General features: G+C 71.4%; 55 protein-coding genes (2 of these 55 running past the window's edge). 31 read left to right on the top strand and 24 right to left on the bottom strand.

Annotated features, from left to right (window positions below):
• A protein-coding gene (locus OF850_RS07575; RefSeq protein WP_301589375.1) for a flavin reductase crosses the window boundary here: on the bottom strand, positions 1-277 show its 5' portion. It extends 218 nt beyond the left edge of the window; the window shows 277 of its 495 coding nt (coding positions 1-277); its start codon is at positions 275-277; its stop codon lies off the left edge, out of view.
• 248 nt (positions 278-525) lie between these two features.
• On the opposite strand from OF850_RS07575, the gene OF850_RS07580 reads away from it, so the two are divergent.
• The gene (locus OF850_RS07580; RefSeq protein WP_301589377.1) at positions 526-1227 is read left to right on the top strand and encodes a dienelactone hydrolase family protein; all 702 of its coding nucleotides are present in this window, start codon (positions 526-528) and stop codon (positions 1225-1227) included.
• Positions 1228-1239: 12 nt separating this feature from the next.
• On the opposite strand, the gene OF850_RS07585 is transcribed toward OF850_RS07580, so the two are convergent.
• Together OF850_RS07585 and aspS are read right to left on the bottom strand one after the other, a co-directional pair.
• Positions 1240-2055 carry an EipB family protein gene (locus OF850_RS07585; RefSeq protein WP_301589379.1) on the bottom strand — a complete coding sequence of 272 codons (816 nt, stop codon included), beginning with the start codon at positions 2053-2055 and terminating at the stop codon, positions 1240-1242.
• 49 nt (positions 2056-2104) lie between these two features.
• Positions 2105-3898, bottom strand: coding sequence for an aspartate--tRNA ligase (aspS, locus tag OF850_RS07590; protein WP_301589381.1), 1794 nt, complete (start codon positions 3896-3898; stop codon positions 2105-2107).
• Between the two features lie 98 nt (positions 3899-3996).
• On the opposite strand from aspS, the gene rnd reads away from it, so the two are divergent.
• On the top strand, positions 3997-5151 hold the full coding sequence (gene rnd / locus OF850_RS07595; protein ID WP_301589382.1) for a ribonuclease D: 1155 nt from the start codon (positions 3997-3999) through the stop codon (positions 5149-5151).
• Positions 5152-5154: 3 nt separating this feature from the next.
• Here the strand turns inward: rnd and OF850_RS07600 are convergent, their stop codons facing one another.
• The 4 genes from OF850_RS07600 to OF850_RS23655 form a co-directional block, all read right to left on the bottom strand.
• Positions 5155-5637 (bottom strand): RNA pyrophosphohydrolase, encoded by a 483-nt coding sequence (locus tag OF850_RS07600; protein WP_301589383.1) that lies wholly within the window; start codon positions 5635-5637, stop codon positions 5155-5157.
• Positions 5634-6656 (bottom strand): divergent polysaccharide deacetylase family protein, encoded by a 1023-nt coding sequence (locus OF850_RS07605; RefSeq protein ID WP_301589384.1) that lies wholly within the window; start codon positions 6654-6656, stop codon positions 5634-5636. The genes OF850_RS07600 and OF850_RS07605 overlap by 4 nt, the downstream gene beginning before the upstream one ends.
• A gap of 9 nt (positions 6657-6665) precedes the next feature.
• A complete protein-coding gene (locus OF850_RS07610) occupies positions 6666-8057 on the bottom strand; it encodes a S41 family peptidase (protein ID WP_301589385.1) in 1392 nt (463 codons plus the stop codon).
• Between the two features lie 153 nt (positions 8058-8210).
• A complete protein-coding gene (locus tag OF850_RS23655; protein WP_301589386.1) occupies positions 8211-9380 on the bottom strand; it encodes a murein hydrolase activator EnvC family protein in 1170 nt (389 codons plus the stop codon).
• 88 nt (positions 9381-9468) lie between these two features.
• On the opposite strand from OF850_RS23655, the gene OF850_RS07620 reads away from it, so the two are divergent.
• Genes OF850_RS07620 through ybaK form a run of 4 tightly spaced genes read left to right on the top strand, consistent with a single transcriptional unit; the run spans position 9469 to position 12195 of the window.
• Positions 9469-10122: a glutathione S-transferase family protein gene (locus OF850_RS07620; RefSeq protein WP_301589387.1), complete on the top strand. Its 654-nt coding sequence runs from the start codon at positions 9469-9471 to the stop codon at positions 10120-10122.
• Positions 10119-10958: a VOC family protein gene (locus tag OF850_RS07625; protein WP_301589388.1), complete on the top strand. Its 840-nt coding sequence runs from the start codon at positions 10119-10121 to the stop codon at positions 10956-10958. Before OF850_RS07620 ends, OF850_RS07625 begins: the two co-directional genes overlap by 4 nt.
• Positions 10958-11731, top strand: coding sequence for an FkbM family methyltransferase (locus OF850_RS07630; RefSeq protein WP_301589389.1), 774 nt, complete (start codon positions 10958-10960; stop codon positions 11729-11731). Before OF850_RS07625 ends, OF850_RS07630 begins: the two co-directional genes overlap by 1 nt.
• Positions 11716-12195: a Cys-tRNA(Pro) deacylase gene (ybaK, locus tag OF850_RS07635; protein WP_301589390.1), complete on the top strand. Its 480-nt coding sequence runs from the start codon at positions 11716-11718 to the stop codon at positions 12193-12195. Before OF850_RS07630 ends, ybaK begins: the two co-directional genes overlap by 16 nt.
• Here ybaK and mdoH read toward each other — a convergent pair.
• The 6 genes from mdoH to OF850_RS07665 all read right to left on the bottom strand — a co-directional run bounded on the left by mdoH (position 12185) and on the right by OF850_RS07665 (position 20544).
• Complete coding sequence (mdoH, locus tag OF850_RS07640) at positions 12185-13840, bottom strand: glucans biosynthesis glucosyltransferase MdoH (protein WP_301589392.1); 1656 nt, start codon at positions 13838-13840, stop codon at positions 12185-12187. The two genes, ybaK and mdoH, sit on opposite strands and share 11 nt — an antisense overlap.
• A 46-nt stretch (positions 13841-13886) precedes the next feature.
• A complete protein-coding gene (locus tag OF850_RS07645) occupies positions 13887-14852 on the bottom strand; it encodes a Bug family tripartite tricarboxylate transporter substrate binding protein (RefSeq protein WP_301589393.1) in 966 nt (321 codons plus the stop codon).
• A gap of 70 nt (positions 14853-14922) precedes the next feature.
• Positions 14923-15876 carry a tripartite tricarboxylate transporter substrate binding protein gene (locus OF850_RS07650; protein WP_301589394.1) on the bottom strand — a complete coding sequence of 318 codons (954 nt, stop codon included), beginning with the start codon at positions 15874-15876 and terminating at the stop codon, positions 14923-14925.
• A gap of 42 nt (positions 15877-15918) precedes the next feature.
• A complete protein-coding gene (locus tag OF850_RS07655) occupies positions 15919-18471 on the bottom strand; it encodes an MMPL family transporter (protein WP_301589395.1) in 2553 nt (850 codons plus the stop codon).
• Positions 18461-20164, bottom strand: a complete 1704-nt coding sequence (locus OF850_RS07660; RefSeq protein ID WP_301589396.1) for a CopD family protein — start codon at positions 20162-20164, stop codon at positions 18461-18463. Before OF850_RS07660 ends, OF850_RS07655 begins: the two co-directional genes overlap by 11 nt.
• 5 nt (positions 20165-20169) lie before the next feature.
• Positions 20170-20544, bottom strand: coding sequence for a copper resistance CopC family protein (locus OF850_RS07665; RefSeq protein ID WP_301589397.1), 375 nt, complete (start codon positions 20542-20544; stop codon positions 20170-20172).
• A gap of 180 nt (positions 20545-20724) precedes the next feature.
• Here OF850_RS07665 and hpnH point away from each other — a divergent pair, with 180 nt between their 5' ends.
• Positions 20725-21900: an adenosyl-hopene transferase HpnH gene (hpnH, locus tag OF850_RS07670; protein WP_301589399.1), complete on the top strand. Its 1176-nt coding sequence runs from the start codon at positions 20725-20727 to the stop codon at positions 21898-21900.
• A 42-nt stretch (positions 21901-21942) separates the two neighbouring features.
• Positions 21943-22623, top strand: a complete 681-nt coding sequence (locus OF850_RS07675; RefSeq protein ID WP_301589400.1) for a hypothetical protein — start codon at positions 21943-21945, stop codon at positions 22621-22623.
• A gap of 4 nt (positions 22624-22627) precedes the next feature.
• Here OF850_RS07675 and OF850_RS07680 read toward each other — a convergent pair whose 3' ends face one another.
• A complete protein-coding gene (locus OF850_RS07680; protein ID WP_301589401.1) occupies positions 22628-23371 on the bottom strand; it encodes a sulfite exporter TauE/SafE family protein in 744 nt (247 codons plus the stop codon).
• Entirely contained in the window at positions 23368-23532 is a 165-nt protein-coding gene (locus tag OF850_RS07685) for a DUF3553 domain-containing protein (protein ID WP_207539305.1), read from the bottom strand. The genes OF850_RS07680 and OF850_RS07685 overlap by 4 nt, the downstream gene beginning before the upstream one ends.
• A gap of 144 nt (positions 23533-23676) precedes the next feature.
• Here OF850_RS07685 and OF850_RS07690 point away from each other — a divergent pair, with 144 nt between their 5' ends.
• The 8 genes from OF850_RS07690 to OF850_RS07720 all read left to right on the top strand — a co-directional run bounded on the left by OF850_RS07690 (position 23677) and on the right by OF850_RS07720 (position 30963).
• On the top strand, positions 23677-24282 hold the full coding sequence (locus OF850_RS07690; protein ID WP_301589402.1) for a histidine phosphotransferase family protein: 606 nt from the start codon (positions 23677-23679) through the stop codon (positions 24280-24282).
• Positions 24283-24358: 76 nt separating this feature from the next.
• On the top strand, positions 24359-24862 hold the full coding sequence (locus OF850_RS23890) for an Hpt domain-containing protein (protein WP_456313864.1): 504 nt from the start codon (positions 24359-24361) through the stop codon (positions 24860-24862).
• Positions 24841-26850, top strand: a complete 2010-nt coding sequence (locus OF850_RS07695; RefSeq protein WP_456313866.1) for a hybrid sensor histidine kinase/response regulator — start codon at positions 24841-24843, stop codon at positions 26848-26850. The genes OF850_RS23890 and OF850_RS07695 overlap by 22 nt, the downstream gene beginning before the upstream one ends.
• Positions 26851-26865: 15 nt before the next feature.
• The gene (locus OF850_RS07700; RefSeq protein WP_301589403.1) at positions 26866-27333 is read left to right on the top strand and encodes a chemotaxis protein CheW; all 468 of its coding nucleotides are present in this window, start codon (positions 26866-26868) and stop codon (positions 27331-27333) included.
• Positions 27330-27596, top strand: a complete 267-nt coding sequence (locus OF850_RS07705; protein WP_456313868.1) for a response regulator — start codon at positions 27330-27332, stop codon at positions 27594-27596. Before OF850_RS07700 ends, OF850_RS07705 begins: the two co-directional genes overlap by 4 nt.
• 104 nt (positions 27597-27700) lie before the next feature.
• On the top strand, positions 27701-28759 hold the full coding sequence (gene cheB, locus OF850_RS07710) for a chemotaxis-specific protein-glutamate methyltransferase CheB (RefSeq protein ID WP_301589404.1): 1059 nt from the start codon (positions 27701-27703) through the stop codon (positions 28757-28759).
• Positions 28756-29595: a CheR family methyltransferase gene (locus tag OF850_RS07715; RefSeq protein WP_301589405.1), complete on the top strand. Its 840-nt coding sequence runs from the start codon at positions 28756-28758 to the stop codon at positions 29593-29595. Before cheB ends, OF850_RS07715 begins: the two co-directional genes overlap by 4 nt.
• Positions 29596-29619: 24 nt before the next feature.
• The gene (locus OF850_RS07720) at positions 29620-30963 is read left to right on the top strand and encodes an LLM class flavin-dependent oxidoreductase (protein ID WP_301589406.1); all 1344 of its coding nucleotides are present in this window, start codon (positions 29620-29622) and stop codon (positions 30961-30963) included.
• Positions 30964-30966: 3 nt separating this feature from the next.
• On the opposite strand, the gene OF850_RS07725 is transcribed toward OF850_RS07720, so the two are convergent.
• Genes OF850_RS07725 through OF850_RS07745 form a run of 5 tightly spaced genes read right to left on the bottom strand, consistent with a single transcriptional unit; the run spans position 30967 to position 35562 of the window.
• On the bottom strand, positions 30967-31422 hold the full coding sequence (locus tag OF850_RS07725; protein WP_301589407.1) for a MaoC family dehydratase: 456 nt from the start codon (positions 31420-31422) through the stop codon (positions 30967-30969).
• A gap of 49 nt (positions 31423-31471) precedes the next feature.
• Positions 31472-31783 (bottom strand): hypothetical protein, encoded by a 312-nt coding sequence (locus tag OF850_RS07730; RefSeq protein ID WP_301589408.1) that lies wholly within the window; start codon positions 31781-31783, stop codon positions 31472-31474.
• Positions 31780-34044, bottom strand: coding sequence for a xanthine dehydrogenase family protein molybdopterin-binding subunit (locus tag OF850_RS07735; RefSeq protein ID WP_301589409.1), 2265 nt, complete (start codon positions 34042-34044; stop codon positions 31780-31782). The genes OF850_RS07730 and OF850_RS07735 overlap by 4 nt, the downstream gene beginning before the upstream one ends.
• 1 nt (position 34045) lies before the next feature.
• Entirely contained in the window at positions 34046-35059 is a 1014-nt protein-coding gene (locus OF850_RS07740; protein ID WP_301589410.1) for an FAD binding domain-containing protein, read from the bottom strand.
• A complete protein-coding gene (locus OF850_RS07745) occupies positions 35056-35562 on the bottom strand; it encodes a (2Fe-2S)-binding protein (protein ID WP_301589411.1) in 507 nt (168 codons plus the stop codon). Before OF850_RS07745 ends, OF850_RS07740 begins: the two co-directional genes overlap by 4 nt.
• Positions 35563-35639: 77 nt before the next feature.
• Here OF850_RS07745 and OF850_RS07750 point away from each other — a divergent pair, with 77 nt between their 5' ends.
• Both OF850_RS07750 and OF850_RS07755 read left to right on the top strand, forming a co-directional pair.
• On the top strand, positions 35640-36395 hold the full coding sequence (locus OF850_RS07750) for a histidine phosphatase family protein (RefSeq protein ID WP_301589412.1): 756 nt from the start codon (positions 35640-35642) through the stop codon (positions 36393-36395).
• Complete coding sequence (locus OF850_RS07755) at positions 36392-37276, top strand: NAD(P)H-hydrate dehydratase (RefSeq protein ID WP_301589413.1); 885 nt, start codon at positions 36392-36394, stop codon at positions 37274-37276. The genes OF850_RS07750 and OF850_RS07755 overlap by 4 nt, the downstream gene beginning before the upstream one ends.
• 13 nt (positions 37277-37289) lie before the next feature.
• Here OF850_RS07755 and lexA read toward each other — a convergent pair whose 3' ends face one another.
• Both lexA and OF850_RS07765 read right to left on the bottom strand, forming a co-directional pair.
• Positions 37290-37970, bottom strand: a complete 681-nt coding sequence (gene lexA, locus OF850_RS07760; protein WP_301589414.1) for a transcriptional repressor LexA — start codon at positions 37968-37970, stop codon at positions 37290-37292.
• 102 nt (positions 37971-38072) lie between these two features.
• Positions 38073-38312, bottom strand: a complete 240-nt coding sequence (locus tag OF850_RS07765) for a hypothetical protein (RefSeq protein WP_301589415.1) — start codon at positions 38310-38312, stop codon at positions 38073-38075.
• Between the two features lie 106 nt (positions 38313-38418).
• Here OF850_RS07765 and ypfJ point away from each other — a divergent pair, with 106 nt between their 5' ends.
• From ypfJ to OF850_RS07780, 3 genes are all read left to right on the top strand, one after another.
• Positions 38419-39279, top strand: a complete 861-nt coding sequence (gene ypfJ, locus OF850_RS07770; protein WP_301589416.1) for a KPN_02809 family neutral zinc metallopeptidase — start codon at positions 38419-38421, stop codon at positions 39277-39279.
• A gap of 60 nt (positions 39280-39339) precedes the next feature.
• A complete protein-coding gene (gene uvrB / locus OF850_RS07775; RefSeq protein ID WP_301589443.1) occupies positions 39340-41547 on the top strand; it encodes an excinuclease ABC subunit UvrB in 2208 nt (735 codons plus the stop codon).
• 128 nt (positions 41548-41675) lie between these two features.
• Complete coding sequence (locus tag OF850_RS07780; protein ID WP_301589417.1) at positions 41676-42386, top strand: hypothetical protein; 711 nt, start codon at positions 41676-41678, stop codon at positions 42384-42386.
• Positions 42387-42390: 4 nt separating this feature from the next.
• Here the strand turns inward: OF850_RS07780 and OF850_RS07785 are convergent, their stop codons facing one another.
• Positions 42391-43368, bottom strand: a complete 978-nt coding sequence (locus tag OF850_RS07785; protein ID WP_301589418.1) for a catalase family peroxidase — start codon at positions 43366-43368, stop codon at positions 42391-42393.
• A gap of 229 nt (positions 43369-43597) precedes the next feature.
• On the opposite strand from OF850_RS07785, the gene OF850_RS07790 reads away from it, so the two are divergent.
• The 4 genes from OF850_RS07790 (at position 43598) to OF850_RS07805 (ending at position 48647) form a co-directional block, all read left to right on the top strand.
• Positions 43598-44836 (top strand): putative DNA modification/repair radical SAM protein, encoded by a 1239-nt coding sequence (locus OF850_RS07790; RefSeq protein WP_301589419.1) that lies wholly within the window; start codon positions 43598-43600, stop codon positions 44834-44836.
• The gene (locus OF850_RS07795) at positions 44833-46275 is read left to right on the top strand and encodes a UdgX family uracil-DNA binding protein (protein ID WP_301589420.1); all 1443 of its coding nucleotides are present in this window, start codon (positions 44833-44835) and stop codon (positions 46273-46275) included. Before OF850_RS07790 ends, OF850_RS07795 begins: the two co-directional genes overlap by 4 nt.
• 68 nt (positions 46276-46343) lie before the next feature.
• Positions 46344-47378 carry a GGDEF domain-containing protein gene (locus OF850_RS07800; protein ID WP_301589421.1) on the top strand — a complete coding sequence of 345 codons (1035 nt, stop codon included), beginning with the start codon at positions 46344-46346 and terminating at the stop codon, positions 47376-47378.
• A gap of 1005 nt (positions 47379-48383) precedes the next feature.
• On the top strand, positions 48384-48647 hold the full coding sequence (locus OF850_RS07805; protein ID WP_301589422.1) for a hypothetical protein: 264 nt from the start codon (positions 48384-48386) through the stop codon (positions 48645-48647).
• Positions 48648-48753: 106 nt separating this feature from the next.
• On the opposite strand, the gene OF850_RS07810 is transcribed toward OF850_RS07805, so the two are convergent.
• Complete coding sequence (locus OF850_RS07810) at positions 48754-49464, bottom strand: TetR/AcrR family transcriptional regulator (protein WP_301589423.1); 711 nt, start codon at positions 49462-49464, stop codon at positions 48754-48756.
• 149 nt (positions 49465-49613) lie between these two features.
• On the opposite strand from OF850_RS07810, the gene OF850_RS07815 reads away from it, so the two are divergent.
• The 6 genes in view from OF850_RS07815 to OF850_RS07840 are tightly spaced (at most 30 nt apart) and all read left to right on the top strand, a layout consistent with a single transcriptional unit that may run on beyond the window.
• Entirely contained in the window at positions 49614-50603 is a 990-nt protein-coding gene (locus tag OF850_RS07815) for a Bug family tripartite tricarboxylate transporter substrate binding protein (RefSeq protein WP_301589424.1), read from the top strand.
• Between the two features lie 30 nt (positions 50604-50633).
• Positions 50634-51824, top strand: a complete 1191-nt coding sequence (locus OF850_RS07820; protein ID WP_301589425.1) for a M24 family metallopeptidase — start codon at positions 50634-50636, stop codon at positions 51822-51824.
• Between the two features lie 2 nt (positions 51825-51826).
• Entirely contained in the window at positions 51827-52321 is a 495-nt protein-coding gene (locus OF850_RS07825; RefSeq protein WP_301589426.1) for a GAF domain-containing protein, read from the top strand.
• Positions 52318-53286: a Bug family tripartite tricarboxylate transporter substrate binding protein gene (locus tag OF850_RS07830; RefSeq protein ID WP_301589428.1), complete on the top strand. Its 969-nt coding sequence runs from the start codon at positions 52318-52320 to the stop codon at positions 53284-53286. Before OF850_RS07825 ends, OF850_RS07830 begins: the two co-directional genes overlap by 4 nt.
• A gap of 4 nt (positions 53287-53290) precedes the next feature.
• Positions 53291-54925, top strand: coding sequence for a gamma-glutamyltransferase (gene ggt, locus OF850_RS07835; RefSeq protein WP_301589429.1), 1635 nt, complete (start codon positions 53291-53293; stop codon positions 54923-54925).
• 13 nt (positions 54926-54938) lie between these two features.
• Positions 54939-55179: the beginning of a Bug family tripartite tricarboxylate transporter substrate binding protein gene (locus tag OF850_RS07840; protein ID WP_301589430.1), read on the top strand. The gene runs 749 nt beyond the window's last position; only the first 241 of its 990 coding nucleotides appear in the window; it begins with the start codon at positions 54939-54941; its stop codon lies off the right edge, out of view.

The following is a 55179-nucleotide window of genomic DNA, read 5'->3' on the forward strand; positions in this document are numbered from 1 at the left end:
CGCCCTCCACCCCGGTCAGCCCGGCGAAGACCTCCGACAGCTCGCGCTGGGTGGCGGAGAGCGTGTTCACGCAGAGCACCATGTTGCGCAGGAACACGGCGTTGGAGGCGGCGGCGCGGTTCAGGCAGACCAGCAGCGTCGGCGGCTGGTCGGTGACGGAGCACACGGCTGAGGCGGTGAAGCCGGCGCGCCCGCCCTCGCCATCCGTGGTCACGACGTTCACCGCCGCGCCCAGCCGGGCCATGGCATCGCGGAATTCCTGGCGGGGGACGGGCATCACGAAACTCCTGGCGGTTTGGGGCGCGGCGGATCCGCTCCGGCCTCGCGGCGATCCGCACCTGGCGGGGCTGCGCGTCGGTGCCGATCGCGATCTCCTGCAGGGGTGGCGGGCCGCCGCCGGAACCTTCGCGCCAATGCGCGCCGAGGTCCACCTGCACCTCGGGCTATTCTCCGCGCGGGGCGGTGGCGGGGCATCGCATCCGCCGTTACATGGTCAGGAAGGAAACCGCGCCAAGGAGAAACCGCATGCCCGAGATCACGCTGGACGCCGCCGATGGCTCCGGGCGCTTCGCCTGCCATGTCGTCATGCCGAAGGCGGCGCCCGCCGGCGCAGTGGTGATGATCCAGGAGATCTTCGGGGTGAACGCCAACATGCGCGCCCTGTGCGAATGGGCGGCGGGCATGGGCTTCATCGCCGTGGCACCCGACCTGTTCTGGCGGCAGGAGCCCGGAGTGCAGCTGGACCCCGACGGAGGCCAGGCGCAGTGGGAGCGCGCCTTCGCGCTGATGAATGGCTTCGACCAGGACAAGGGCCTGGCCGACATCCAGACCGCCATCACCGCCGCGCGCGGCATGCAGGGCGCCAACGGCAAGGTCGGCACGATGGGGTTCTGCCTGGGCGGGCGCATGGCCTTCAAGGCCGCCTGCCACACCGACGCGGATTGCAACGTCAGCTATTACGGCGTCGGCCTCGAGAACCTGCTGGACGAGGCGAAGGCCATCCGCGGCCCGCTGCTGATGCACATCGCCGAGAAGGACAAGTTCGTCCCACCCGAGGCACAGGCGAGGATCCTGGCTGGGCTGTCCGGCAACACCAAGGTGACGGCGCATGTCTATCCGGGAGTGGATCACGCCTTCGCCCGCATGGGCGGCCATGCCTGGGATGCGCGGGCGGCCACCATCGCCAATGGCCGCACCGCGGAGTTCCTGGTGGAATACCTGGGTTGAAGGGGATTTCCCTCAGCAGGGCGAGGGGACGGCTTCCAGCTCGCCCAGCGTGCCGTTCACCACGAAGTCGCCGAAATCCATCTTCAGCTCGTCGGCGACACCATTGGCGTAGTAGCGCAGGCTGACCTCGTAATCCGGCGTGCCGGCGCCTGCCTGGGCGTCGGGCGTGCGGTCGAAGAAGGCGATCCGCATCCGGACGCTGCCTTGGCTCGAAAGCGCCGGGAAGGCGGTGCTGGCCTGCGCCTCCTGCCAGGGGCCGGTCATGACCGTGGTCGTGTCCTGCGCCCCGTCGGCGCTGGTCCCGTCGAAGAGCGGCACCGCCAGGATGCGCTGCCCCGCCCGCGCGGCGGCCAGCGCCCGGATGGTGTGGATCATCGGGAAGAGCGTGCCCTGCGGCAGCGCATCCTCGCGCGGCGTCGGGTCGGCGTAGCGGACGCGGCCGCCCTCGGGCGTCGCACGCGCCTCGCCCGACACGCGGGAGGTCACGGCGCCTTCCGTCATCTGCGTGAGCGAGAAGCGGAGCGCCGAGCCGTCCTTGGCTTCCAGCGTGGAGTAGTCGGAGGAGGTTTCGACCGTGTTGCCGTCACGGTCGGTCAGCACCAGGGAGAAGCGCTGCCGGGCGGCCCAGGAATCGCAGGCATCCACCACCTCGAACAGCATCACCCCCCGTGCCTGGGTGACGGAGGAGGTGTCGCGCGCCGTGTCCAGCGACAGGCGATAGGCGCCCCGGTGCGCCAGCATGGCCTCGTGGCCCGGCTCGGGCGCGGCCCAGGCCGGGACAGTGATGGAAAGGGCCGCGGCGGCGGCGAGGAGGGTGCGGCGCATCATGGGGGGCAATCTAGGGACTTCCCCGCCCCGCCGCACCCCATGCCGTCCCTTACTTTTTCGCAGGCGGCAGGACGACCTTGAGTGAAAGCTCCTTCAGCCGCGCCTCCTCCACCTCGGCCGGGGCGCCCATCATGAGATCCTCGGCCTGCTGGTTCATCGGGAAGAGGATGACCTCGCGGATGTTGGGCTCATCGGCCAGCAGCATGACGATGCGGTCGATGCCCGGCGCCGAGCCGCCATGCGGCGGGGCGCCGTAGCGGAAGGCGTTGAGCATGCCGCCGAACCGCGCCTCCACCACCTCGGCGCCGTAGCCCGCGATCTCGAAGGCGCGGAGCATGATGTCCGGGCGATGGTTGCGGATGGCGCCGGACGACAGCTCGATGCCGTTGCAGACGATGTCGTACTGGTAGGCCTTGATCGTCAGCGGGTCTTGCGTGTTCAGCGCCTCCAGCTCCCCTTGCGGCATGGAGAAGGGGTTGTGGCTGAAGTCGATTTGCCCCGTTTCCTCGTTCAGCTCGTACATCGGGAAGTCGGTGACCCAGCAGAAGCGATAGGCGTCCTTCTCCACCAGCCCGAGCTCGGTGCCGATGCGGGTGCGGGCCTTGCCGGCCAGCTTGGCGGCGTCCGCCTCCTTGCCCGCCGCGAAGAACACCGCGTCGCCGTCCTTCAGCCCCATCTGCTCCCGCAGCGCCAGGGCGCGCTCGGCCTCCAGGTTCTTGGCGATCGGGCCGGCGGCGGCGCCGTTCTCGAAGGTGACGTAGCCGAGGCCACCCGCCCCTTCGCCCCGCGCCCATTCATTGAGCTGGTCGAAGAAGCGGCGCGGCTGCGAACCCGCGCCCGGTGCCGGGATGGCTCGGATGACGCCGCCCGAGGCGGCGATCTTCGCGAAGAGCCCGAAGGACGACCCGGCGAAGTGCTGAGTCACGTCGGCGATGCGCAGCGGGTTCCGCAGATCCGGCTTGTCCGAGCCGAACTCCAGCATCGCCTGGTCGAAGGGGATGCGCGGGAAGGGCGCGGGGGTGACCGCGCGCCTCGTGCCGGTCCAGTCCGCGAATTCCTCGAAGACGCCGTGCAGCACCGGCTCGATGGCGGCGAACACGTCCTCCTGCGTTACAAAGCTCATCTCGAAGTCGAGCTGGTAGAACTCGCCCGGGGAGCGGTCGGCGCGGCTCGCCTCGTCACGGAAGCAGGGGGCGATCTGGAAGTAGCGGTCGAAGCCCGCGACCATGCAGAGCTGCTTGAACTGCTGCGGCGCTTGCGGCAGCGCGTAGAACTTGCCCGGATGGAGGCGCGCCGGAACCAGGAAGTCGCGCGCACCCTCGGGGCTGGAGGCGGTCAGGATCGGTGTCTGGAACTCGGTGAAGCCCCCCTCGATCATGCGCCGCCGGATGGAGGCGATGACGGAGGAGCGCAGCATCAGGTTGCGGTGCGGCTTCTCGCGCCGCAGGTCGAGGAAGCGGTAGCGCAGGCGGAGGTCCTCGGGAAACTCGGCCTCGCCCGCCACCTGGATGGGCAGAACCTGCGCCTCGGACTGGACCGACAGTTCCTTCACGCGGAGCTCGATCGCGCCGGTGGGCAGGCGGTCATTCACCGTCGCGCCCTCGCGCGCCACCACCTCGCCCGTCACCGTGACGACGCTCTCGGGCCGCAGCCGGTCGGCGGCGGCGAAGACCGGCGAGCCAGCCGGGACGACGCATTGCGTGACGCCATGGTGGTCGCGCAGGTCGATGAACAGCAGCCCGCCATGGTCGCGCTTGCGGTGCACCCAGCCGGACAGGCGGGCGGTCGTGCCGGCATCGGCGGCACGGAGCTGGGCGCAATGGTGGGTGCGGTAGGCGTGCATCGGGCGTCCTCGGAAACGGCCCCGCATAGGGAGGCCAGGGGAGCGCCTGTCAAGGTGCGGCCTTGCATGGCCGGGGATTGCTGCCAAAAGGGGCGGCGATGACCCGCCTGATCACCGATGCGGCCGAGCTGGCCGCCCTGTGCGAGCGCCTGCGCGCCGAGCCCTTCGTCACCGTGGACACCGAGTTCATGCGCGAACGGACCTACTACCCCGAGCTCTGCGTCGTGCAGCTGGCCGGGGAAACGGAGGTCGCCGTCGTGGACGCCCAGGCGGAGGGCATGGACCTCGCCCCCCTGGGCGACCTGCTGGCCGACCCGGCGGTGATCAAGGTCTTCCACGCCGCGCGGCAGGACGTGGAGATCTTCCTGCTGCGCTTCGGCGCCGTCCCCGCGCCGATCTTCGACACGCAGATCGCCGCCATGGTGGCCGGGTTCGGCGACCAGGCCAGCTATGACAGCCTGGTCCGGTCCCTGGCTGGGCAGTCCATCGACAAGGCGCACCGCTTCTCCGACTGGTCGGCGCGTCCGCTTTCCGAGGCGCAGATCGCCTATGCCGCGGCCGACGTGACGCATCTGCGCGTGGTCTACCGCAAGCTGCGGGAGAAGCTCCTGGCCGAGGGGCGGCTCGACTGGGTGGCGCAGGAGATGGACGCGCTGCTCGACCCCAAGGGCTACGTGACCGAGCCGGAGGAGGCCTGGGAGCGCCTGCGGCCCAAGTCCAACAATCGCCGCTTCCTGGCCGTTCTGCGCGCCGCCGCCTCCTGGCGCGAGGCCGAGGCGCAGCGCATCGACATTCCGCGCGGACGGCTGGTGAAGGATGAATCCCTGGCAGAGGTGGCGGCCAGCGCCCCGGAGACGCCGGACCAACTGGCCCGCATCCGTGGCGTCAGCGAGGGCTTCGCGCGCGGCAAGTCCGGCGGCGGGCTGCTCGCCGCCATCGCCGCCGCGAAGCGCCTGCCCGAAGGGGAATTGCCCACGCCGCTGGAAGCACGGCGCGGCGCCGGGGCCTCGCCCGCGCTGGTGGCGCTGCTGAAGGTGCTGCTGGCGGCGGCCAGCGAGGCGCACAACGTCGCCCCGCGCCTCCTTGCCGACACGGAGGATCTGGAGCGCCTGGCCTCGGAATCCGAACCCGATCTGCGCTGCCTGTCCGGCTGGCGCCGCGAGGTGTTCGGCGAGGATGCGCTGGCGCTGAAATCCGGCAAGCTGGCCCTGGGCGTGGCGGGGCGGCGGGTGCGGCTGATCCGGACCGCCTGAACCTCACCCGGCGAAGCGCGCGAAATCCTGGGCCAAGCGCTCGTAGATCGCGCGCTTGAAGGGGACGGCCATGGCGGGCAGGTCGGCCAGCGCCGCCCAGCGCCAGGCGTCGAATTCAGGATGCGGGTCGAGGTCCAGCCGGATCTCGGCATCCGTGCCCAAGAAGCGCAGGGCGAACCATTTCTGCTTCTGCCCGCGATACCGCCCGCCCAGCGCCACGCCGATCAGCTCGGTCGGCAGGTCGTAGTGCAGCCATTCCGGGTGCTCGGCCAGGATCTCGGCATTGCGGGTGCCGATCTCCTCCTCCATCTCGCGCAGGACGGCCACGGCGGGGTCCTCGCCCTCGTCCATGCCGCCCTGGGGAAGCTGCCAGCCCCCGGCCGCGCCCTCGGCATTGGGCATGTCGGCGCGGCGGGCCACGAGCACCTGGCCTTCGCGGTTGAACAGCAGGGCGCCCACGTTGGGGCGGTAGGGAAGCGCACTCATCGCGGAGCTCCGGGCGGAGGGAGGCGGACCAGGGCGGAAGGCGGGGCCAGGACGAGGCCGCGGCTTTCCAGCCCGCCCGCCCAGCCGGCGATCACCTGCACCGCGACCGGCGAGGCATCGCCCACATAGCCCAGCGCCGCGCCGCGCTCGCGCGCGAGGCGCTCCAGCGCGGCGAGATTCGCCTCGATCTGCGGCCGGGTCGCCGGTTCGTCCACCACCAGGTCGATGCTGCGGCCCGGGGCACGCGCGGGTGCGGCGGCGCCGGGCCGGGCGTCGAAGAACAGGAGGCCGCGCCCGGCCAGCGCCGCCTGCACCGCACCGAAGGGCTCGGCCAGGGCGGCGAAGCGCTCGCCGCGCATCGGGCCCAGCGCGCCGACCACCCCGACATGGCCGGGATAGCGCGCGAGCAGCCACTCGAGGCGGGACAGGTTCTCGCCGAGCGGCAGACCGGAAAGCAGGCCGCGATCGCCCGGGTCGCTCATCATCGGAAAGCCGGCGGATTCCATGGGCAGGGCCAGCAGGGTCTCGAAGCCGCGCTCGCGGGCGCGGTCGATCAACGGCTCCACGAAGCGGGAATAAGGGCTGAAGGCCAAGGCCACGGCGGGCGGCAGGGCAACGATGGCCTGTTCGGTCAGGCTGGCATTCATGCCCAGCCCGCCGATGACCAACGCGACGCGGGGCCGGCGGTCTCCTCCATCGAAGGGGCGCGCATAGGCCCGCATGGGCGCGCGCCCATCCGGGGCGATGCGCGGCAGCGGCCCATCGGGCGAGGGCTCCACCAGCGCCGGGTCCACATGCGGCGAAAGGGAACCCGGCGGGATGCTGGCGGGTGCGGCCGGCTCGGGTGCGGGCCGGGCTGGTGCTGCCTCAGCCTCGGAAGCGGCCTCCGCGACCGGGGTTGGCGGTGGGGTAGGCGGACCGAGCCAAGCAAGCGTCGCGGCCGTGAGTGCGAGCGCCAGCAGCACGACCCCCCAGAACCCGGCCAGCGCGCGCCAGCCGGGCGACCCCCCTTCCCCCATGCGGCGTGCTTAGCGCTGGGCGCGGCGCTGCGGGGCGGGCCCCAAGGAGCGGGCCAGCACCAGCGCCTGCTGAAGTTGGAAGTCCGTCTCCGGCTTGGTGGGGTCGAGGGAGGGGAAGCCCTCGGGCGGCTGGCGCTGGATGCGGTCGAGCGTGGCCTGCGGCAGGTTCATCGGCGGCGGCGGCGGCGGCGGCGCGGCCTGGGTGGCGTTGCTGCCCTCGTTTCGCAGGGCGCGGCGCAGGTCCTGCTCGCGGTCGCGCTCGCGCTGCGCGCTGGCCTGCTGCGAGTTGTCCTGGCGCGAGGACTGGACCTCGATGTCCGGCTCGATCCCCGTCGCCTGGATGGAGCGGCCGGAAGGCGTGTAGTAGCGCGCCGTGGTCAGCCGGATCGCTCCGTTGCCCGAGCCCAGCGGGATCACGGTCTGCACCGAGCCCTTGCCGAAGGAACGCGTGCCCATGACGATCGCGCGGCGATGGTCCTGCAGCGCGCCGGCCACGATCTCGGAGGCGGAGGCGGAGCCGCCATTGATCAGCACCACCAGCGGGATGCCGCCCGTGATGTCGCCCGAGCGCGCGTTCCAGCGCTGCGCGTCCTCGTTGCGGCGGGCGCGGGTGGAAACGATCTCGCCCTGGTCGAGCAGGTCGTCCGTCACCTGCACCGCCTGGTCCAGCAGGCCGCCCGGGTTGTTGCGCAGGTCGAGGACGATGGAGCGGAGGTTGGTACCGGCCTGATTCCGCAACGTCTGCACGGCGCGGCGCAGGTTGGTCTCGGTCTGCTCGTTGAAGGAGGTGACGCGGATATAGCCGACGTCGTTGCCCTCCATGCGGAAGCGCACGATCTGCGGCCGGATCACGTCGCGCGTGATGGCGAGTTCCAACGGGCGCGCCTCGCCCTCGCGGCGGACGGTGATGCGGATGGAGGTGCCGCGCTCGCCGCGCATCTGCTCCACCGCCTCCTGCAGGGTCAGGCCCTGGGTGGTGTTGCCGTTCAGATGGGTGATCATGTCGCCGGGGCGGATGCCGGCGCGGGCGGCCGGCGTTTCGTCGATTGGCGAGATCACGCGGATGTAGCCGCCTTCCTGCGTCACCTCGATGCCGAGGCCGCCGAACTCGCCGCGCGTCTGCACGCGCATGTCCTCGAAGTTGCGGGGCGAAAGGTAGGAGGAATGCGGGTCCAGGCCGGACAGCATCCCGTTCAGCGCATTCTCGACCAGCTCGCGGTCGCGCACGGTCTCGACGTATTCGGCGCGGACGCGGCCGAACACGTCGCCGAACAAAGAAAGGAGGCGATACGTTTCCGCGCGGCTCCCTTCCTGTGCCACCGCGCCGACCATGGGTCCGGCGACGATGCCGGCGGCGAACGCCCCAGCGACCGCGAAGGTGACTCCCAGCTTGGACTTCATGCGCACTGCCTTCACCCCGGAGCCCGGCTTGCCGGGCAAATATGCCGCATCATAGCCCTCTCCGCATCGGCGGGGGAACGGCGGAAAACCCGTATGTAGGCCGAATCCTCGCGCCGGCCACTCTTTCCAAAGCGTGAAGCTCGGAGATTCGTCTCAGCCGCCCCGCAGGAAGGGGCGCGGGTCCACCGCCTCGCCCCGCCGGCGCAGCTCGACATAAAGAGTCGGGCGGCCCTCCCGCGCCATCACCCCCACTGGCTCGCCGGAGCGGATGCGGCGGCCCATTGCCACGTCCAGCCGCTCCATCCCGGCCAGGACGACGTGCAACCCGCCCCCGCAATCCACGATCACCAGCCGCCCGAAGGAGCGGAACGGCCCGGCAAAGGCGACCGGCCCGCCGCAGGGCGAGGTGACGCGGGCGCCGGGGGGCGTGGAATAGGTCAGGCCGCGCGCCGGCCCTCCATCGCCGGGCGCCGCGAAGGCGCGAACCAGCGTCCCGGCCACCGGGGCACCGCCGGTGGCGGGGGCCGGCTCCGGCTCGCTGGCCGGCGCGGAGGGCTGGGGGGCGGGTGGCGGAGTCCGGGCGGCCCGCCGGGCGCGGGCCTCCGCCTGCGCGCGCCGGCGCTCCTCGGCCGCGCGCTGCCGCTCGATCCGGGCCAGCGCCTCCTCGATGGAGCGAGCGCGGGCGATTTCCGTTTCGGCGCGGGCGAGGGCCACACGTTCCGCAGCGGTGCGTGCCCGGAACTGGGCCCGCGCCGCCTCGATCTGCCGGTCCAGCGCGGCGGAGGCGTCACGCGCCGCCGCCCGCGCCGCCTCCAGCCGCTCCCGCTCCCGCGCGCCCGATGCCGCCTCGCGCGCCGCCCGGGTTTCCGCCTCGCCCAGCCGGGCGGAAAGCGAGGTCGCCTCGGCCAGCATGCCGCGCAGCGCGACCAAGGAAAGCGCGACATCGCCCGGCGGCAGGGGCGCGGCGAGCAGCAGCGGCGCGGGCTCGGCCGCGAGGCGCAGCAGCGGCGGCAGGAGCGGCTCCAGCTCCCGTGCCAGCTTGGCGCCGTCCTGCCGCGCATCGGCCTCCGCCGCCTCGGCCGCGCCAACGCGCTCGCTCGCCGCCAGCACCTCGGCCTCCAGCGATTGCAGGCGGGCGGCGGCGGCCGTGCGCTCGGCGGCGAGACGCTCGGCCAGGAGTTCGGCGGCGCGGGCCAGGTCGCCTTCGCGCGCGGCCGCCTCCCGCGCGGCCTCGGCGGCGCGGCGCGCGGCCTCTGCGTCCCCCTGCGCGTGTGCGGGCGCGGCGAGGAGGAGCGGCACGAGAAGAAGGACCCATGGCGTCACGGGGCGCACCGAATCACGGATGGCGCCGGGCTGCCAGACTGGACAGGCCCTGCCATAAGGTCCGGAGTTGGGACGGAAGGGAGAGCTCATGGCCGCAAACCGCCTTTACCTGGGGACGCGCCGCTATTCCTCCTGGTCGCTGCGCGGCTGGCTCGCCGTGCGGATGGCGGGGCTGGAGGTGGAGGAGGTGGTGATCCCCCTCGCCGGCGGCTCCACCCCCGCGGTCAAGCGCGCCGCGCCCAGCGGGACGGTGCCTTACCTGGAACATGATGGGCTTCGCATCTGGGACTCGCTCGCGATCGGCGAGTATTGCGCCGAGATCGCGCCGGGACTGTGGCCCGCCGAGCGCGGGCGCCGCGCCTGGGCGCGCGCCGTGGCGGCGGAGATGCATTCGGGCTTCCGCGAATTGCGCATCGCCATGCCGATGAACCTGGGCGGGCATTTCCCCGGGCGCGGCCGCACCGAGGGGAGCCTCGCCGACATCGCGCGGATCGAGGCGGTCTGGGCGGAATGCCTCGCCACGCATGGCGGCCCCTTCCTGTTCGGCGAGGATTTCACCCTGGCCGATGCCTTCTACGCCCCGGTCTGCGCCAGATTCATCACCTGGGAGGCGGAGCTTTCCGCCACCAGCCGCGCCTACATCGCCGCGGTGCGGGCGCATCCCCTGGTGGACCAATGGTACCGCGACGCCCTGGCGGAGCCGCCGGAATGGCGCCTGCCCAAATACGAGGATCCCGCATGAGCGCCATCTCCCTCGACCATGTCGGCGTCTGCGCGCGCGACCCCGGCCCGCTCCACGCCGCCATGGAGCGGCTGGGCTTCACCCTGACCCCCGTGGCGCGCCAGTCGGGCGGCAATCCGCCCGTGCCCCTCGCCACCGGCAATCGCTGCGCCTTCCTGCGCGAGGGCTACCTGGAGTTCCTGGCGATCTTCGAGCCGGGCCTGCCCGATAACGGCCTGTCGCGCTTCCTCGACCGCTACGAGGGGATGCACATCCTCGCGCTCGGGATGGAGGACACAGAGGGCAACCTCCGGCGCCTGCGCGCGGCCGGGCTGGACATCCCCGGCGTCGCGCATCTCCAGCGCCCCTGCGACGACCCGGAGGGCCGGCTGGCGAAGTTCGAGCGCCTGCCCTTCCCCGACGCGCCGGAGGGCCGCGTCCAGCTGATCCGCCACCTGACGCCCGAGCTGCTGTGGCAGGAGCGCTGGCTGGATCACCCGAACAAGGCCGTGGCGCTGGACGAGTGCTTCCTCGTCTCCGCCGAGCCGATGGAAAGCGCGGCGCGGCTGTCGCACCTCGCCGGGCTGCCGTTGGAGCCGCGCCCGGGCGGCGGGCTGCTCCTGCGCCTGCGGCAGGGCCGCGTCTCGATCCTGTCGCCGGAAGAAGGCGCCGCCGCCCTGCCGGGCGTGGTGCCGCCGGATCTGCCCTTCCTCGCCGGCTTCGCGGTGCGGACGGGGGACGGCAACGCCTCGGTGCGGCGCCTGCTGGGCGGGATCGGCCTGCGCGAGATGCCCGATGGCGCGCTCCTGGTCCCGCCCGAGGCGGCGGGCGGCGCGGCGCTGGTCTTCCGACCGTGATGCCGGGGGCCGCCGCGGTCGGGCGCTCCCTGCGCCTGTATCACGACAGGGCGCGGCGGCCCGCGCTCGATGCCTTCTATGCGCGCTTCCTCGGCCCCGGCGACCTCGCCTTCGACCTCGGCGCGCATGTGGGCGACCGCACCCTCTGCTTCCGCCGCCTGGGCGCGCGCGTGGTGGCGGTGGAGCCGCAGCCCGCGCTGCAACGCGCGCTGCGCCTCCTCCTGCGCGGCGATGTCGGCGTCACGCGCGTCGCGGCCCTGCTGGCGGCGGAGGAGGGCGAGGGCGTGCTGCGTTTGAACCGCGCCAACCCCACCGTCGCGACCGCCAGCGAGGCCTTCATCACCGCCGCTTGCGGCGCGCCGGGTTGGGAGGGGCAGGAATGGGACGCCGCGATCGCCGTCCCGCGCGTGACGCTGGATGCGCTGGTCGCACGCCACGGGCTGCCGCATTTCCTGAAGCTGGACGTGGAAGGCTACGAGGCCGAGGCGCTGGCCGGGCTGTCGCAGGCCCCGCGCGCCCTGTCCTTCGAGTGGACGACGATCCAGCGCGACATCGCCCATGCCGCGCTCGACCGCCTTGCCGCGCTGGGCTTTCGCCACTTCAACGCCTCGCTGGGCGAAAGCCTGCGATGGGAGTTCGGCGAGGCCGTGGACGCGGCTTCGCTGCGGCGCTGGCTGGATGCGTTGCCTGCCGCGGCGAATAGCGGGGACATCTACGCAGGCCTAGAGCCGGAGCGGCTGCGGGCGGAGGAGGAGGCATGGCTGGCAAGGTGACGCCCGCGGTGCGCGCGGCCGAGGCGGCGGGGCTGCGCTTCCGCCTGCTGGAATACAACTACGACCCTTCAGCGGAATCGGTCGGCCTCCAGGCGGCCTCCGCGCTCGGCCTGCCGCCCGCCCAGGTCTTCAAGACGCTGGTCGCCGTGCTGGACACGGGCGAGATGGTCTGCGCCGCCATTCCTTCCGACGCGCGGCTGAACCTCAAGGCGCTCGCCACCGCCGCCGGCGCGAAGCGCGCCGAGATGGCCGACCCGGCAAAGGCCGAGCGTGCGACCGGCTACGTGGTGGGTGGCATCAGTCCCTTCGGCCAGCGCCGCAAGCTCCGCGCCTTCCTGGACGGGAGCGCCGCGCAGCACGCGGAGATCCTGCTGAATGGCGGGCGACGCGGCCTGCAGATCGCCGCCGCACCGGAGGATTGCGCCCGCGCCCTGGACGCCCTGGTCGCGCCGCTCACGGGCTGAGCGCCGCGCGCCCCGCCACCTCCTCCGGTGTCGCCGCGATTCCGCTCCGCGCCAGGATGCGCCCGAAGCCGGGCGAGGAGGACAGCACGCAGAAGGGGACTGCCAGCAGAAGCCCCCCCACCCAGACTAGCGCGAAGGGCATCAGGCGCGGCGCCGTCGCGGCCAGCAGGGCGAAGACCACCAGTCCGGCGGCGGTCTGCGGCCAAAGCAGCCGTGCCGCATCCCCCCACCCTACCCCCCGCGCAGCCCGGTTCTGCGGCAGCCAGGAGGAGCGGCGCCCCCAGGCGAGCGCGAGCAGGAAGCGCGTCTTGCTCATCACCGAGACGGGGGCGAGGACGAAGGTGAAGAGGATCTCCGCCAGCGCACCGAGCAGGAAGCGCCCGCGCCCGCCATAGCGCGCCGCTTCCCGCCGCCGCAGCAGCACCTGCGCATAGCCGGCGAGCTTGGGCGAATAGGCGGCGGCCCACCAGGCAAACATGATGAGGGCGAGGTCGCGTGCCGGGATGGCATCGAAGCCGCCCGTCGCCGCGATGCCCAAGGCCAGGGCGAAAGCCAGCGCCCAGAGCGGGGCGCAAATGAACAGGAGGATGGCCTGCGCCAGTTGCCAGCGCGCCATGATGCCCAGCCCCGGCTGCCGCAGCAGCGCGAGGTACTGCATGTTGCCCGCCGCCCAGCGCTCGTCCCGCGCCAGGAATTCCGGCAGGGCGGGCGGATTGCCTTCCAGCGATCCGCGCTCCTCCGGCCAGCACCAAACCTCCCATCCCGCCTCGTGCAGGCGGATCGCTTCGACCTGGTCGTGGCTGAGGATGGCGGAGCCATCGGGCAGGGTTTCCAGCCGCGCGTATTCGCGGAAGGCGCTGACGCGGAACATGGCGTTGTGGCCCCAGTAAGGACCCTTCGGCCCCTGCCACCACCCCTGCCCCGTGGCCCAGGCGCGCATCCCCGCGCGCATGCCAAACTGGAACAGGCGCGGGAAAGGCTGCGTCACCGGCCGCCCGACAATGAGCTGCTGCACGAGGCCGATGCGTCCGTCGCTTTCCAGCAGCGCGGCGAGGCGCAGCACCGCTTCCCCGCTCATCTCGGAGTCGGCGTCCAGCACCAGCGCGAAGTCGTAGCCGCTGCCCTCGGCATCCAGGAAGGACATCACGTTGCCCGCCTTGAACCCCGTCGCCTCCGCGCGGCGGCGCAGGTGGATGCGGGCGGCGTCGGCGCGCGCGTCGCGGAAGGCGGCCACGGCGCGGTCCTCGGCCTCGCGCAGCGCGGCGTCGCGCGTGTCGGACAGCAGCCAGGCGTCGAAGCCCTCGGTCGGCAGCGCGTCCAACAGGCGGCCCAGCGCGGGCAGCACCTCCTCCATCGCCTCGTTGCGGAGGCACAGGGCGATGGCGGTGCGGGACCGGATGGGCGCGGGGGGCGCGCGGCGCGCGGCGGGCAGCACGTGCGAGGCCGGATCCCGCACGCTGAGCAGGATGGCGAGGCCCAGCACGGATTGCGCGAAGCCCAGCGCGCCCCAGGGGGAGAGAGCGGCCAGGCAGGCCAGCAGTGCGAAACCCGCTGGCCCGTGCGGAACCACGCGCGCGGCGAGCAGGAGCAGGACGAGCGCGGAAAGGAGGACCAGCGCCAGGAAGGCGAAACGCCGCAGGGACATCCCGCCTTCCTGCCCCGGAATCCAGCCCGGCGACAGGGGCGCGGCGCTACTCGATCTTGATGCCGGCGGCGCGGACGATGGGCGTCCAGCGCGCGTATTCGTCTCGCACGAAGCGGTCGGTCGCGGCGGGGTCCATCCAGATCGTCTCGCTGCCGATCTCGCGCAGGCGCGTCTGCACCGCCGGGGCTTCCAGCGCCTCGCGCGACATCTCGCCCGCGCGGCGCACGATGGCGGCGGGCGTGCCCTTGGGGGCGAAGAGCCCAGTCCAGGACCGCACGGCGTAGTCCGGCACGCCGCCCTCGCTGACCGTGGGCAGGTCGGGACGCAGCCCCACCCGCTCCGCCGTGCAGACGGCGATGATGCGCACGCGGCCGCCCTCGGCCGGCGGGATCACGGTGGGCAGGTTCATGAAGGCCATCGGGATGGTTCCCGCGATCAGGTCGGACAGCACCGGCCCGCCGCCGCGATACGGCACATGCGTCAGGTCGAGCCCCGTCCGCAGCCGCAGCAATTCACCCGCGAGATGGTTGGAGGAGCCGACGCCGGAGGAGCCGAAGGACAGCCCGCCCCGGGTGCGCCGGATGTGCTCCAGCAGCTCCGGCACGTTGCGCACGGGCAGCGAGGGATGGACGGCGATCACGTTGGGCACGTCCACCCACATCGCCATCGCCTCGAAGGCCTCGCGCACGTCGTAGCCCAGCTCGCCCGAGATGATCGGGTGGAAGACGTGGTTGGAGGCGGAGGAAACGAAGAGCGCATGTCCATCCGGCCGCGCCCGCATGGCGATGCCCATGCCGATGGAGCCGCCGCCGCCGGGCCGGTTCTCCACCACGAAGGGCTGGCCGGCGCGCTGCTCGAATTGCGGCGCGAGCAGCCGCGCGACGATGTCGTTGGAGCCGCCGGGCGCCCAGGGAACCATCAGCGTGACCGGGCGGCTGGGCCAGGCCTCCTGCGCGAGGGCCGGGGCGGCGAGCATGGCTGGGGCGGCGGCAAGCAGGGTGCGGCGCTTCATGGCGAATCCTCCGTTGCGCAGGCTTTAGCCGAGGCCGCGCCCGCGCGCGACCTCGGATCGGCGCCGCCCCTCAGTCTCGCCAGGGATGCTGCTGCCACATGCGCGTGTAGCTTTCGCGCATCGCCATCAGCACCGTGCGATGCTGGTCGGGGTCGAGGAAGCGCAGAGGCAATTGCTGCTGCGTCGCCGCATGCTTGAAATCCGGGTCGTCCATCGCCTTGCGCACCGCGTTCGCCAGCCGCTCCAGCACGGCGGGCGGCGTCCCGGCCGGCGCGGCGAGGCCGCGCAGCGAGCCGTCCACCACGTCGAAGCCCTGCTCGCGGAAGGTCGGCACGTCCGAGGTGTTGCTCCAACGCGTCTCGGCCATCTGGCCGAGCGGGCGCAGCAGGCCGTTGCGGAAATCGCCCACACCCTCGCCCATGTTCATCGCCGCCAACTGGATGGTCTTGCCCAGGATGGCGTTGCGCACCTGGGAGGAGCCGTTGAACGGCACGTGCAGCAGCTTCACGCCCGAAAGCCGCTCGAAGGCCAGCGTCGCCAGGTGGTCGTCCGAGCCAACGCCCGTGGTGCCATAGCCGATCGTCCCCGGCGCGGCGCGCGCGGCGGCAGCGAGGTCGGCCAGGGTACGCCACGGGCTGTCCGGCAGCACCCAGAACCCGCCCGGGTCGTCCACCACGTTGGCGATCGGCGCGAAATCCTCCAGCCGGTAGCGCGCCTGCCGCTCGATGGGGATGGTGACGAGGTTGGGGGTGTTGATGAAGCCGATGGTCAGCCCGTCCGGCCGTGCCCGCGCCAGCTCCGACCAGCCCACCTCGCCTCCCGCGCCGGCGCGGTTCAGCACCAGGATGGACTGGCCCAGATCCCTCTCCATGAAGCGCGCCACGGTGCGCGCCGCGACGTCGGTGCCGCCGCCGGGGGCGAAGGCGACGATCATTGTGATGGGACGGTCGGGGCTCCAGCCCTGCGCGAGAGCGGGCGCCGCCAGCAGGGCGGGCGCCGCGGCGAGGATGCTGCGTCGGAACATTGGCGTTTGGCCTCCCTATCTTTGGGAGGGAGCCTGCCACGCTCAGGCGCGGGAGGCGAAGAGTTTCAACAGCGGCGGCAGCACCAGCATGACGCAGAGCAGCGAGTAGACGAGGCTCATGGACAGGACGACGCCCATGGAGGCCGTACCCGGGTGCGGCGACAGCGCCAGCGCGCCGAAGGCGGCGGCGTTGGTGATGGCCGAGTAGATCACCGCCCGGTTGAGCGGCGAGGCGAGGAGGTCCCGCCGCCCCTGCTTCCAGGCCGCGACGAAGTAGATGTCATAGGCCACGCCCTGCCCAAAGAGCAGCGGCAGCGCGATGATGTTGGCGAGGTTGAGGTCCGGCCCCAGCAGCGCGCAATGCGCCAGCGTCAGCAGCCCCGCCAGCGCCAGCGGCGCCACGGCGAGCAAGGACAGACGCACGGAACGCAAGGTGAGCCAGAGCAGCGCCATCACCAGCGCGACCGCGAGGAGGCCGCTCTGCACGAAGGCCCATTCGATGGTGGCGGAGGAGCCGAGCGCGGAGGTGGCGAGGCCGACCGCGCCCGGCGCCACGGCCTGCACGGCGCGGGCGAAGCGGCGAAGCTGCTCCGTCTCGTCGCCCGGCAGGGGCGCGGGAGCGACCTCGACGCGGGCGCGGCCATCGGCGGTGAGCCAGTCGGCGCGCAGGTCCTCGGGAAGGGAATCCAGCGTCACCGGGCCGGCGGCCAGCATGTCGCGCACCTTGCCCAGCATGTCGGCGAGGCCGGGCAGGATGGCCTGGGCGAAGGCGGCGCGCTGCGCCTCGGTCCCGGCGGCGAGGGCCCGCAGCGCCTCGCCCGTTCCACCGCCCAGCGCCGCGCCGGCCCGGCCCAGCGCGGCGGCGGATTGCGCGTCGGTCGGCGGGGCCTCCGTCCCGGGCACCAGGCTGGGGCCGAGCAGCATCGCCGCATCCTCGAGGAGGGCGAGCTTCGCCTCCTGGTCCTCCGGCACGAAATCCGTCAGCGTCGTGGTGCGCGCCACCTCCGGCAGGGCGTCGAGCCGCGTGGCGAGGGCGGAGGCCGCCTCCGGCCCCGCGGCCAGCACGTCCAGCGTGTTGGGGTTGGTGTCCTTGTCGCGCGCCAGGTCGCGCCAGGTCGCCACCGATTCCGCGCCGGGGTCGCGCAGGTTGATCGGGTTGGTGTCGAAGCGCAGCTCCGACAGGGCGACGGCGCAGCCCAGCGCCACCAGGCCGGCCAGCACCGCCACGCCGCGGGCATGGCGGGACAGGAACTCGTCCACCGGGCGCAGTGCGGGGTAGCCCACCTCCCGCGCCTCGGCGCGCGGCCGGGCGAGCAGCATGAGGGCGGGCAGCAGCGTCATGGCGAGCCACCAGCCGATCAGCATCCCGACCCCAGCGATCAGCCCCAGCTCCGCGACTCCCTTGTAGTCGGTGGGCATGAAGGCGAGGAAGGAGCCGGCGACGGCCAGCGCCGCGAGCGTCATGCCCGGCCCCGCCATGCGCGCCGCCGCGCCCAGCGCCTCCAGCGTGCCGCCCGCCTTCGCGCGCTCCGCCCGGTACTGCACGGCGTACTGGATGCCGAAATCCACGCCGATGCCGATGAACAGCACGGCGAAGGCGATGGAGATCGGGTTGAAGCGCCCCACCGCCAGGATGCCGAACCCGCCCGTCCAGACGAGGCCCAGCACCACCAGCGTCAGCAGCGGCCAGATCAGCCGGAAGGAGCGAAGCGCCATCCAGAGCAGGATGCCGACCAGCACGAAGGACACGACCGTGCTCTCCACGGCGCCGTCCGCCACCGTGGCGAACTCCTCATCCGCCATGGGCACGGGCCCGGTGAGGCGGATCGGGCCGATGCCGAGCCGCGCCGCCTCGCCGCGGATCACCGCCGTCGCGTCGGCGCCGGAGGAAAGCTGGCCGTAATCGAGCGCCGGCTGCACCAGGATCAGGCGGCGGAGCTCCAGCGGCGCGGGGGCGCGGCCGGTCATCAGCCCCTGCCAGTCGGGCGGGGCGACGCGCCCCTCCAGCGCGGCTCGCGCGGCCTGCTCGGTCGCTTCCAGCACCGGTCGGACCCGCTCGGGCAGTGCCTCGCCGCGCTCCATCCCCTCGCCCATCAGGCGCAGCAGGCCGGCGAAGCCGCGCAGGCCGGGGTCGGCGGCGACGGTGCCCAGCCAGGGCTGCGCCTCCACCAGCCTTTCGGTGACGCCGCGCACCTCCTCCGTCGAAAGAAAGAGAAGGCCGTGCTGGCGCCAGAACGGGCCGGAATCGGGGCGGCGCACGGTGCGGAACAGTTGCGGCCGCGCACGCAGCGCCTCGGCCAGGGCCTCCGCGTCGCGGTCGGCCTCCGACGGGGTGGCGCGGTCCAGCACCACCAGGATCAGGTCCTGGCGCTGCGGGAAGGCTTCCTCCATCTGCCGCTCGGCGAGGCGCCAGGGCAGGTCCTGCGGAAAAAGCCGCGTGACGTCGGAATCGAGCGCGAAGCGCGTGACGAGCAGCCAGAGCGCCGCCACGCTGACCAGCAGCGACAGCAGCACCGTGGTCCAGGGAAAGCGGACCGACCGGCCAACCAGCGCCACCACCACGCGGCCCAGAGCCGCGGCGGGATCAGCTTTCACGATAGAAGATCAGCAGCATGGAAATGCCGATCATGCAGGCCGGCCAGATCCAGCCCGCCCACAGCGCCTCGCGCGCCGGTTCCACGCTTCCGTCGGCCCGCGCGGCCACCGCGCCGCCGCGCAGCTCCACCCAGCGCGCGCAGCCCGCGATCACGGCCAGCGCGCCAAGCGGCAGGTGTGACAGCTCGACCAGCAACGCCTCCTTGATATTGCCGATGGCGTGGCTGTGGGTGAGCAGGAGGAACCCGCCCACCACCATGGCCAGGGGAAAGACATAGGAGGCCGCGCCGCTGCGCCCGCGCAGCCGCACCGTCCACTCGGACACGGCAAAGGCGACCACCAGCAGGGACAGCAGCTTGTGCTGCAGGACTTCCGGGTCGCGCAGCGATTCCAGCAGCGGGATGTCGCCCATCGGCCAGGATTCGGGGTCGGAACGGATCAGCAGGAACAGGGCGAGGAGCAGGTAGAGCAGCGGCCAGTGCCGCGCCCATGGGAATCGCCCGCTGCGGTCCAGCAGCGCCGCGATGCCGACCAGCAGTACCACGAACCCGGCCATGTGGTGGTTGTATTCGCTCCAGGCCATGTCGAAGGCGTTGCGCGGCGGCAGGAAGCCCTCGCCGGGGATGAAGGCCTGCGGGCGGGCGGCTTCCTGCCGCTCCTGCCACTCCGCATCCAGCCGCGACTGCAGCTCGGGGATGGCGAGATCCTGGCGGTCCGGGCTTTGCAGCCGCGGCCAGGTGGGGGTGAAGCGCTCCGCCACCTCGGCCCAGGTCGCGCGGTCATCCGGCAGGTCCACCGAGGGCGGCACGGAGGTGAGAGAGGCGGCGATGCCGAACACGGCGATGCCCGCGATCACCTCGCACTCGACGAAGCGGCGCAGGCGCGGCAGCCAGGCTTCGGGCGCGCCGGCCCGGCTCAGCCGGTGCAGCAGGATCCAGTTGGCGAGGCCGAGCGCCAGCAGGAACAGGGTGAGGAAGCCCTTGGTCGCCGCCATGGCGCCATAGGCCGTCCCATACAGCGCGTCCGGCGCGACGATGTAGCCGCGCCAGTAGCCCAGCAGCCCCAGCAGGATCAGCCCCACCCCCGCCGCGGCCTGGCGCGAATAGCGCCGCCCGATCGCCTGCGCCACCGCGGCCGGCCAGTCGGCGCGCAGCGCCAGCAGCAGCACGGGCAGCCCACCGAGCCAGAGCGCCGCCCCCAGCTGGTGCAGATAGGTGGAAAGGAGGAGGTAGCCCCGCCCCTCGGGCCGGGCCGTGGCGTGAGACCCGCCGACGGCGGCCGCCAGCAGCAGCAGGGAGATCGCTATCAGCGCCCAGCCCCGCCCGCCGCCGAAATCGCCGCGCGGCACGAGCAGCATGAGCAACACGGCGAAGAGCATGACCGCGAAGCCGGAGAGGACGAACTGCGCCCCCATGGCGGAGAAGAGCGGCAGGTCCATCGCCCCCGACAGCGCCAGGAGCCCGAGCGCCAGGGACAGGCCGGTGAAGCCCAGCGTCGCCCATCCCGCGACGCGCACGACCCGGAGGGTCATGCGCCCCGCCAGTTCCGCCTGATGCGCGGGCAGGAGCCGCGCCAAAGGCGCCGTCACCAGCAACAAGGTGAGCACGCCCCCGACCAGCGCGGAACGCGAGGCGAGCGCCCCCGCCTTCAGCACCACGGACAGGAAGCCGTAGAGGTCGAGGAACAGTTCCATCGGCCTCAGCCGCCGACCGTGAAGGGGATGTCGCCGCGGGTGATGTGGCCGTCCAGCGCCAGCACCTGCCAGCGCAGCCGCCAGGGGCCGGGTGCCAGGGGTGGCAAGGTCGCGCGAAGCTCCGTGTCCGGACCGCCGGAAACGAGGTCCAGGCGCCGCTCATCCGCCGTTCCGCCGGCGGCCTCCCGCCTGGGCGCGAGGAGAAGCTGCGAGCGCGCAGCGTCGATGCGGGAATTGAAGCGCACCACCACCTCGCGCGGCGCTTCCGCCAGCCGGGCGCCGGACGCGGGCTCGGAGCCGATGACGAGGGCATGGGCGCGGGCCGGGCGCGGCAGCAGCGCGGCGGCTGGCAGCAGGAGGGCGAAGCGGCGGAGGGTCATGGCGCGGAAACTAGGCGCGGCCCCGCCGCCGCGTCCACCCGGCCCCTCCCATGCCCACCGGGGGCCCCGGCCATGCGACCCGCGTGGAACCCCGATGGTGCGCCGGGGCCCGCGCCGTGCTAGGGCATGCCCCCCAAACCGCGACACCGGGCGCGGCCAACAGGACGGACACGCAACGGAATGGGTATTCCTCTCGCGCAGCAAGCCAAGGTGGCGGCCTATGTCGTCCGCCAGCGCATGGCTGGTCGCAAGCGCTTCCCGCTGGTGCTGATGCTGGAACCCCTGTTCCGGTGCAACCTTGCCTGCGCGGGATGCGGCAAGATCGACTATCCCGACCCGATCCTGAACAAGCGGCTTTCCGTCGAGGAATGCCTGGGCGCGGCCGAGGAGTGCGGCGCGCCCGTGGTGGCGATCGCGGGCGGCGAGCCGCTGCTGCACAAGGAGATGCCGCAGGTCGTCGAGGGGCTGCTGAAGCAGGGGCGGATCGTCATCCTCTGCACCAACGCCCTGCTGCTGGAGAAGCGGATCGAGCAGTACAAGCCGCATCCGCGCTTCATCTGGGACATCCACCTGGATGGCGACCGCAAGCAGCACGACTGGGCCGTGAGCCAGGAAGGCGTGTACGACCGCGCCGTGGCCGCGCTGAAGCTGGCCAAGGACAAGGGCTTCCGCACCGCCATCAACTGCACCCTGTTCAACAATGCCGACGCGGAGCGCACGGCGCGCTTCTTCGACGACGTCACCGCCATGGGCGTGGACAACATCATGGTCAGCCCGGGCTACGCCTATGAGCGCGCGCCGGACCAGCAGCACTTCCTGAACCGCAAGGCGACCAAGGAGCTGTTCCGCGACGTGTTCCGGCACGATGACGGGGCGGGCAAGCCCAAGTGGCGCATGGGCAACTCGCCCCTGTTCCTCGACTTCCTGGCCGGCAACCAGTCCTACAACTGCACGCCCTGGGGCAACCCGACGCGCAACATCTTCGGCTGGCAGCGCCCCTGCTACCTGCTGGGCGAGGGCTACGCGAAGACCTACGCCGAGCTGATGGAAACCACGGACTGGGACAAGTACGGCGTTGGCAACTACGAGAAATGCGCCGACTGCATGGTCCATTCCGGCTTCGAGGCGACGGCGGCGCTGGATGCCATCACCCGCCCCTGGAAGGCGGTCGCCGCGCAGCTTCGCGGCCCCCGTACGACCGGCGAGATGGCGCCCGAGATCGACCTGACCAAGCAGCGTCCGGCGGAATACGTCTTCTCCACCCACGTTCAGAAGGCGATGAGCGAGATGTCGCACGAAAAGCCGGTGCGCGGCGCCAAGCACGGCGCCACCGCCCCGCAGACCGCCGCCGAGTAGCGGGGAGGCAACCCGCGGTGCCGGGACGGCTTCCGTCCCGGCATGACCAGTTTTCTTCTCGCCCTCTTCATCGCCTCCGTGCATTTCCTGCCGGGGCACCTGCGCGCCGCGCTCGGGATGCAGCGTTCCGGCTGGCTGTCGGCGGCGGGCGGGGCGGCCGTGGCCTATGTGTTCCTCCACCTGCTGCCCGAACTTTCGGCCGCGCATGCGCGGCACGGGCTGGAGGGGGAGCGCTGGTTCTACCTTTTCGCCCTGGTCGGCCTCGCCGCCGCCTATGGGCTGGAAAGCTTCGTGCGGCGGCACGAGTCGGATGCGCCGCGCGGGGCCTTCATCCTGCATCTCTCGGGGCTCGCCCTCTACAACGCGCTGATCGGCCACCTCCTCGCCCGGCGCGGCGAGGAGGATACGGGCACCCTCCTGCTCTTCGCCGGCGCCATGGCGCTGCACCTCCTCGCCTCCGACTTCGCCTTGCGGCTGGAACGGCGCGAGGCGTGGAACGGGGGCGGGCGATGGGCGCTCGCACTCGCGGTGCTGGCGGGATGGGCCAGCGGCGCCGCCCTGGACCTCCCGCGCGGCGCGCTGGACGCAGTCTTCGCCGTCCTGGCCGGCGGGCTGGTGCTGGACGTCCTCAAGGAGGAAGTGCCGGAGGAGCGGAAGGGCAACTTCGTCGCCTTCGTCCTGGGCGCCGCGGCCTATGGCGCGTTGCTCCTCCTCGTGGACTGACCCGTCAGGAGAACAGGGCGATGGAACCCGCGGCCATTAGCGCCCCCATGGCGAAGGGCTTGTAGAAGCGCACCGGGATGACGTGGAACAGCCGCGCCCCCAGCGGCACGCAGATCATCAGCACCGGTAGAACCACCGCCAGCTTCAGCAGTACTGCCATGTCCATCAGCCCGCCCCAGAGCGGCCCCACCACCGAGATGATGGCGATCATAGCGAAGAACACGATCAGGTTGGCCCGGTGCCGGATGGCCGCCTCGGTCCCGGCCAGCAGGTAGAGGATCACGGGCGGGCCACTCATCCCCGTCGCGCCCTTCAGCAACCCCGCCGCCGTCCCCACCGCGATGTTGAGCGGCAGGGGGCGGGAGCCGTGGTAACGCCAGCCCGACATCAGCAGAAAGCCGAAGACCAGCACGAAGCCGCCGATGAAGCGGCGCAGCCCCTCCGGGTCCGCCGTCAGCAGGATCACGGCGCCGAGCGGCGTGGCGACGAAGGCGGCGCCGCCGATGGGCAGGATCACGCGCCGGTCGGCGTCGCCCCAGGCGCGCGGCAGGAGCTGGAGCGAAACGAACAGCTCCAGCAGCAGCATCACCGGCACGCCCGCGCGCGCGCCCCAGAGCGAGGAATAGATCGGCGCCAGCAGCACCGCCGTGCCGAAGCCCGAATAGCCGCGCATCAGACCGGCGATGGCCGTGGCCAGCACGGCCGCCGCCATGCGCCAGTCCAGCAGCGTGTCGAAGGCCGTGCTCATTCCTCCACCAGTTCCAGCGGGGCGTGATCGGTGTTGATGAGGATCTTGCCGGCATTCTCGAAATTCACCGTGACGCGCGGCCCGACCGCCGACTGCACCTGGCCGATCCCCCACTCCGGCCGCTCCTTGTGGCGCACGCGCTGCCCAGGCTCGAAATCCATGAAGTCTCCGGAATTCCTTCAGGCAAAGGATGCGGCAAGGTTTGCCGGTTAAGGCAGGGGGAACGGCCCGGCTCGGCGGGCGCGACCGACTATGGCCCGTCTGCGGTTCCCCTGGAACCCGGTCCCGGCCAGGGGAGAAACTGCATGGATTCCCTCGACAAGCGCCTGAGCGAGACCGTCGCGGCGCGGCTGTGCCACGACCTCGTCTCGCCGCTCTCCACCCTCACGGCGCTGATGCCGCAATCCGCCGACGCGGCGGCGCAGGCGCTGCTGTGCGAAACGGCGGAGGTGATGCGCCGCCGCCTGCATCTGTTCTGCCTCCTGTTCGGCGCGATGGAGGAAACCTCCTGGCAGGAGTTGCCGGCGCTGCTGCGCGGCTCCCCGGCCGCGCATCGCGTCCGCTTCGGCTTCGGCGGCATCCCGGTGGCGCTGAATGCGCGCACCGCGCGGCTGCTCGCCGGCGCCGCGCTGCTGGGCGCCGAGGCCCTGCCCCGCGGCGGCGAGGTTTCGGTGACGGCAACAGAAGCGGACGGATTCACCCTGCTTCCCGCCGGGCGTGGCGCTGCCTGGCCGGAGGCCGCGCTGCGCCTCGCCGCGGGCGGCGATGTGGGCGCAGCGCTGGAGGAAGGGCCGCGCCGCATCCTGTCGCCCTGGGTGTTCCTCCTGGCCCGTGCCGCGGGACGCCCGCTGAACTTCGCGCTGCCCGGCGGCTCGGGGATCCCGGCCCTGGTGGTCTCCGCGCCGGGCTGAGCTTCACCATTTCTTCAACCGGCCGCCGGCATGGTGGAGCGGAGGCGCTCGCCGCCCCCGCGAAAGAAAGGCCCCCATGGACGACCTGCTGGTGGATTTCCTCACCGAAACCCGCGAGGGGCTGCAAAGCCTGGACGGCGCGCTGCTCCAGTTGGAGCGGAGCCCCGGGGACCGCCAGACGCTGAGCGAGGTGTTCCGCATCGTCCACACGGTCAAGGGCACCTGCGGCTTCCTCGGCCTGTCGCGGCTGGAGCGGGTGGCCCATGCGGCGGAGAACGTGCTGGGTCTGTGGCGCGACGGCACTCTGGCGGTGTCCAGCGCCGGCATCACCGCCATCCTTTCGGCGGTGGACCGCATCCGCACCATCGTCGAGGGGCTGGAAGCGACGGGCAGCGAGCCGGAAGGCGACGATTCTGCCCTCCAGGCCGCGCTGGAAGCGACCGCCGCCGGGGAGGCGCTGCAGCCAACGCCGCGCCTGCCCCCGAAGCACCAATCGCCGAGGCAGCGCTCGCGGAAGGAACCGGCGCCCCCGGCGCGCCGCAATCCATCCGCGTCGCGGTGGACGTGCTGGAAGACCTGATGGTGCTGGTGAGCGAGCTGGTGCTGACGCGCAACCAGCTGCTCCAGCTGGCCCGCGCCGAGGAGAATTCGTCCTTCACCGTTCCCCTGCAGCGCCTGTCCCAGATCACCTCCGACCTGCAGGACGGGGTGATGAAGACGCGCATGCAGCCCATCGGCAATGCCTGGAGCAAGCTGCCCCGCCTGGCGCGCGACCTGTCCAACGAGCTGGGCAAACGGATCGAGCTGGACATGCGCGGGGCCGAGACGGAGCTGGACCGCCAGGTGCTGGAACTCATCAAGGACCCGCTGACCCACATGGTCCGCAACAGCGCCGATCACGGCCTGGAATCGCCGGAGCAGCGCCGCGCCGCCGGCAAGGGCGAGACGGGACGCATCCTGCTCAATGCCTATCACGAGGGCGGGCACATCGTGCTGGAGATCGGCGATGACGGGCGCGGCCTGAACACGGAACGCATTCGCCAGAAGGTGATCGCCCAGGGCCTGGCCACCGAGGCGGAGCTGGCGGCGATGGGCGAGCGGGACATCCACCGCTTCATCTTCCGCGCCGGCTTCTCCACCGCCGCCGAGGTCACTTCCGTCTCCGGACGCGGCGTCGGCATGGACGTGGTGAAGACCAACATCGAGCGCATCGGCGGGCTGGTGGACCTCCGCTCGCGGGAGGGAAAGGGAACCACCTTCACCATCAAGATTCCGCTCACCCTCGCCATCGCCGCCGCGCTGATCGTCGAATCGGGCGGCGAGCGCTTCGCCATCCCGCAGGCGGGCGTTCTGGAGCTGGTGCGCGTCGGCGACGGCACGGGTCCGCGCGTGGAGCGCATCAAGGACGCCGCCATCCTGCGCCTGAGCGACCGGTTGCTGCCGCTGGTGTCGCTGAAGCGCCTGCTGCGGCTGGAGGAGGGCGCACCGGATGACGGCGCAACGGGCTTCGTCGTCGTGACGCAGGTCGGCCCGCAGCTTTTCGGCATCGTGGTGGACCGCGTCTTCGACACGGAGGAGATCGTGGTGAAGCCCGTGGCGCCCATCCTGCGGCACATCACCATGTTCTCCGGCAACACCATCCTGGGCGACGGTTCCGTCATCATGATCCTGGACCCCGGCGGCATCGCCCGTGCCAGCGGGCTGGGTGCCGAAGGGGCGGTAGAGGCGGCGGCCGCCGGGGCGGCCCCCGGCGCCGGCGCGCGCACCGGCGCGCGCACCGCGATGCTGCTGTTCCGCGCCGGGCCGGGCGCGCCGCGCGCCGTGCCGCTCGGCCTCGTCGCACGCCTGGAGGACCTGCCGGTGGAGCGAATCGAGCAGGCGGGCGACGGTCTCGTCACCCAGTATCGCGGGCGGCTCATGCCGCTGCTTTCCGTGCCGGGCATCGCGCCGCGCGAGGCGGGCCAGCGCCAGCCCGTGCTGGTCTTCGGCGACGAGGAGCGCGCCATGGGCCTTATGGTGGACGAGATCCTGGACGTGATGGAGGAACCCCTCGCCATCGACCCGGCCGGCGAGCGCCCGGGCTTCCTCGGCAGCGTCGTGCTGGCGGGCAGGGTCACCGACATCCTCGACACCGGTTTCTGGCTGCGTCAGGCCCAGCCCGACTGGTTCGATCGGCCCGACCGCGAACGGCGGCCGCGCGTCCTCCTGGTGGAGGACAGCGCCTTCTTCCGCTCCCTGGCCGTGCCAGCCGTGACCGCCGCGGGGTTCGAGGTGCTGACCGTTGCCGACGGGCGCGAGGCGCTGCGGCTGCGCGACGCTGGGGAACGCTTCGACATCATCGTCTCCGACATCAACATGCCGGGGCTGGACGGACATGGTCTGGCTCGCGCGGTGCGCGAGGGCGGGGCCTGGGCCGCACTGCCGATGATCGCCCTGTCCGGGCAATCGACGCGTGAGGATGTGGAGCGCGGGCGCGAGGCCGGGTTCAGCGACTACGTGGCGAAATTCGACAAGGACGCGCTGATCCAAAGCCTGCGGCAGTGCCTCCAGATCGACGTCGCGGCCTGAGCGGAGGAGAAAGCCATGCACGAAGCCGGAACCACCTCTCCTGCCCTGGCGGATGAGGCGGCCCAGATGGTGCTGACCCTGACGGTGCACGGCCAGCTCTGCGGCGTGCCCGTCCTGTCCGTCCGGGATGTGCTGGGGCTGCAATCCATCACCCGCATTCCCCTGGCCCCGCCCGAGGTGGCGGGCAGCCTGAACCTGCGCGGCCGCATCGTCACCGCCATCGACCTGCGCCCGCGTCTCGGCCTGCCGCCGCGCGACGCGGCCACCCCGGCGATGAGCGTGGTGGTTGACGTCGGCGGCGAGCTTTACTCCCTCCTCGCCGATGGGGTGGGCGAGGTGCTGTCCCTCGATGCGGCGGAGCGCGCGCCCAACCCGCCGACGCTGGAGGAAGCCTGGCGGCAGGTCTCGCTGGGCGTGCACCGGCTGGGCGACGACCTGCTGGTGCTGCTGGACGTGGAGCGCCTGCTGGCGATCGCCGCATGAGCGGCACCGTGCTGGTGGTGGATGACAGCGCCGTGGTCCGCAAGCTGGCGCGGCGCATGCTGGAGCGGCACGGCTTCGCGGTGCGCGAAGCGGAGCACGGCGAGGCGGCGCTGCAAGCCTGCCGCGATTTCCTGCCCGATCTCGTCCTGCTGGACCGCAACATGCCGGTGCTCGACGGAATCGGCTTCCTTCGCGCCCTGCGCGCCGCGCACGGCCCCGGCCGCCCGGCCGTGGTGATGTGCACGACGGAAGCGGCGCAGTAGCGCATCCTGGAAGGGCTGGAAGCGGGCGCGGACGAGTACGTCATGAAGCCCTTCGACGAGGTGATGCTGCTGGAGAAGCTGGCCCAGCTCGGGTTCGCTCCCGCATGACGCCCCTGCGCGTGATGCTGTGCGACGACAGCGTGGCGGTGCGCGGCGCCCTGTCCCGCGTGCTGGAGGCGGACCCGGCCATCCGCGTCGTCGCCCGCGTCGGCAATGGGCAGGAGGCGCTGCGCGCACTGGAATCCGCCCCCGAGGCGGAGCGTGCCCAGATCGTGCTGCTCGACCTCGAGATGCCGGTGATGGACGGCATGACGGCGCTGCCGATGATCCTGCGGCGCGAGCCCCGTCCCGTCGTGATCGTCGCCTCCGCCCTCACCCAAACCGGCGCGGCGGCGACCATGGCGGCGCTGCGGGCGGGTGCCTCGGACTACGTGCCGAAGCCCACGGCCTCGCGCGGGGGCGTGGCCGATCCCGCCTTCCGCGAGGAGCTGCTGGCCAAGGTGAAGGGCTGGGCGAGGGTGGGCCATGCCGCCGCGCGACCGGCTGCCGCCGCACGGCCCCTGCCCCGTCCCGCGGCGGACGCGGCGCCGCGCGTACTGTGCATTGGATCCTCCACGGGCGGGCCGCAGGCGCTGGCGGCGCTGGTTCGGCGCCTTCCGCGCGCCCTGCCCGTCCCGCTGGTGATGGTGCAGCACATGCCGCCCGGCTTCACCGCCATGCTGGCGCAGCATCTCGACACGCTCGGCGGCCCCCAGGTCGCGGAGGCCCGCGGGGGCGAGGTGCTGCGCCCCGGCACGGCGCTGCTGGCGCCCGGCGACCGCCATCTGCTGATCCGCGCCGATGGCGAGCGCCTCGTGACGGAACTCTCCGACGCCGCACCCGAGAATTTCTGCCGGCCCGCGGTGGACCCGACCCTGCGTTCGCTGATCGCTGCCTGCGGCGGGCGCGTGCACGCTGTCATCCTGACCGGCATGGGCCAGGACGGGCTGGGCGGATGCCGCGACGTCGTCGCCGCGGGCGGAACGGTCTGGGCGCAGGACGAGGCGTCGAGCGTCGTCTGGGGCATGCCGGGTGCGGTGTGCCGGGCCGGCCTGGCCGCCGAGCGCGGCACGCCCGAGGCGCTGGGCGACGCGCTGGCCGCACGACTGGGAGGCAACCGGTGACGCCGGCGACCTTCACCGTCCTCACCGGCATCGTGAAGCAGCGCTCCGGCGGGGTGATCAACCCGGATCAGGGCTACATGCTGGAAACGCGCCTCGCGCCGTTGCTGAAGCGGGAGGGGCTGCCGAGCCTGGACGCGCTGGCCGCGCGCCTCGCGGCGCCGCGCAGCGACACGCTGGCGCAGGAGATGACGGAACTCCTGACCACCAACGAAAGCAGCTTCTTCCGCGATGGCCGTCCCTTCGAGCATCTGCGCGGCTTCCTGCCTGCGCTGCATCGCGCCCGCCCCCCCGGCATGCCGCTGCGTATCTGGTCCGCCGCCTGCTCCACGGGGCAGGACGCCTATTCCATTTCCATCCTCGCGAGCGAGTTGGGCGAGGCCGACCCCGGCTTCGCCACGCGCCGGGTCGAGATCCTGGGCACCGACATCTGCGGCGCGGTGCTGGAGCGGGCGCGGGCCGGGCTCTTCACCCAGTTCGAGGTGCAGCGCGGCCTGCCGATCCGCACGCTGCTGAAGCGCTTCACCCAGGAGGAGACGCGCTGGCGCATCCGGCCCGAGATCGCCGCGCGCTGCCGGTTCGAGCGGCTCAACCTTCTCGGCGATCTGCGCGCCCTGGGCCGGTTCGACGTGATCTTCTGCCGCAACGTGCTGATCTACTTCGACGTGCCCACCAAGGCGCGCGTCCTCGATGCGCTGGCGGACCGGCTGCAGCCGGATGGCGCCCTGTATCTCGGCGCGGCGGAAACCGCGCTCGGCATGGGGGCTCGGCTCGCGCCCCTGCCGGGGGAGCGCGGCGTCTATGGGTTGGGAATGGAGGCCGAGCGGTTGCGGGCCTGAACCCCGCCGCGCAGGATGCGCGCCATGCCGCGCGAGATTCGCCTGAACGCCTTCGACATGGCCACGGTCGGCCACATCCAGCAGGGGCTCTGGGCCCATCCGCGCGACCGCTCGGCCGAATACCACCGGCTCGATCACTGGACCGGCCTCGCGCACCTGCTGGAGCGCGGGCTGTTCGACGGGCTCTTCCTGGCCGACGTGCTGGGCATCTACGACGTTCTGGGCGGCAGCGCCGATGCGGCAATCCGCCATGGCGTGCAGGTGCCGCTCCTCGACCCGGCGCTGCTGGTGCCGGCCATGGCCGCGGCGACGCGCCACCTGGGCTTCGGCATCACTGCCAACCTGTCCTACGAGGCGCCCTATCTCTTCGCGCGGCGGATGAGCACGCTCGACCACCTGACCGGGGGACGCATCGGCTGGAACATCGTCACCGGCTACCTGGACAGCGCTGCCCGCGCCATGGGGCTGGACCGCCAGATGGCGCATGACGACCGCTACGACATGGCCGACGAGTACATGGAGGTGGTGTATCGCCTTTGGGAGGAGTCCTGGGATGGCGACGCGGTGCGGGAAGACCGCGCATCGGGCGTGTATGCCGATCCCGCGAGGGTGCGGCGGATCCGGCATGAGGGGCGGCAATACCGGCTGGATGCGCATCACCTTTGCGCGCCCTCGCCGCAGCGCACGCCGGTGCTCTACCAGGCCGGCGCCAGTGCGCGCGGGCAGGTTTTCGCCGCCACCCATGCGGAATGCGTGTTCCTGAATGGCGGCCCGCCCGCCGAGGTGGCGAAGCAGGTCGCGGCGCTTCGGGCGCTGACGGAGCGGCCCATCCGCGTCTTCGTGGGCGCGACGCTGGTGCTGGGCGCGGCGGAGGCCCAGGCGCGGGACAAGCTGGAGGAGTATCGGCGCCACGCCAGCGCCGAGGGCGCGCTGGCCCATGCTGCCGCCTCGCTCGGAATCGACTTCGACCGGTACGGGCTGGACGAGCCGATCGCGTCCGGCTCCGGCAATGCCATCCAGAGCAACGTCGCGGCGATGACGCGCGCCGGGGGTGGCGTGCTGACCAAGCGCGCGCTGCTGGACCGCTTCATCCTGGGCAGCCGGCAGGTGCCCTGGGTCGGCACGCCCGCCACCCTGGCGGAGCGGCTGATCGCCTATGCCGAGGAAACGGGCTGCGACGGGTTCAACCTGTCTCGCACCGTCATCCCCGAATGCCTGGAGGAGGTGGTGGAGCTGCTGGTCCCCGAACTCCAGGCGCGCGGCGCCTACAAGACCGGCTACGCCCCCGGCACCTACCGGGAGAAGCTGTTCGGCGGCGGCCCCTTGCTGGCGCCGCCGCACCCTGCCGCGCTGCGTCGCGCGGTCTGAGCTTCAGTCGTAGATCTGCGCCAGCGTCTCGGCGACGAGGCAGGGGCGCTCATTCCCCTCGAGCTCCATCTCGTTGTGCAGCGTGACGCGCACGCCGCCCTGGATGGGCTCCACGCCCTTCAGGCTGATGTGCAGCCGCACGCGGGATCCGGCTGGCACCATGGCGGTGAAGCGCACCTTGTTGGTGCCGTAGTTGATGGCGCGCGAGCGCTTCACCACGCGGTACACCGAGGGGGCGAGGCGCGGCAGCAGCGACAGCGTCAGGAAGCCATGCGCGATGGTCTTGCCGCCCGGCATCTCCTTCTTCGCGCGCTCCACGTCCACATGGATCCACTGGTGGTCGCCCGTCGCCTCCGCGAAGAGGTCGATGGTCTTCTGGTCCACCGTGAACCATTCGCTGGTGCCCAGCTTCTGGCCGACATGGCTGGCGAGATCGGACGTGGTCGGGATGTCGAGCATGGCGTTCCTCCGGGCGGCGAGTGTCGCCCGGAGGAGGAACCGCGGCAAGTCAGGGCCCGTAGATCGTGCCCTGGCTGCCGACGAAGTCATTGAAGTACTGCCGATCGATGCGGACGAGGCACGGCCCGCCCGCCTGCTGGTCGTGGCGGAACACGTAGATCAGGACGCTGTTCTCCTGGAGGGCGATGCGGCAGAAGCCCTGCTCGGGCGTCGGATCGTTGCCCGGGCAGCGTTCGATGTCGAGGTGCGGAACCCGCTCCTCGAAGCCGGCATAGTCGATCCAGCACCGCGCCTGTGGCGCCTGCGCGGCCGCTGCCAGCGGCGCGAGGGCGAGCAGGAATGCAAGAACGCGCTTCATCATCGTGCCTCCGTGTGTGCCGGGGTGAGGCCCAGCACCTTGTCGATCGTCATGGGCAACTCGCGCACCCGCCGCCCCGTCGCGTGCCACACCGCGTTGGCGACCGCCGCCGCCGTTCCGACGATGCCGATCTCGCCCAGCCCCTTCACGCCGAGCGGGCTGGTGAGCATATCCTTCTCCTCCGCGAAGATCACGTCGATCTCGTGAATGTCGGCATGGGCCGGGATGTGATACTCGGCGATGTTGTGGTTCATCCACCGGCCGAGATTGTGGTCGGCCATCGCCTCCTCGTGCAGCGCCATGCCGATGCCCCAGACCACGCCGCCCACCACCTGGGATCGCGCCGTCTTGGGGTTGAGAATGCGGCCCGCAGCCACGGCGCTCACCGCCCGCGTTACCCGCACCTGGCCAAGCTCCTCATCCACCCGCGCCTCGACGAAGACCGCCGAATGGGTGTGGGAGGAATAGCGGAGCTGGGTCAGCTGGTCCGGCCCTGCCTGTCCATCCGCGACGATGCGCGGCCGCCCGCCGGCGGCGAAGGCGGCCTGGAGCGAAACGGCGCGCATCGGGTCGCGCATCAGCACGATCCGCTCGCGGTCGAACATCACCTCCTCCAGCTTCGCATCCACGAGGGGCGAACCGCGCTGCGTCTGCGCCGCGAGCAGGAGTTCCGCCTTCAGCCGCGCGCAGGCATCGTGCACGGCGGAACCGGCGGAGGCGGCGGTCCAGGATCCGCCCGACACCGGCGCCTGCGGCAGGGCGGAGTCGCCCAGCAGCACCGTCACCTTGTTCATGGAAAGCCCCAGCGCCTCTGCGGCGATCTGCGCCAGGATGGTGTAGGTGCCGGTGCCGAGATCGGCGGTGGCGACGCCCACGGTGCAATGCCCCTCCGCGTCCAGCATCACGCGGGCGGCGTGCTTCTGCATCTGCGCTTCCCAGGCGCCGAAGGCGAGGCCCCAGCCGATCAGTTCCCGCCCCTGCCGCATGGAGCGCGGGGCGAACGGCCGATGGCGCCAGCCGAAACGCTCCGCGCCCAGCTGACAGGCGGCCCGCAGCTCCTTCGAAGTGTGATACTTGTTCATCACCTCGTCGGTCTGGGTGTCGTTGTGCAGGCGCAGCGCCAGCGGGTCCACGCCCAGCTTCTCCGCCAGCTCGTCCATCGCGCTTTCGGCCGCGAAGGCGCCGAGCGGCGCGCCGGGGGCACGCATGTCGGTCGGCGTCTCGATGTCGAGCTGGACCAGCTCGTACTCAAGCTGCACGTCGGGCGCGGAGTAAAGGAGGTTGGTCCAGTTCACCACCGCCTCCTGATGGTCCTCGTAGCGCGAGGTGGAGCCGATGGCCTTGTGCCGGATGGCGGTGAGCGTGCCGTCCGGCTTTGCGCCCAGCGCAACCTCGTTCCACGTCTCGGGCCGGTGGGCGATGGTGAATTGCTGGTCGCGCGTCAGCACCAGCTTCACCGAGCGCTCCAGCGCCATGGCCGCCATGACCGCCAGGAAGAGCTGGTAGTGCGGCCTGAGGCCGGATCCGAAGGCACCGCCGATGAAGGGGGAGACGACGCGCACCTTGTCCTCGGACAGGCCGAAGACGCTGCACACGTACTGCTTGCTGGCGTACACGCCCTGGATCTTGTCGTGGATCAGCAGCTTGCCGTCCGCCTCGCGGATGACCGTGGTGGCGTGCATCTCCATCGGGTTGTGATGCTCGGCGGCGATGAGGTAGCGCGCCACATGCTTCACCGGCGCGCTTTCCAGCGCCGAGGCCGCGCTGCCCTTGGGGCGCGGCGGCGGGTTGATGCCGCTGCGGCGCTTCTTCGGCACGTAGGAGTTGGGAAGCTGCTTCAGCAGGTCCGTCTCGTGCGGCTTCGCCTCGTATTCCACCTCGACGAGGTTGGCGGCGTAGCGCGCCGTCTCGTAGCTCTCGGCCACCACCAGCGCCACCGGCTCCCCGCTATAGGAGATGCTGGAGTCGTAGAGGGGGCGCAGCGGCTTGCCGGGTGGTCCGACATCGTCCTTGTAGGAGGAGGAGAACCAGGCAGTGCGCGGCCGGTTCTCGTGGGTGAATACCTCCACCACGCCCGGCACGGCCAGGGCGCGCGTGGTGTCGATGCGGCGGATCCGGCCGATGGCGATGGCGCTGTTCAGCACGTGGGCGTGCAGCACCTCGGCGCCCGTCTCGAAATCCGCGACGTAGCGCGCCGTGCCCGTGACCTTGGCGCGGCCATCCACGCGGTCCTGCGGGGTGCCGATCAGGGGATGGTGCATCATCTCAGGCGATCCGCTTCGCGACATGGGATTGTGGGGTGGCGGCGGCGGCCTGGTGCAGCGCGCGCGCGATGGCGAGGCGGGCGAGGCCGATCTTGAAGTCGTTGTGGCCGTAGCCTCTTGCCCCTTGCAGCAGCCGGTCCGCCACGGCGCCGAAGCGCGCCTCCTCCGGTCCCCGGCCTTCCAGCAACGCCTCCGCCTCCGGCACGCGCCAGGGCTTGTGGGCGACGCCGCCGAGGGCGACGCGCAGCCGGGACACGCGTCCCTCCTGCATCTCCATCGTCACGGCGACGGACACCAGGGCGAAGGCGTAGGACAGCCGGTCGCGCAGCTTCAGGTAGGTGTGGTGGCGGCCATAAAGGCGGGCCGGGATCTCGATCGCCGTCACCACCTCGCGCGCGTCCAGGGTGGTGTCGCGCTCGGGCGCGTCGCCGGGCAGGCGGTGAAAATCCTCCGTGCGGATGCGGCGCTCGCCGGAGGGGCCGCGCACGACGACCACCGCCTCCAGCGCCGCCAGCGCCACGCACATGTCGGAGGGGTGGGTGGCGATGCAGTGCTCGGAGGTGCCGAGAATGGCGTGGATGCGGTTCACGCCCTCCTTGGCCGGGCATCCTGTCCCAGGCTCCCGCTTGTTGCAGGGCGTCAGCCGGTCATAGAAGTAGTAGCAGCGCGTGCGCTGGAGCAGGTTGCCGCCCATCGTCGCCATGTTGCGAAGCTGCGGCGTAGCGCCGGCCAGGATGGCGTCGGCGAGGAGCGGGTGATGCTCCCGCACCAGGGGATGCGCCGCCGCGTCGGCATTGGAAACCAGCGCGCCGATGCGGAGCGTTCCCTCCCTGTCCCGCTCCACCTCGCGCAGCCCTTCGAGACGGTTCAGGTCGAGCAAGCTCGCGGGTCGCTCCACGTCGTACTTCATCAGGTCGATCAGGTTGGTGCCGCCGCCCAGGAAGCGCGAAGCCTCCGTCTTGCCGGCGATCGCCTCCTCCAGCGCGCGCGGGCGCTCGTAATGGAAAGGCCTCATGCCCGGCCCTCCTTGCGCGCGACCTCGAGGATGGCGGCGAGGATGTTGGGATAGGCGCCGCAGCGGCAGAGATTGCCGCTCATCCACTCGCGGATCTCGTCCTCCGTGCGCGTGTGACCCTCCTGCAGCAACGCGACGCCGGAGCAAAGCTGGCCGGGGGTGCAGTAGCCGCACTGGAAGGCATCGTGCTTGATGAAGGCTTCCTGCAACGGATGCAGCGCGCCATCCGGGCTGGCCAAGCCTTCCACCGTCCGCACCTCGCTGCCGTCGCTTCTGGCGGCGAGGACGAGGCAGGAATTCACCCGCTTCCCGTCCAGGATGACGGTGCAGGCGCCGCACTGGCCGTGGTCGCAGCCCTTCTTGCTGCCGGTGAGGCCCAGCCCCTCGCGCAGCAGGTCGAGCAGCGTGGTCCAGGCCGGCACGCGCAGCGCATGGGAGGCTCCGTTCACGGTGAGGGTCAGCGCGACCGTCTCTGGGCCGCGCGGGGAAAGATCGTCGGGCATGGGGGTGGCTCCGCTGTCGCGGGCGCAACGTCCCCAATGCCGCGGGCGTTGCCCGGCGGACATTGAGGGAATGCAGCATGGCGCAGCGCTGGCCGGAAGTCCTTTGGGTGGTGCGCCACGGCGAGAGCCTGGGAAACGTCGCCCGCGACGTCGCCCACGAAGCCGGGCACACCCATATCGAGACCGGGGGTCGCGACGTGGACGTCCCCCTTTCCCCTCTCGGGGAGCGGCAGGCGAGCGCGCTGGGGCGCTGGTTTGGCCAGTTGCCCGCTGCCGAAAGGCCCGACGCGATCCTGTGCTCGCCCTATCGCCGCGCCCTGCGGACGGCGCAACTCGTCGCGGAGGCGGGGTGCCTGCCCCTGCGGCCCTGCCTGGACGAGAGGCTGCGTGAGAAGGAGTTCGGGGTCCTCGACCGGCTGACCCGGTACGGAATCACGGAACTGCATCCGGACCAGGCGGAGTTCCGCCGCATCCTGGGCAAGTTCTACCACCGTCCGCCGGGCGGCGAGAGCTGGTGCGACGTGATACTGCGGCTGCGCTCCGCCCTCGACACGATCGTGCTGCACCATGCCGGGCAACGCGTGCTGGTGGTGGCGCACCAGGTCGTGGTGCTGTGCATGCGCTACCTGCTGGAGGAGATGGACGAGGCCGCGATCCTTGCCGTGGATGCGGAGGGTGACGTGCCGAATTGCGGGGTGACGGAGTATCGCCTCGATCCCACGCGCGGCCGCGACGGTTCGCTGCGCCTCGTCCACGCCAACTGGGTGGCGCCGCTGGAGGAGGAAGGCGCGCCGGTGACGGCGGAGCCCGATCAGGTCACGGGCGCGCGATGAGCGTCACGGAGATCTCGCCCGAATGGCTGCGGGCCAACCCGCTGCCGCCCTTGCCCGACGCGGCCAGCAAGGATGAGCGCGGCCGCGTTCTGGTGGTGGGCGGCGCCGCCGAGGTACCGGGGGCCGTGCTGCTGGCCGCGACCAGCGCGCTGCGGGCCGGGGCGGGAAAGATGCAGGTGGCGACCGTCGCCTCCGCCGCGCCCGGCCTCGCCCTGGCCATGCCCGAGGCGCGGGTGATCGCGCTGAAGGAAACCGCGGAAGGCGGGATCGCCCCCGCCGCCGCACCGCGCCTGTCGGAGGCCGCGGCGCGCGCCGACGCCATTGCCTTCGGCCCCGGCATGCTGGACGCGGAGGAGGCGGGGGCGCTGGCCCGCGCCCTGCTGACGAAGCTGCGCGGGGAGCCGGGCATCCTGCTGGACGCCGCCGCGGTGTGCGGGCTGGAGCCGGATTCCGCCGGGCGCCATGCTGGGCGCCTCGTCCTGACGCCCCATGCCGGGGAGATGGCGCAGCTTCTCGACCGCCCGCGCGAGGAACTGGAGGCAGAGCCGCTGGAGGCCGCGCGCGAGGCGGCGCGGCGCTTCCGCGCAGTGGTGGTGATGAAGGGGGGCGTGTCCTTCGTGGCGACGCCACAGGGCCTCGCCTTCTCCTGCGCGCGGGGGAATGTGGGGCTTGCCACTTCCGGATCCGGCGACACGCTGGCCGGGGCGATCACGGGGCTGATGGCGCGCGGCGCGCCGCCCTTGCTGGCCACGCTCTGGGGCGTGTTCATCCATGCCGTCGCGGGGGAAAGGCTGGCCCGGCGTATCGGGCCGGTCGGCTACCTCGCGCGGGAACTCCCGGGCGAGTTCCCGGGAATCCTCGCGGAGATGGACGGGGGCTGAAACCCCCGCCCGGTCAGTGGTACTTGCGGATCAGCCCGACGAGGCGGCCCTGCACACGCACCCGGCCCGGCCCGAAGATGCGCGTCTCATAGGCCTGGTTCGCCGGCTCGAGCGCAACGGAGTTGCCGCGCTGGCGCAGACGCTTCAGCGTCACCTCGTGCTCGTCGATCAGGGCGACCACAATGGCGCCGCTTTCCGCCGTTTCCCCCTGGCGGATCACCACGATGTCCCCGTCGAGGATGCCCGCCTCGACCATGGAATCGCCCGAGACCTCCAGAGCGTAGTGCTCGCCGCCCGCGATCAGGTCCGCCGGGACCTCCACCGTCTCCGCCGGGTTGCGCAGCGCCTCGATCGGCGTACCGGCGGCGATGCGTCCCATCAGCGGAAGGTGCCCGACATTGGGCCGCATGGCGACGGCGGCGCGCTGGGCGCGCACCGCGTCCAACTGCGTGACCTCGGCCTTGGGCGGGCGGGCCAACTCCTCCGGCAGACGCACCACTTCCAGGGCGCGCGCGCGGTGGGCACGCCGGCGCAGGAAGCCCCGCTCCTCAAGCGCCGTGATCAGGCGGTGGATGCCGGACTTGCTCTTGAGGTCGAGCGCGGCACGCATCTCCTCGAAGGACGGGCAGAAGCCGGTCGCCGTGAAGTGCTTATGGATGAAGATCAGAAGTTCGTGCTGCTTACGCGTGAGCATGGGCGGGGGTTCCCCATCGAATCGCCTTCTGTTCTAGATAGGTTCCCCGGAACGCGTCAACAACTTGTTGGCGCTCTGTTCTATTTTCCCCCTGGATCTGGTTCAGAAAGGCTCTGCCTTGTCCTGCCGCAGCAGGCGCGCAAAGGCGGCCTGGCCCCGGTCATGGCCGGTCACGGCGTCGGCCAGCGCGTCCAGCCAGCCGGCGAACCACGCCTTGCCCCAGTCCCCCGTATGCGCCATCGGATTGTCTAGCACGGAGGCTCCCTCCGTGAAGGCGGTGCGGCCGGCGGCATAGGCGTCGTCAGTGACGAAGCGGTCCTCGGGGTCCACGTCCTCGGGCACATCGTTCTCCTTCGCCGCGCCGGCCCCTCCTTACAGGCCATGCCGCCCTTCCCGCAAACGCAAGCGACCCTGTCGGCGTTCCCGCCGGGTCAAGGAGGCGCTTCCGATGCGGATGGATAACGAGCGGGAAAGCCGTCACGTGGAGGATCGCCGCGGCGGCCGCGGCGGATTCTCCATGGGGCGCGGCGGCATCGCGGGCGGCGGCATCGGGGTCGTGGTGGTCACGCTGCTGGCGATGTTCATGGGCGTGGACCCGGGGGTCCTGCTGAACCAGCTGGATGGCGCCGCCCCGCCTTCCCGCCAGGCCCCCGCCGAGCGTCCGCCCGCCGAGGACGCCCATGCCCGCTTCGTCTCCCGCGTCCTGGCGAGCACGGAAGACGTCTGGACGGCGGAGTTCCGCCGCTCCGGCCGCGAATACGAGGCGCCGCGCCTCGTCCTGTTCTCCGGCGCGGTGCAGTCGGGCTGCGGCGGCGCCCAGTCGGCGATGGGGCCGTTCTACTGCCCGCTGGACAAGCGCGTGTACATCGACCTGTCGTTCTTCCGCGACATGGAGCGGCGCATGGGCGCAGGGGGCGACTTTGCCCAGGCCTATGTCATCGCGCATGAGGTGGGGCACCACGTCCAGAACGTCCTCGGCCTCCTCCCCCGCTCCCAGGAGGCGCAGCGCCGGGCCGGCGGTCGCGCCGAGGCCAATTCCATCTCCGTGCGGGTGGAGCTCATGGCCGATTGCCTGGCCGGGTTCTGGGCCCGGCGGGCCGACGAGATGCGCGGCATCCTGGAGGCGGGCGACATCGAGGAAGGAATGAACGCCGCTGCCGCCGTGGGCGACGACCGACTGCAGCAGGGACGCGGGGCCGTGGTGCCGGAAAGCTTCACCCATGGGACAAGCCAGCAGCGCGTTTCCTGGTTCCGGCGCGGCCTCCAGGCCGAGAACGCGGCGGCCTGCGACACCTTCGCCCAGCGGTGATTCCCCGACTGTTCCGGGCGTGAAAACCGCGCCCGGTCGGACTATCTATGTTCCATGAACATGCTCGCCCCCGTCCTGTTCCAGCCGGTCCGCCGCCCACCCCCCGCCAACGGACCCCGGCTGGAGGTGGTGAGTCCCTTCGAGCCCAATGGCGACCAGCCGCGCGCCATCGGCGACCTCATCTCCGGCCTCCGTCAGGGAGAGCGGGATCAGGTGCTGCTCGGCGTGACCGGCTCCGGCAAGACCTACACCATGGCGAAGGTAATCGAGGCGGTGCAGCGCCCGACCCTGGTGCTGGCGCCCAACAAGACGCTGGCGGCGCAGCTCTACGGGGAGATGAAGTCCTTCTTCCCCAACAACGCGGTCGAGTACTTCGTCTCCTACTACGACTATTACCAGCCGGAGGCCTACGTCCCGCGCACGGACACCTACATCGAGAAGGACTCGATGATCAACGAGCAGATCGACCGGATGCGCCACAGCGCCACCCAGGCGCTGCTGGAGCGGCGGGACGTGGTGATCGTCGCCTCCGTTTCCTGCATCTACGGCATCGGCTCGGTCGAGACCTACTCCAACATGGTGGTGAAGCTGGAGCGCGGCGGCTCCCTGCCGCGCGACGCGCTGGTGAAGGGCCTCGTCGAGCAGCAGTACCGCCGCAACGACGCTGCCTTCCAGCGCGGCAACTTCCGCATCCGCGGCGAGAGCGTGGATATCTGGCCCGCCCACCTGGAAGACCGCGCTTGGCGCGTCACCCTGTTCGGCGACGAGATCGAGGATCTGCGCGAGTTCGACCCGCTGACCGGCGAGATCACGGGCGACTTTGACCGGCTTTCCGTCTACGCCAACAGCCACTACGTCACGCCGCGCCCGACGCTGACCCAGGCGATCGGCCGCATCAAGGTGGAGCTGAAGGAGCGGCTCGCGGAGCTGGAGCGGGAAGGCAAGTTGCTCGAGGCCCAGCGGCTGGAGCAGCGTACCACCTTCGACATCGAGATGCTGGAGACCACCGGCTCCTGCAAGAGCATCGAGAACTACTCGCGCTACCTGTCCGGCCGGAACCCGGGCGAGCCGCCGCCGACCCTGTTCGAGTACCTGCCCGAGGGCTCGCTGCTGGTGGTGGATGAAAGCCACGTCACCGTGCCGCAGATCGGCGGCATGTATCGCGGCGACTTCGCGCGCAAATCCATCCTGTCGGAGTACGGGTTCCGCCTGCCCTCCTGCCTCGACAACCGCCCCCTCAAGTTCGAGGAATGGGAAGCGTTCCGTCCGCAGACCGTCTTCGTTTCCGCGACGCCGGGCTCCTGGGAAATGGAGCGCACGGGCGGCGTCTTCGCCGAGCAGGTGATCCGCCCCACCGGCCTCGTGGACCCGGTGTGCGAGATCCGCCCCGTCGAGGGGCAGGTGGACGACCTCTTGGCCGAGTGCAAGGCGCAGACGGCCAAGGGCGGTCGCGTCCTCATCACCACGCTCACCAAGAAGATGGCCGAGCAGCTGACCGAATACATGACGGAGATGGGGGTGAAGATCCGCTACCTCCATTCGGACGTGGACACGCTCGAGCGCATCGAGATCATCCGCGACCTCCGGCGCGGCGTCTTCGACGCGCTGGTCGGCATCAACCTGCTGCGCGAGGGGCTGGACATCCCCGAATGCTCGCTCGTGGCGATCCTGGATGCGGACAAGGAGGGCTTCCTCCGCTCCCGCACCTCCCTGATCCAGACCATCGGCCGCGCCGCGCGCAATGCCGAGGGTCACGTGGTGCTCTACGCCGACCGGATGACCGACAGCCTGAAATTCGCGCTGGAGGAGACGGAGCGGCGGCGCAACAAGCAGATCGCCTGGAACACGGAGCACGGCATCACGCCTCAGACGATCCGTCGCGAGATCGCGGACGTGCTGAAGGATGTGTCCCAGGGCGACTACGTCACCGTGGAAGCGGTGGAAGGCGACGCCACGGCGCAGTTCGTCGGCAAGGACCTCCGCGCCGCCATCGCCGAGATGGAGAAGAAGATGCGCGCCGCCGCGGCCGACCTGGAGTTCGAGGCGGCCGCCCGCTACCGCGACGAGATCAAGCGGCTGGAGGCGATGGAGCTTGGGCTCGACGGCGCCCTAGCGCCCAACCTCGCGGGGCGCTCGCTCCAGGCCGAGACGCCGCGCGCCACGGCGAAGAAGGACTGGAAGCCCAAGCCGCTCGGCCCCGGGGGCGGCGGCTACGATCCGAAGCAGAAGGCGAGCCGCGGTCGCCGCGGAGGCGCCACTCAGCACTGACGGCGGGGGCGAGCTTTCCGCTGTGGCCGGCGCGGCAACACCGCGCCGGTCCTGACTTCTGCGTCATGTTTTGGAAACCCCTTCTTCATCGACTCGTTCGCCCTGGGAAGCGAGAAGAGGAAGATCAGATGCCGCAGAAGCACCCGAACACGATCCGCTGGGGTGGACCAGGGGCGAGCCACGAGGACGCGTCCAAGCCCATGCCCGAGCCCGATCCGGCGCACCCGGACGGCGCCGTCAGCACCAATCCGAGCGTCAGCCAGCGCTCGGGCGGCGGCGGCGAGCGCGACGAGAAGCATTCGCACGTCGACCCGGTGCGCTCCTCCAAGTCCCACGCGACGGACGGCGCCAGCCCGGACCCGCTGGACCGGGCCTACCGCGACAACCGCTCGCGCCGCGACCGCGCCGCCGACGCGCGCGCTTCGGAGGACGAAGGCGATGCCGAGGAGGCGGAGGACGACGCGAACGAGGACGAGACCGACGAGGGGGTGGACCTGCCGGTCCTGCTGAACACGGACTCCTCGGTCGCCGGAACGGAGCGCCTGTCGGCCTTGGTGGAGCGCATCGTCCGCGCTCGCCTGCGCCACCTGGCGCCGCAGCTGACCCGGGTCGAGGCGCATGTCAACGACGGCAGCCGCACCCGCAGCGGCCCCGCCGACATTCGCTGCGCGTTGGAGGCGCGGCCCACCAGCGCGAAGCCGGTGGCGGCCGACCACTCGGCCGCCACGGTCGAGGAGGCGGTGCGCGGCGCGGCGGGCAAGCTGGCGCGGCTGCTGCGGACGCAGCTGGGCCGCCGTCACGAGGTGAAGGGCAGCCCGTCCATCCGCACCATGGACTGACGCGTCAGCGCGTGCGCCGGCTGAGCGACACGGCGTAGGGCGCGGCGCGGGCATGGAGGGTCGGGTCGTCGCTGAACGCGACGCCCGGCTCCATGTCCAGGTTCATGAAGCTGATCCCGTCGCAGGGCCCTCCTGCCCCGGCCTCCACGGCCGTCACCGTCAGGCGGCCGACCGTGGCGCGCGGACGGTCGTCGGGCCAGGCCACCGTCGGGTCGGTCGCGTCGTCGCCGGGCTGGGCGAACTGCAGCACCATGTCGAACTCGACCGGCCCCTGCGCGACGCGGCGGCGGATTTCCTCGGCCAGGAAGTCGGTGCCGCGCGCGCGCATCTCCTCCTCCGAAAGGCGCTGCGTGCCGGCCACCGGCTCGAACACCCAGCGCACGAGCCGCTCCTGTCCCTCCGCGCCCTTGAAGCGGAAGGCGTCGACGCCCCAGTAGGGCGTGGTGGCCCAGGAAGCCGGCGGGGTGACTGCGGCAAGCCAGCGTCCCTGGCGCGTGGATTCCGGATTGCTCTCGACGAAGCGGCGCACCGCCTCCGCGTCGGGTTGTCCGTTCGGTCCGGGTCGGCGCGCCAGCAGCCCGGCCACCAGCATCTCCGGAGTGCGGGCGCCGAAGATGGGGGCGGAGATGTTGGCCATGTCCCATTGGTCGCCTTGCGACGTCTCGAACCGGATGGCGAGGCTGCGGGTCGAGCGCGCGACGTCCGACGCGCGCGGGCTCGCGCCCGCGACGCCGAAGCGGATGATCGCCTCCACGCGCTGCCCGTCGAAGACGGGCGCGACGGAGTGGCGCGCGCCGTCCGGCGTGGCGACGAAGTGCCCGCTGGCGCAGATCCCCTTGGGATGGCTGGGCCGATAGGTCGTGATGGGACCCAGCACGGCCTCGAACGCATCCACGATCGCCTCGGGCGCCGGCGGCTCCGCGACGGCCGGCCCGGCGAGGAGCAAGGCAGCAAAACCCAGGGCGAGCGCGCGTGCGGACATGGTCCTTGATTCCTCCCACCGGATTGACCCGTTCGGAGTCCGAGGCTGACAGGGAATGCGTTTCCGCGCGAGTCGAAACTCTTCCGGAACGGGTTCGCGCGGGTGGGGTGAGAAGAGCCTTGACCGCTATCCTCCCTTGCCGATGCCCTCCCGGACGACCGCGGATGACAGGCGCCCGTGTTGCCTTTCCGTTCTTGCCAGCCTGTGCCCCTCGCCCCATATCAGGCGCATGCACGACGCCGCCCTGGACCTCCGCCGGAAGCTTGAGATCCTGGCCGATGCGGCGAAATACGATGCCTCCTGCGCCTCCTCCTCCGCGCCCAAGCGCGACAGCCTGAAAGACGGCATTGGCTCCTCCGAGGGGATGGGGATCTGCCACGCCTACACGCCCGACGGGCGCTGCGTGTCGCTGCTCAAGATCCTGCTCACCAATGCCTGCATCTTCGACTGCGCCTACTGTATCAACCGCGCCTCCTCCAACGTGCCGCGCGCCCGTTTCACGGCGAAGGAGGTCGTTGACCTCACCCTCGGCTTCTACCGGCGCAACATGATCGAGGGGCTGTTCCTGTCCTCGGGCATCATCCGCTCCCCGGACTACACGATGGAGCAGCTGGTGCGCGTGGCCCGCACGTTGCGGGAGGAGCACGGGTTCCGCGGCTACATCCATCTCAAGACCATTCCCGACGCCGCGCCGGAATTGCTGGCCGAGGCGGGGCGCCACGCGGATCGCCTGTCCATCAACATCGAGCTGCCGCAGGAAGCCTCGCTCAAGGCGCTGGCGCCGGAGAAGGACTTCGCCGGCATCCGCCGCTCCATGGCGCGCATGCGCGTCCGCATCGAGGAGGCGAAAGAGGAGGCACGCGCGCCGCGTTTCGCCCCGGCCGGCCAGTCCACGCAGATGATGGTGGGGGCGGACGGGGCGGATGACCGCGCCATCCTGGGCACGGCCTCGACGCTCTATGGCAGCTACGGGCTGCGGCGCGTCTACTACAGCGCCTATTCGCCCATCCCCGACGCGTCGCGCGCCCTGCCCCCGGCCCCACCGCCCCTGCTGCGCGAGCATCGCCTGTACCAGTCCGACTGGCTGCTGCGCTTCTACGGCTTTGCGCTGGACGAGATCGTGCCCGCCGGCCCCGACGCGATGCTGGCGCTGGACGCTGACCCCAAGTTGGCCTGGGCGCTGCGGAACCGGCATTTCTTTCCGGTGGACGTGAACAAGGCCCCGCGCGAGGCGCTGCTGCGCGTGCCGGGGCTGGGCGTGAAGAGCGTAGACCGCCTTCTCGCCTCCCGCCGCCACGGCGCGATCCGCTGGGACGACTTGGCGCGGCTGCGTCTGCCGATGCGGAAGCTGCGCCCCTTCCTGCTCACCGCCGATTCCACACCGGGCGCGCTGCTGGACAAGGCCGCGCTGCGCAGCCTGCTGGTTCCGAAGACGCAGTCCGCTCCGCGGCAAATGGCTCTGCTGTGATCGCCGCCAGCCCCGCCCACCCCACATGGCTGGAAGCGTGGCGCGACGCCGCACGGCCGCTGCTCGCCGCTGGGGTGCCGCCCGATGCGGTGAGCTGGGACGGATCGCTCTTTGCCGGCACGGAGGCGATGCCGCCGGCCGCAGCGATGCTACCGCCGCGCGTCCCGCCCAAGTTCCTGGAGCTGGCCGAGATCGTGCTGCGCCATCGCGACGCGGAGCGCCACGACCTGCTCTACCGCGCCCTGTGGCGCATTGCGGAAGGCGAGCGCGAGTTGCTGGAGCGCGCGACCGACCCGCTCGTGATGCGCCTGTCCCTGATGGCCAAGGCGGTGCGGCGCGACGCGCACAAGATGCACGCCTTTCTGCGCTTCCGCCCGCACCCGGAGGAGGAGCGGCACCTTGCCTGGTTCGAGCCGGAGCACCGCATCTTGGAGGCGGAGGCCCCGTTCTTCGTGCGCCGCTTCGCGGGGATGCGCTGGTCCATCCTGACCCCCGACGGCTCCGTCCACTGGGACCGCGAGGAACTGCGCTTCGGCCCGCCAGGGCGGCGCGAGGACGTGCCGCCCGAGGGCGAGGGCGAGATCCTTTGGCGCACCTATTACGGCAGCACCTTCAACCCGGCCCGGCTCAAGCCCGCCGCCATGCGGGCCGAGATGCCGCTGCGCTACTGGCGCAACATGCCCGAGACGCGCGAGATCCCGCGCCTCATGGCGGAGGCCCCCGCCCGCGTCGCCGCCATGGTCGAGCGCGGCGGGTCCGAGCCGGCGGCTCGGCGGCAGCGCCTCATCCACTGGGCGCCTTCAAGCGTTTCGGAGGCGATGGAACTCTTCGATGCCGCCGCGGGCGACCGCGAGGCCGCGCTGGCCGCGCTGAAGGCCGAGCTGCAGGCCGACCGGGGATCGCCGCTTGCCGTCCACGCCACCCAGGCCGTGTTCGGCGAGGGTCCGCTCGACCCGCCTCTCCTTTTCGTCGGCGAGCAGCCGGGTGACGAGGAGGACCTGAAGGGCCGCCCCTTCGTGGGGCCGGCCGGACGCCTCTTCGACGGCGCGCTGGAGAAGGCGGGCATCACGCGCGGCGAATGCTACCTCACCAATGCGGTGAAGCATTTCAAGTTCACCCCCACCGGGAAGCGGCGCATCCACCAAAGCCCCGATGCAGGCGACATCGCGCATTACCGCCCCTTCCTGCGCCGCGAGATCGAAATCGTCGCGCCGCGCCTCGTCGTCACGCTGGGCGCCACCGCGCTGCGCGCCATGATGGGGCGCGCCATCCCGGTCACCAAGGCGCGGGGCGAGATGATGCGGACTCCCGAGGGGTTGCCGGTGTTTCCGACCGTCCACCCCTCCTACCTGCTGCGCCTGCCCGACCCGGACAGCCGCGAGCGCGAGTACGGCCGCTTCGTCGAGGATTTGAAGCGTGCGCACCGCGAGGTGATGTAGGCCTTGCCAGGCGGGAGCCGGCCTTAAGTGGATTTCCTGGGCTGACATCCGAGCCCCCGTGCCGCTTCTTGCACGCCCCGCCTCGCAAGGTTGCACGAGGCGCGCTGGATGGAACGAGATGCCCCCTGCCCGCCCGTGAACAGGAACGCCTCGCGGCGCTCCGCTCCTACGACATCCTCGACACCGGCGCCGACGCGGCGCTGGACAACCTCGTCAAGTTCGCCGCCAAGCTCACCGGCACGTCCCTTTCCGCCGTGTCGCTGGTGGCGGAGGAGCGGCAGTGGTTCAAGGCGCAGGCGGGGCTCCCGGTCCGCGAAACGCCGCGCGACCAGTCCTTTTGCGCCCATGCCATCCTGGAGCCGGGGCAACCCCTCATCGTCGAGGATGCCACGCGCGACGCACGCTTCGCCGACAACCCGCTGGTGACCGGGGAGATGGGCGTCCGCTTCTACGCGGGCGTGCCGCTGGTGAACCCCGAAGGCCACGCCCTAGGGGCGCTGTGCGTCATCGACCGCGAAGCGCGCAGCCTGAGCGCGGACCAGAAGGAGGCACTGATCCGCCTGGCCGAGACGGTGGGCACCACGCTCGAGCTGCATCGCGCCATGCGACGCATCCGCTCCTATGCCCTGACCGACAGCCTGACCGGCCTCGCCAACCGCTCCGCCTTCCTGATGGAGCTGGAGCGCGCCATCGCCCAACATCGGGCGGGCGGCGCGGGCTTTGCGTTGATCGGCCTCGACCTCGACGGCTTCAAGCGGGTGAATGACGTGCACGGCCACCTCGCGGGGGATGAGGTGCTGCGCGCGGTGGCGGAGGTGATGCAGGAAGCGGTGGGCGGAATCGGTTCGCCCGCTCGGATCGGCGGCGACGAGTTCGCGGCCCTGCTCCCTTCCATGGAGGCGGCGGAAGCGGTCGGGGAACGGCTGCGCGCCCGCATCGCGACGCGCATGGAGGAGCGTGGCTGGGGCGTGACGGCCTCGATCGGGGTCGTGTCCATCGCTGCCGCGCCCTTCAGCGTGACCGCGGCGTTGGAGGCCGTGGACGAGCTGGGTTACCGTGCCAAGGCAGCCGGCAAGAACCGTGTGATGCACCGCGAGCACTGAGCGGCAGGGGCAACAGGGGGCCGGAGCCACGCAGGCTTCCGGCGCGGAGTGCCGAGCCGTGCGTCGCCGGAACACGCGCCTCCGGGGTCGGAATCGCGGCTGACCCGAAGCGATAAGGGACGGTCAGCCGTGTGAGGCAATGCCGGGCGAACTGGTTTGGCTAGCCCTGACCCCACGCCCAACTGCAAACCCATCGCATTTCATGACTTGCAGCATCCCTCATTAGGAATGCTAATATGGGCACGTTGAGAAATGAATGGGATGTTTCATGTCCTGGAGATCGGCCCAGCTTCGGGCACTGGGGTCACTTTTGATCGCATCGTGCGCCCTGGCGAACGCGGCTCAAGCTGCGCCATGGACGCACCTGCCCGAGGGATTCCTTCCCAGCGCCCCGGCCCAGACGGGTCCGAGTTCTCCCTCCTCCGGGCGCAGCACGGAGCAGAGGGATACTCCGGCCCAATCGACGGGACCCCTCGCCGGATTGGGTGGGGGCTTCAAGGGCGGAGTCGAGATCCGCTCAACCCCGGGCGGGGCCTATTTCGACGCGCAGGGGAACATCCAGGTCCGATCCTGGCACGCCGATGAGGCCGTCCGGCTCCTTGGGTTCAGCTTCATGAGGGTCCCCGAAGGGGATGGCGCATCGGAGGACGCGCGATCATCGACGCAGGGAGGGCCGGAAGCCTCGCGCTTCGGCGGCAGCGGCGTCCCTGACGAAACAGCTCCGCAGGCATGGGCAGGCAACCATGGTTTCGGGACTGCCATTGTCTCGCCCGAGTGCACCGCGATGGCTTGCACCTCCCCCGGCCGTGCCGCAGTGCCCGTGCCGGCCCCGGCAAGCTTTGCCTTCCTGGCCTTGGGGATGCTTGGCCTCGGCCTCGTGAGGCGTGGACAGCGCGCCACCTGACAGCAGCAAACCTCGCCCGTTCATCGCGCCACTCCGGATTTTTCCGGAACTGCAAGTCACACTGAGGGCTGCTATCCCGCCATCACAACGGGAGGTTGTGGATGCGCGCCCTGCGACAGTTGAAGAGTGGCTACGAGCATATCGGCTGGGCGACCCTGACCGATGATGGACGCGGCACGTTTCGGGTCCAGACCGGCCCCGAGCCACAGGATTTCGTCCTGTTCGTCACGACCTGGGTCCCGAGCGGGACCGGATCCGATTTGTCCTCGGGCAGCGAGCGCGCCGTGCTCGTCTCGTCCTGGCAAGATCCCGCACTGCTTCCCGGCTGGCATCCGGTCGAAGCCCACGTGTCTCCCGCCCGCTGAGTAGCGGCGGGCAAGCCGCCCTGCTCATTTTCCCGGCCTCGCAATGTGGGGCCATGTCCTGAATGCAATGGCGAAGCCTGTCGCCACGCGACGAGCGGGACGGCGACTAGGCACCGGGAACGCGCCGCATCTTCCGACGCGGCCGCTCTGTCGCGGCTGCGACGCTCCGCTCGGGCCGCTCCACGGCGATCACCGTCTCGGCCAGTTCGATCCAAGCCTCGAGGACGGCTTCGTTCACGTCGTCGCTGCGGTTGAAGCTCGCGTGGATGGCCATGCCGCGCAGCAGGCAGAGCGTCATGTACTGGAACTGCTCTTCCTTCCGCACGTCGGGGAACCGCAGCAGCTGACGCCATCGGAGATTTCGCTGGCTGGCCGGTGAGTCGAGCGCATGTCGCAGCCGGTCGCCAAGCTCCCGGTCCACGCGCGCGGCCAGCATCAGTTCCAGCGCCGCGACGTAGCTCGGCTTGCTGAAGATCTCCCGCCAGACGAAGCGGAGGTAATCCTCGAAGGGCACCTCGCCCAGGTTCCGGCCGCCGAAGGCCGCGTGGCGGGCCTCGTCCCAGCTTTGCAGCAGGTGCTCGAAGGCGCCCACCAGCATGTCGGTCTTGGTGGCGAAGTGGTGGGTCTGCGCCCCGCGGGACACGCCCGCGCGCGCCGCGATCATCGGAGTCGTGAGGGATTGGAAGCCGACCTCGCACAGCACATCCAGGGCCGCCTCGCACAAGCGCCGCCGCATCGTGGCGGAACGGCGCGCCTGCTTGCCCGCACCAGCCTCTGGAGCCGCGTCGGCCTCATTGCTCCCCAGGGTCCTGTCCATCCCTTGCATGTCCCTAAGCCACGCACCGAGCGCGTCAAACCCGTGCGCGCGAAAGAACCCTTGTTGACCCCATTTTACAAACAGTCCAGTCTGTTTTTAATATTCGATGACCTGATGGATCCGGGCAGTGAACACGAGGAATGCTCATCATGGACAGGCGTGAATTCGGCCGGACCCTTTCCGGCACCGTCGTTGCCGCCTCCCTTGGCGCAAGCCGTGCGGCGCTTGCCCAGGGCAGCACCGGTTTCCCGTCCCAGCCCATCCGCTTGATCGTCCCCCTGGCCGCCGGGACACTAACCGACACCATCGCCCGCCTGCTGGCCGAGCCGATGGCGCGCGACCTCGGGCAGCCAGTCGTGGTCGAGAACCGGGGTGGCGCGAATGGCAATGTCGCGGCTTCCCACCTGAAGCAGCAGCGCCCGGACGGGCACGCGGTGCTGCTGTCCGGCGTTTCCATGTTCGCCTTCAATCCCTTCCTCTACCCGAGCCTCGCCTACGACCCGGCGCGGGACTTCACCTACGTCGCGCCTGTCGTCGACACGCCCTTCATGCTGGTGGCCAGCAGGCAGAGCGGCATCACCACCGTGGCCCAGTTCCTCGAACGGGCCCGGGCCCGGCCGGGCGAGCTGACCTTCGCCAGCGCCGGCAACGGCAACTCGACTCACCTCGCCGTGGAGATGGTGGCGGCGGCCGCGGATCTCCGGCTGACCCACGTTCCCTACAGCGCGGTCTCGCCCCTCAACAGCCTGCTGTCCGGCGAGACGGACACCATGCTCAGCGTCATCGGCAGCCTGATCCCACATGTCCGCGCGGGCTCCGTCGTTCCCCTGGCCGTGCTGCTCGATGCGCGCGCGCCGGATCTGCCCAACGTGCCCACGCTCCGCGAGGCCGGCGTGGAGGCGCCGAAGATGCCGGGCTGGTACGCGCTCGTCGGACCGGCCGGCCTGCCGGAGGGTCCGGTGCAGCGGCTGAACGCCGCGCTGCAGAAGGCGCTCCAGGACGCCGCGATCCGCCAGCGCCTTCGGGAACTCTACCTTGAGCCGATCGCAGGCAGTCCTGCTACGATCCGCGAAAGCTTTGAACGCGACAGCGAGGTCTGGGGCGGCTTCATCCGCAGCCGCGGCCTGCGTCTCGGCTGACTGCATCGAACCCCACGGGAGCACGCCGCCATGGCCATTCTCAGCACCGCCGTCCGCGACCACCGCTACGCCCTCATGCATGCCCTGATGGACCGGGAGGGGCTCGATGCCCTCGCCTTCACCCAGGGCGACTTCTTCCAGTTCGCCACCAACTTCGCGACCGACGTGCAGACCTGGGAGCGTCCCATCGTCTGCGTCGTGCCGCGCAACGGGGCGCCCTTCGCCATCTTGAACGAGCTTTCGACCAACCATTGGCGCTTCGGCATCGAGGCGGGGAAGCTGTGGGTCACGGATGTGGAGTTCTACGCGGAGCACCCGCGCCTGAGCCGCCGCGTGCCGCTCGCGCCGCAATGGCCCGAGATGATGGCCGACCGCCTGCGCCGTGCCGGCCTGGCCCGCGCCCGCATCGGCGCCGACGCGGCCGGCGGCATGCTGGGCCGCGCGGCCGCGCTGCTGCCGCACCTCAAGCTGGAGGGCCTTACGGCCGGCTGCCAGAGCCTGCGCTGGGTGAAGCACCCGGAGGAGATCCAGCTCCTGCGCGAGATCGCAGGGCTGACCGACTGGGTGCAGGACCGCTACCGGGAAGCGATCCGGCCCGGCCGGCTCGTGCAGGAGATGGACATGGCCATGGCCGCCGCGATGGCGGAGGAATCGGCGCGCCGCTTCCCGGGCGAGCACCTGGAGATCATGCGCTGCTGGACCCTTTCCGGCCCGGCGAGCTGCGCGCCCCATGGCGATGGCCGCTCCTCGGGTCAGCGCATCGAGAAGGGGCACGGCCTCGTCAACATCGTCATCCCGCGCGTGAACGGGCTGGTGGTGGAGAATGAGCGCACCTGGTTCTGCGGCAAGCCGGACAACCGGCAGGCCTTCCTCTTTGAGACGGCGCGCGCCGCGAACGAGGCCGCCTGCGAGGCCGCCGTCACCGGCCGCCCGGTCTGCGACATCGACGCCGCCGCCCAGGCGGTGATCGAGCAGGCGGGCTGCGCGGATCTGATCCTCCACCGCACCGGGCACGGCATGGGCACGCTCGGGCACGAATTCCCGGCGGACATGGCCTTCAACACCCGTCCGCTCCTGGAGAACGAGGTGTATTCGGCCGAACCGGGCCTGTACGAATGGGGCCTCGGCGGCTTCCGCCACGACGACACCGTGGTGGTGGGCACCCGGCCGGAGGTGCTGACGCGCGCACCCAAGGACCTCGCCTCGCAGACGGTGGGCTGAAGGTGGAGGCGGAGCTGCGACGGGTCGCCGCCGCGCTCGCGGGGCCCGGCCAGCCGCAGGCCGGCCTCGCGGCGCTGGACGGGGCGCTCGCCGCCTGCATCGGCCACCGCCTCTTCACCGTGCTGGTGCTGGACGAGGCGCGCGGCGTCAGCCGCCGGTTCCACAGCAGCCAGCCGGATGCCTATCCCGTCTCGGGGGAGAAGCCGATCCGGCGCGACTCGGAGTTCTACGGCCTCGTCGTCGAGCAGGGCCAGCCGCGCATCTGCCGAAACCGGGACGACATCATCCGGGCCTTTCCCGATCACGAACTGATCCTTTCGCTCGGCTGCGACGGGGCGGTGAACGTGCCGGTGCGCTGGGACGGGCGCACCCTCGGCGCGCTGAACCTGCTGCACCGCGCCGGGCACTACACCGAGGAGCAGCTACCCCAGCTTTCCGTCTTCGCGGCGCTGGCCTTGGCGCCCATCCTGCGCACCCTGGAAGGACGAAGCCTATGACCCGATCCCTGACGCGCCGCGGTGCCGGCGCGATGCTCGCCGCCCTGGCCAGCCCGGCCCTGGCCCAGGAAAGCTCGCAGCCCTTGCGCGTCATCATTCCGCAGCCGCCCGGCGGCGCGACGGACATCCTGGCCCGCCTCCTCGCCGAACCGCTTTCGCGCGAGCTGGGGCGGCCGGTCGTCGTCGAGAACCGGCCGGGCGCCAACGGCATCGTCTCGATCAACGCCATCAAGACTTCGCGGCCGGATGGCGGCGCGCTGCTGCTGGGCGGGGTGTCCATCTTCAGCTTCAACCCGAATCTCTATCCGAACCTCCCCTACGATCCCTGGCGCGATTTCACCTGGATCGCGCCGGTGGCCGACACGCCCTTTGTCATGGTCGCCGGCCCGCGCACCGGGATCACCACCCTGGCCCAGTTCATCGAGCGCGCCCGCGCCGAGCCGGAACGCCTGACCTTCGGCAGCGCAGGGATCGGGAACTCCACGCATCTGGCGATGGAGATGATCGCCGAGCGCGCGAACATCCGCCTGACCCACGTGCCCTTCGCCGGCTCCGCCGCGGCAATCACCAGCATCATCGCGGGCGACACGGATTCGATGGTGAACCCGCTCGGTAGCACCCTGCCCATGATCCGGGGCGGCACCGTCGTGCCGCTCGCCACCCTGGGCACGGAGCGCTCGCCGGCCCTTCCGGGCGTGCCGACGCTGCGGGAGTCGGGGTTGGCGGACGTCACCATGCCCGGCTGGTACGCCTTCGTCGGCCCGGCCGGCATGCCGGTCCCGGTGGTGGAGCGGCTGAACGCCGCCATCCGCGCCGTGGTGGACAGTCCCGCCGTGACGCAGCGCCTGCGCGAGGCGGTGCTGGAGCCCGTGTCCGGCTCGGCCGCCGACATCCAGCGGCGTGCCAGGTCGGAAAGCGAGATGATCGGCGCCTTCATCCGCCGCCGCGGCATCAAGGTGGAGTAGGCCCATGGCCCGGCCCGAACGGCGCATGCCCAAAGCCCGCGCGATGATCGTCGCGCCGCAGCCCGAGGCGGTGGAGGCGGGAGTCGCCACGCTCGAGGCTGGCGGCAACGCTCTGGATGCCGTCCTCGCCTGCGCCCTCACGCAGGGCGTGGTGGACCCGATGATGTGCGGCATCGGCGGCCTCGGCGTGCTGCAGATCCTCGACCCCGCGACGGGCGACCACCTGGTCCTGAACGGGCTTTCCACCTGCCCCGGCGCCTGCACCGAGGCCATGTGGGAGGCGGTCTTCGAGGGCGAGTGCCCGGACGGCTACGGCTACATCCTGCGCGGCCATGCCAACGAACTCGGCCATGCCGCCGTGACCACGTCCGGCATCCTGCGCGTCTTCGCCGAGGCGCATCGGCGCTGGGGTCGCCTCGGCTGGGCCGACCTCTTCGGGCCAGCGATCGCCACCGCGACGGAAGGCTGGCTGGTGCGCCCGCATGTCGCGGCGATGTTCGCCCTGGACGAGCGCGCCTATGGGCGGCTGAGCTATCGCGAAAAGCTGGCCTTCACGGAAGATGGCGCGCGGCTCTACCTGCGCCCGGACGGTTCGCCCAAGCGCGTCGGCGACACGGTCCGCAATCCCGACCTCGCCGCGACGCTCGCCACCTTGGCGCGGGAGGGGGCGGAGGATTTCTACGCGGGCGGCATCGCCCGGCGCATCATCGCCGACATGGAGCGGCACGGCGGGCTGCTGTCGGCGGACGACCTCGCGGGCTTCCATCCGGAGGCGGAACCGCCGCTCACCGTGCGCTATCGTGGCCGCGACATCGCCGTGCCGCCACCGCCCGCGGGCGGCATCATGGTGGCCCAGATGCTCCGCATCCTGGAGCGGTTCGACCTGCCGGCGCTCGGCCACAACAGACCCGAATACATGCGGGTCGTGGCGGAGGCGATGAAGGTCGCAGGCCGCGACAAGGACCGTCACATCGGCGACCCCCGCTTCGTCCCTCCCCCGCTGGAGCGCCTCCTTTCCGACGCCTACGCGCAGGAGCGTGCGGCCGCCATCCAGGCCGGCGAGAAGACGCATCTGCCGCGGACCGGCGCGGATTCCCAGCACACCACCACCGTCTCCTGCGTGGATGCGGGCGGGATGGTCGTCTCGCTGACCCATACGCTGGGCCTGCCCTCCGGCGTCATCCCGCCGGGAACGGGCTTCATGCTCAACGGGGCCATGAACTGGTACGACCCGCGCCCGGGTCGCGCCGGCTCCATCGCGCCGGGCAAGCGCCGCTTCTCCTCCATGGCACCGAGCATCGTGCTGGAGGAAGGCAAGCCGGTTGCGACCCTGGGCGCGCCGGGCGGCGCATGGATTCCCATCGCCATCCTGCAGGCCCTGGTGAACCTGTTGGATTTCGGCATGACGATGCAGGAGGCGGTGCAGGCCCCACGCTTCAGCGCCACCAGCGATGCGGTGGACATCGGCAATCGCATTCCCCGCGCCGCGCAGCAGGCGCTGGAGGCGATGGGCTACGAGGTGCGCCGCTCCCCCGCCAGCTATCCCTTCGCTGCCGTGCACGGCATCGCCATGTGGGACGGGCGCCTCGAAGGCGGCGCTGACCCGCAGCGCGATGGCCTCGCCGCCGGAATCTCCTGAGGAGCGACACGCCATGATCACCCCCCGCCGCGGCCTCGGCCTCGTCGCGCTTTCCACCCTCGCCGCGCCGGCGCCGGTGCGGGCGCAATCCGCCTCCACTTGGCCGCGGGCGCAGCCAATCCGCTTCATCGTGCCCTTCGCGCCGGGCGGCACCACCGACATCATCGCCCGCATCCTGATGGCCGAGGTGTCGCGCCGGATCGGCCAGACGGTCGTGGTGGAGAACCGTCCGGGTGCGGGGGCGACGCTCGGGA

It is taken from the genome of Sabulicella glaciei, from assembly GCF_026183895.1.
Taxonomy (GTDB): domain Bacteria; phylum Pseudomonadota; class Alphaproteobacteria; order Acetobacterales; family Acetobacteraceae; genus Roseococcus; species Roseococcus glaciei.

Coding starts and splice junctions, on each gene's coding strand:
- OF850_RS07625 (WP_301589388.1), top strand. CDS start 10,119: ATGAGCGCCATCTCCCTCGACCATGTCGGCGTCTGCGCGCGCGACCCC.
- OF850_RS07810 (WP_301589423.1), bottom strand. CDS start 49,464: ATGGACAGGACCCTGGGGAGCAATGAGGCCGACGCGGCTCCAGAGGCT.
- OF850_RS07700 (WP_301589403.1), top strand. CDS start 26,866: ATGCACGAAGCCGGAACCACCTCTCCTGCCCTGGCGGATGAGGCGGCC.
- rnd (WP_301589382.1), top strand. CDS start 3,997: ATGACCCGCCTGATCACCGATGCGGCCGAGCTGGCCGCCCTGTGCGAG.
- OF850_RS07730 (WP_301589408.1), bottom strand. CDS start 31,783: ATGATGAAGCGCGTTCTTGCATTCCTGCTCGCCCTCGCGCCGCTGGCA.
- OF850_RS07650 (WP_301589394.1), bottom strand. CDS start 15,876: ATGTTCCGACGCAGCATCCTCGCCGCGGCGCCCGCCCTGCTGGCGGCG.
- OF850_RS07830 (WP_301589428.1), top strand. CDS start 52,318: ATGACCCGATCCCTGACGCGCCGCGGTGCCGGCGCGATGCTCGCCGCC.
- OF850_RS07725 (WP_301589407.1), bottom strand. CDS start 31,422: ATGCTCGACATCCCGACCACGTCCGATCTCGCCAGCCATGTCGGCCAG.
- OF850_RS07680 (WP_301589401.1), bottom strand. CDS start 23,371: ATGAGCACGGCCTTCGACACGCTGCTGGACTGGCGCATGGCGGCGGCC.
- OF850_RS07790 (WP_301589419.1), top strand. CDS start 43,598: ATGCACGACGCCGCCCTGGACCTCCGCCGGAAGCTTGAGATCCTGGCC.
- OF850_RS07750 (WP_301589412.1), top strand. CDS start 35,640: ATGGCGCAGCGCTGGCCGGAAGTCCTTTGGGTGGTGCGCCACGGCGAG.
- OF850_RS07645 (WP_301589393.1), bottom strand. CDS start 14,852: ATGAAGCGCCGCACCCTGCTTGCCGCCGCCCCAGCCATGCTCGCCGCC.
- OF850_RS07665 (WP_301589397.1), bottom strand. CDS start 20,544: ATGACCCTCCGCCGCTTCGCCCTCCTGCTGCCAGCCGCCGCGCTGCTG.
- uvrB (WP_301589443.1), top strand. CDS start 39,340: ATGCTCGCCCCCGTCCTGTTCCAGCCGGTCCGCCGCCCACCCCCCGCC.
- ggt (WP_301589429.1), top strand. CDS start 53,291: ATGGCCCGGCCCGAACGGCGCATGCCCAAAGCCCGCGCGATGATCGTC.
- OF850_RS07735 (WP_301589409.1), bottom strand. CDS start 34,044: ATGATGCACCATCCCCTGATCGGCACCCCGCAGGACCGCGTGGATGGC.
- hpnH (WP_301589399.1), top strand. CDS start 20,725: ATGGGTATTCCTCTCGCGCAGCAAGCCAAGGTGGCGGCCTATGTCGTC.
- OF850_RS07815 (WP_301589424.1), top strand. CDS start 49,614: ATGGACAGGCGTGAATTCGGCCGGACCCTTTCCGGCACCGTCGTTGCC.
- OF850_RS07755 (WP_301589413.1), top strand. CDS start 36,392: ATGAGCGTCACGGAGATCTCGCCCGAATGGCTGCGGGCCAACCCGCTG.
- OF850_RS07660 (WP_301589396.1), bottom strand. CDS start 20,164: ATGGAACTGTTCCTCGACCTCTACGGCTTCCTGTCCGTGGTGCTGAAG.
- OF850_RS07600 (WP_301589383.1), bottom strand. CDS start 5,637: ATGAGTGCGCTTCCCTACCGCCCCAACGTGGGCGCCCTGCTGTTCAAC.
- OF850_RS07820 (WP_301589425.1), top strand. CDS start 50,634: ATGGCCATTCTCAGCACCGCCGTCCGCGACCACCGCTACGCCCTCATG.
- OF850_RS07705 (WP_456313868.1), top strand. CDS start 27,330: ATGAGCGGCACCGTGCTGGTGGTGGATGACAGCGCCGTGGTCCGCAAG.
- ypfJ (WP_301589416.1), top strand. CDS start 38,419: ATGCGGATGGATAACGAGCGGGAAAGCCGTCACGTGGAGGATCGCCGC.
- OF850_RS07805 (WP_301589422.1), top strand. CDS start 48,384: ATGCGCGCCCTGCGACAGTTGAAGAGTGGCTACGAGCATATCGGCTGG.
- OF850_RS07740 (WP_301589410.1), bottom strand. CDS start 35,059: ATGAGGCCTTTCCATTACGAGCGCCCGCGCGCGCTGGAGGAGGCGATC.
- OF850_RS07585 (WP_301589379.1), bottom strand. CDS start 2,055: ATGATGCGCCGCACCCTCCTCGCCGCCGCCGCGGCCCTTTCCATCACT.
- OF850_RS07780 (WP_301589417.1), top strand. CDS start 41,676: ATGCCGCAGAAGCACCCGAACACGATCCGCTGGGGTGGACCAGGGGCG.
- ybaK (WP_301589390.1), top strand. CDS start 11,716: ATGGCTGGCAAGGTGACGCCCGCGGTGCGCGCGGCCGAGGCGGCGGGG.
- OF850_RS07580 (WP_301589377.1), top strand. CDS start 526: ATGCCCGAGATCACGCTGGACGCCGCCGATGGCTCCGGGCGCTTCGCC.
- OF850_RS07675 (WP_301589400.1), top strand. CDS start 21,943: ATGACCAGTTTTCTTCTCGCCCTCTTCATCGCCTCCGTGCATTTCCTG.
- aspS (WP_301589381.1), bottom strand. CDS start 3,898: ATGCACGCCTACCGCACCCACCATTGCGCCCAGCTCCGTGCCGCCGAT.
- OF850_RS07685 (WP_207539305.1), bottom strand. CDS start 23,532: ATGGATTTCGAGCCTGGGCAGCGCGTGCGCCACAAGGAGCGGCCGGAG.
- OF850_RS07720 (WP_301589406.1), top strand. CDS start 29,620: ATGCCGCGCGAGATTCGCCTGAACGCCTTCGACATGGCCACGGTCGGC.
- OF850_RS07605 (WP_301589384.1), bottom strand. CDS start 6,656: ATGGGGGAAGGGGGGTCGCCCGGCTGGCGCGCGCTGGCCGGGTTCTGG.
- cheB (WP_301589404.1), top strand. CDS start 27,701: ATGACGCCCCTGCGCGTGATGCTGTGCGACGACAGCGTGGCGGTGCGC.
- OF850_RS07630 (WP_301589389.1), top strand. CDS start 10,958: ATGCCGGGGGCCGCCGCGGTCGGGCGCTCCCTGCGCCTGTATCACGAC.
- OF850_RS07690 (WP_301589402.1), top strand. CDS start 23,677: ATGGATTCCCTCGACAAGCGCCTGAGCGAGACCGTCGCGGCGCGGCTG.
- mdoH (WP_301589392.1), bottom strand. CDS start 13,840: ATGTCCCTGCGGCGTTTCGCCTTCCTGGCGCTGGTCCTCCTTTCCGCG.
- OF850_RS07745 (WP_301589411.1), bottom strand. CDS start 35,562: ATGCCCGACGATCTTTCCCCGCGCGGCCCAGAGACGGTCGCGCTGACC.
- OF850_RS07610 (WP_301589385.1), bottom strand. CDS start 8,057: ATGAAGTCCAAGCTGGGAGTCACCTTCGCGGTCGCTGGGGCGTTCGCC.
- OF850_RS07785 (WP_301589418.1), bottom strand. CDS start 43,368: ATGTCCGCACGCGCGCTCGCCCTGGGTTTTGCTGCCTTGCTCCTCGCC.
- OF850_RS23890 (WP_456313864.1), top strand. CDS start 24,359: ATGGACGACCTGCTGGTGGATTTCCTCACCGAAACCCGCGAGGGGCTG.
- lexA (WP_301589414.1), bottom strand. CDS start 37,970: ATGCTCACGCGTAAGCAGCACGAACTTCTGATCTTCATCCATAAGCAC.
- OF850_RS07620 (WP_301589387.1), top strand. CDS start 9,469: ATGGCCGCAAACCGCCTTTACCTGGGGACGCGCCGCTATTCCTCCTGG.